This is a genomic window from Gynurincola endophyticus, assembly GCF_003991195.1.
Taxonomy (GTDB): Bacteria; Bacteroidota; Bacteroidia; order Chitinophagales; family Chitinophagaceae; genus Gynurincola; species Gynurincola endophyticus.
In genome coordinates this window covers 1-57,671 of record NZ_RCWL01000001.1, presented here as the reverse complement: position 1 = coordinate 57,671, position 57,671 = coordinate 1, and the positions used below count along the sequence as shown (strand labels likewise).

48 protein-coding genes, 2 tRNA genes and 1 pseudogene (1 of these 51 running past the window's edge) are annotated in these 57,671 nt (G+C 37.6%); 13 read left to right on the top strand and 38 right to left on the bottom strand.

Going from position 1 to position 57,671, the window contains the following annotated elements:
* Together nusA and D9O48_RS00245 are read right to left on the bottom strand one after the other, a co-directional pair.
* Positions 1-999: the 5' portion of a transcription termination factor NusA gene (gene nusA / locus D9O48_RS00250; protein ID WP_126969416.1), read on the bottom strand. The gene continues 249 nt to the left of window position 1, outside the view; only the first 999 of its 1,248 coding nucleotides appear in the window; it begins with the start codon at positions 997-999; the stop codon falls past the left edge of the window.
* Positions 1,000-1,062: 63 nt separating this feature from the next.
* Positions 1,063-1,533, bottom strand: coding sequence for a ribosome maturation factor RimP (locus D9O48_RS00245; RefSeq protein WP_126969414.1), 471 nt, complete (start codon positions 1,531-1,533; stop codon positions 1,063-1,065).
* Positions 1,534-1,732: 199 nt separating this feature from the next.
* Between D9O48_RS00245 and D9O48_RS00240 the strand changes: the two genes are divergently transcribed.
* The 3 genes from D9O48_RS00240 (at position 1,733) to D9O48_RS00230 (ending at position 2,778) form a co-directional block, all read left to right on the top strand.
* Positions 1,733-2,128, top strand: a complete 396-nt coding sequence (locus D9O48_RS00240) for a hypothetical protein (protein ID WP_126969412.1) — start codon at positions 1,733-1,735, stop codon at positions 2,126-2,128.
* A gap of 17 nt (positions 2,129-2,145) precedes the next feature.
* On the top strand, positions 2,146-2,469 hold the full coding sequence (locus D9O48_RS00235) for a hypothetical protein (protein WP_126969410.1): 324 nt from the start codon (positions 2,146-2,148) through the stop codon (positions 2,467-2,469).
* A gap of 63 nt (positions 2,470-2,532) precedes the next feature.
* Positions 2,533-2,778, top strand: coding sequence for a hypothetical protein (locus D9O48_RS00230; RefSeq protein WP_126969408.1), 246 nt, complete (start codon positions 2,533-2,535; stop codon positions 2,776-2,778).
* Positions 2,779-2,877: 99 nt separating this feature from the next.
* On the opposite strand, the gene D9O48_RS00225 is transcribed toward D9O48_RS00230, so the two are convergent.
* The 13 genes from D9O48_RS00225 to D9O48_RS00165 all read right to left on the bottom strand — a co-directional run bounded on the left by D9O48_RS00225 (position 2,878) and on the right by D9O48_RS00165 (position 20,667).
* Entirely contained in the window at positions 2,878-3,501 is a 624-nt protein-coding gene (locus D9O48_RS00225) for an HAD family hydrolase (protein WP_126969406.1), read from the bottom strand.
* Between the two features lie 76 nt (positions 3,502-3,577).
* Entirely contained in the window at positions 3,578-4,150 is a 573-nt protein-coding gene (locus D9O48_RS00220) for a hypothetical protein (RefSeq protein ID WP_126969404.1), read from the bottom strand.
* Positions 4,151-4,237: 87 nt separating this feature from the next.
* A complete protein-coding gene (locus D9O48_RS00215) occupies positions 4,238-5,020 on the bottom strand; it encodes a carboxylesterase family protein (RefSeq protein ID WP_126969402.1) in 783 nt (260 codons plus the stop codon).
* A gap of 114 nt (positions 5,021-5,134) precedes the next feature.
* Positions 5,135-6,853, bottom strand: a complete 1,719-nt coding sequence (locus D9O48_RS00210; protein WP_126969400.1) for a family 43 glycosylhydrolase — start codon at positions 6,851-6,853, stop codon at positions 5,135-5,137.
* 147 nt (positions 6,854-7,000) lie between these two features.
* Positions 7,001-9,268, bottom strand: coding sequence for a beta-glucosidase BglX (gene bglX, locus D9O48_RS00205; protein ID WP_126969398.1), 2,268 nt, complete (start codon positions 9,266-9,268; stop codon positions 7,001-7,003).
* 22 nt (positions 9,269-9,290) lie between these two features.
* Entirely contained in the window at positions 9,291-9,962 is a 672-nt protein-coding gene (locus D9O48_RS00200) for a GDSL-type esterase/lipase family protein (protein ID WP_126969396.1), read from the bottom strand.
* 5 nt (positions 9,963-9,967) lie between these two features.
* Entirely contained in the window at positions 9,968-11,332 is a 1,365-nt protein-coding gene (locus D9O48_RS00195) for a glucoamylase family protein (protein ID WP_199750464.1), read from the bottom strand.
* A gap of 10 nt (positions 11,333-11,342) precedes the next feature.
* Positions 11,343-12,995, bottom strand: coding sequence for a glucoamylase family protein (locus D9O48_RS00190; RefSeq protein WP_126969392.1), 1,653 nt, complete (start codon positions 12,993-12,995; stop codon positions 11,343-11,345).
* Between the two features lie 53 nt (positions 12,996-13,048).
* Entirely contained in the window at positions 13,049-13,873 is an 825-nt protein-coding gene (locus tag D9O48_RS00185) for a LamG domain-containing protein (RefSeq protein ID WP_126969390.1), read from the bottom strand.
* 20 nt (positions 13,874-13,893) lie between these two features.
* Positions 13,894-15,402, bottom strand: a complete 1,509-nt coding sequence (locus tag D9O48_RS00180; protein WP_199750463.1) for a RagB/SusD family nutrient uptake outer membrane protein — start codon at positions 15,400-15,402, stop codon at positions 13,894-13,896.
* Positions 15,403-15,421: 19 nt separating this feature from the next.
* Entirely contained in the window at positions 15,422-18,727 is a 3,306-nt protein-coding gene (locus D9O48_RS00175; RefSeq protein ID WP_199750462.1) for a TonB-dependent receptor, read from the bottom strand.
* Positions 18,728-18,914: 187 nt separating this feature from the next.
* Positions 18,915-20,021, bottom strand: a complete 1,107-nt coding sequence (locus D9O48_RS00170; protein WP_126969386.1) for a FecR family protein — start codon at positions 20,019-20,021, stop codon at positions 18,915-18,917.
* Between the two features lie 64 nt (positions 20,022-20,085).
* Positions 20,086-20,667 (bottom strand): RNA polymerase sigma-70 factor, encoded by a 582-nt coding sequence (locus D9O48_RS00165; protein WP_233589119.1) that lies wholly within the window; start codon positions 20,665-20,667, stop codon positions 20,086-20,088.
* 115 nt (positions 20,668-20,782) lie between these two features.
* On the opposite strand from D9O48_RS00165, the gene D9O48_RS00160 reads away from it, so the two are divergent.
* Positions 20,783-20,856 (top strand) — tRNA-Ile (locus tag D9O48_RS00160).
* A 140-nt stretch (positions 20,857-20,996) separates the two neighbouring features.
* Positions 20,997-21,491 (top strand): TPM domain-containing protein, encoded by a 495-nt coding sequence (locus D9O48_RS00155; protein ID WP_126969384.1) that lies wholly within the window; start codon positions 20,997-20,999, stop codon positions 21,489-21,491.
* Between the two features lie 102 nt (positions 21,492-21,593).
* Here D9O48_RS00155 and D9O48_RS00150 read toward each other — a convergent pair whose 3' ends face one another.
* From D9O48_RS00150 to D9O48_RS00140, 3 genes are read right to left on the bottom strand one after another with little or no spacing between them, the layout of a single operon-like run.
* Positions 21,594-22,625 carry an ABC transporter substrate-binding protein gene (locus D9O48_RS00150; RefSeq protein WP_126969382.1) on the bottom strand — a complete coding sequence of 344 codons (1,032 nt, stop codon included), beginning with the start codon at positions 22,623-22,625 and terminating at the stop codon, positions 21,594-21,596.
* A 4-nt stretch (positions 22,626-22,629) separates the two neighbouring features.
* Complete coding sequence (locus tag D9O48_RS00145; protein ID WP_158624778.1) at positions 22,630-23,340, bottom strand: ABC transporter ATP-binding protein; 711 nt, start codon at positions 23,338-23,340, stop codon at positions 22,630-22,632.
* Positions 23,330-23,809: an ABC transporter permease gene (locus D9O48_RS00140; RefSeq protein WP_233589173.1), complete on the bottom strand. Its 480-nt coding sequence runs from the start codon at positions 23,807-23,809 to the stop codon at positions 23,330-23,332. Before D9O48_RS00140 ends, D9O48_RS00145 begins: the two co-directional genes overlap by 11 nt.
* On the opposite strand from D9O48_RS00140, the gene D9O48_RS18990 reads away from it, so the two are divergent.
* Both D9O48_RS18990 and D9O48_RS00135 read left to right on the top strand, forming a co-directional pair.
* Positions 23,751-23,927 (top strand): hypothetical protein, encoded by a 177-nt coding sequence (locus D9O48_RS18990; protein ID WP_233589180.1) that lies wholly within the window; start codon positions 23,751-23,753, stop codon positions 23,925-23,927. The two genes, D9O48_RS00140 and D9O48_RS18990, sit on opposite strands and share 59 nt — an antisense overlap.
* Before the next feature lie 243 nt (positions 23,928-24,170).
* Positions 24,171-26,579 (top strand): outer membrane beta-barrel family protein, encoded by a 2,409-nt coding sequence (locus tag D9O48_RS00135; RefSeq protein ID WP_126969376.1) that lies wholly within the window; start codon positions 24,171-24,173, stop codon positions 26,577-26,579.
* Between the two features lie 207 nt (positions 26,580-26,786).
* Here the strand turns inward: D9O48_RS00135 and D9O48_RS00130 are convergent, their stop codons facing one another.
* The 12 genes from D9O48_RS00130 to D9O48_RS00075 form a co-directional block, all read right to left on the bottom strand.
* Positions 26,787-27,788, bottom strand: coding sequence for a DUF1028 domain-containing protein (locus D9O48_RS00130; RefSeq protein WP_126969374.1), 1,002 nt, complete (start codon positions 27,786-27,788; stop codon positions 26,787-26,789).
* Positions 27,789-27,798: 10 nt separating this feature from the next.
* Entirely contained in the window at positions 27,799-28,104 is a 306-nt protein-coding gene (locus tag D9O48_RS00125; protein WP_126969372.1) for an SCP2 sterol-binding domain-containing protein, read from the bottom strand.
* A gap of 12 nt (positions 28,105-28,116) precedes the next feature.
* Positions 28,117-28,713: a hypothetical protein gene (locus D9O48_RS00120; RefSeq protein ID WP_126969370.1), complete on the bottom strand. Its 597-nt coding sequence runs from the start codon at positions 28,711-28,713 to the stop codon at positions 28,117-28,119.
* Entirely contained in the window at positions 28,710-29,264 is a 555-nt protein-coding gene (locus D9O48_RS00115) for a flavoprotein (RefSeq protein WP_158624776.1), read from the bottom strand. The genes D9O48_RS00120 and D9O48_RS00115 overlap by 4 nt, the downstream gene beginning before the upstream one ends.
* Positions 29,265-29,300: 36 nt before the next feature.
* Positions 29,301-29,795 carry a hypothetical protein gene (locus D9O48_RS00110; protein ID WP_126969367.1) on the bottom strand — a complete coding sequence of 165 codons (495 nt, stop codon included), beginning with the start codon at positions 29,793-29,795 and terminating at the stop codon, positions 29,301-29,303.
* Between the two features lie 78 nt (positions 29,796-29,873).
* A complete protein-coding gene (locus D9O48_RS00105; RefSeq protein ID WP_126969365.1) occupies positions 29,874-30,242 on the bottom strand; it encodes a response regulator transcription factor in 369 nt (122 codons plus the stop codon).
* Positions 30,243-30,262: 20 nt separating this feature from the next.
* Positions 30,263-30,694, bottom strand: a complete 432-nt coding sequence (locus tag D9O48_RS00100) for an acyl-CoA thioesterase (RefSeq protein ID WP_158624775.1) — start codon at positions 30,692-30,694, stop codon at positions 30,263-30,265.
* Positions 30,695-30,701: 7 nt separating this feature from the next.
* Entirely contained in the window at positions 30,702-36,389 is a 5,688-nt protein-coding gene (locus tag D9O48_RS00095; RefSeq protein WP_158624774.1) for a type I polyketide synthase, read from the bottom strand.
* A gap of 11 nt (positions 36,390-36,400) precedes the next feature.
* The gene (locus D9O48_RS00090) at positions 36,401-37,282 is read right to left on the bottom strand and encodes an RnfABCDGE type electron transport complex subunit D (protein WP_126969359.1); all 882 of its coding nucleotides are present in this window, start codon (positions 37,280-37,282) and stop codon (positions 36,401-36,403) included.
* Positions 37,283-37,292: 10 nt separating this feature from the next.
* A complete protein-coding gene (locus tag D9O48_RS00085; protein WP_126969357.1) occupies positions 37,293-39,182 on the bottom strand; it encodes a CRTAC1 family protein in 1,890 nt (629 codons plus the stop codon).
* 7 nt (positions 39,183-39,189) lie between these two features.
* Entirely contained in the window at positions 39,190-40,116 is a 927-nt protein-coding gene (locus tag D9O48_RS00080; RefSeq protein ID WP_126969355.1) for a DUF1702 family protein, read from the bottom strand.
* 17 nt (positions 40,117-40,133) lie between these two features.
* Complete coding sequence (locus D9O48_RS00075; RefSeq protein WP_126969353.1) at positions 40,134-40,313, bottom strand: Sec-independent protein translocase subunit TatA/TatB; 180 nt, start codon at positions 40,311-40,313, stop codon at positions 40,134-40,136.
* A 428-nt stretch (positions 40,314-40,741) separates the two neighbouring features.
* On the opposite strand from D9O48_RS00075, the gene D9O48_RS00070 reads away from it, so the two are divergent.
* Complete coding sequence (locus D9O48_RS00070; protein WP_126969351.1) at positions 40,742-41,209, top strand: nuclear transport factor 2 family protein; 468 nt, start codon at positions 40,742-40,744, stop codon at positions 41,207-41,209.
* A 103-nt stretch (positions 41,210-41,312) separates the two neighbouring features.
* Here the strand turns inward: D9O48_RS00070 and D9O48_RS00065 are convergent, their stop codons facing one another.
* The 5 genes from D9O48_RS00065 to D9O48_RS00045 all read right to left on the bottom strand — a co-directional run bounded on the left by D9O48_RS00065 (position 41,313) and on the right by D9O48_RS00045 (position 49,467).
* Positions 41,313-41,669: a hypothetical protein gene (locus D9O48_RS00065; RefSeq protein WP_126969349.1), complete on the bottom strand. Its 357-nt coding sequence runs from the start codon at positions 41,667-41,669 to the stop codon at positions 41,313-41,315.
* 14 nt (positions 41,670-41,683) lie between these two features.
* The gene (locus D9O48_RS00060) at positions 41,684-45,724 is read right to left on the bottom strand and encodes a DUF5977 domain-containing protein (RefSeq protein WP_126969347.1); all 4,041 of its coding nucleotides are present in this window, start codon (positions 45,722-45,724) and stop codon (positions 41,684-41,686) included.
* A gap of 273 nt (positions 45,725-45,997) precedes the next feature.
* Positions 45,998-47,506 carry a flotillin family protein gene (locus D9O48_RS00055; protein ID WP_126969346.1) on the bottom strand — a complete coding sequence of 503 codons (1,509 nt, stop codon included), beginning with the start codon at positions 47,504-47,506 and terminating at the stop codon, positions 45,998-46,000.
* A gap of 2 nt (positions 47,507-47,508) precedes the next feature.
* Complete coding sequence (locus tag D9O48_RS00050; protein WP_126969344.1) at positions 47,509-48,075, bottom strand: NfeD family protein; 567 nt, start codon at positions 48,073-48,075, stop codon at positions 47,509-47,511.
* Positions 48,076-48,504: 429 nt separating this feature from the next.
* Positions 48,505-49,467 carry an alpha/beta fold hydrolase gene (locus D9O48_RS00045; protein ID WP_126969342.1) on the bottom strand — a complete coding sequence of 321 codons (963 nt, stop codon included), beginning with the start codon at positions 49,465-49,467 and terminating at the stop codon, positions 48,505-48,507.
* Between the two features lie 463 nt (positions 49,468-49,930).
* On the opposite strand from D9O48_RS00045, the gene D9O48_RS00040 reads away from it, so the two are divergent.
* From D9O48_RS00040 to D9O48_RS00025, 4 genes are all read left to right on the top strand, one after another.
* Complete coding sequence (locus D9O48_RS00040) at positions 49,931-50,674, top strand: outer membrane beta-barrel protein (protein ID WP_126969340.1); 744 nt, start codon at positions 49,931-49,933, stop codon at positions 50,672-50,674.
* Between the two features lie 83 nt (positions 50,675-50,757).
* The gene (hflX, locus tag D9O48_RS00035) at positions 50,758-51,948 is read left to right on the top strand and encodes a GTPase HflX (RefSeq protein ID WP_126969338.1); all 1,191 of its coding nucleotides are present in this window, start codon (positions 50,758-50,760) and stop codon (positions 51,946-51,948) included.
* Positions 51,948-52,295 (top strand): Rieske (2Fe-2S) protein, encoded by a 348-nt coding sequence (locus tag D9O48_RS00030; protein WP_126969336.1) that lies wholly within the window; start codon positions 51,948-51,950, stop codon positions 52,293-52,295. Before hflX ends, D9O48_RS00030 begins: the two co-directional genes overlap by 1 nt.
* 106 nt (positions 52,296-52,401) lie before the next feature.
* A tRNA-Asn gene (locus D9O48_RS00025) sits at positions 52,402-52,475 on the top strand.
* A 172-nt stretch (positions 52,476-52,647) separates the two neighbouring features.
* Here the strand turns inward: D9O48_RS00025 and D9O48_RS00020 are convergent.
* Positions 52,648-53,196: a hypothetical protein gene (locus tag D9O48_RS00020; RefSeq protein WP_126969334.1), complete on the bottom strand. Its 549-nt coding sequence runs from the start codon at positions 53,194-53,196 to the stop codon at positions 52,648-52,650.
* 738 nt (positions 53,197-53,934) lie between these two features.
* Between D9O48_RS00020 and D9O48_RS00015 the strand changes: the two genes are divergently transcribed.
* Entirely contained in the window at positions 53,935-54,846 is a 912-nt protein-coding gene (locus D9O48_RS00015) for a hypothetical protein (RefSeq protein ID WP_126969332.1), read from the top strand.
* Between the two features lie 612 nt (positions 54,847-55,458).
* Here the strand turns inward: D9O48_RS00015 and D9O48_RS18985 are convergent.
* Positions 55,459-56,445 (bottom strand): annotated as a pseudogene (locus D9O48_RS18985) (nucleotidyl transferase AbiEii/AbiGii toxin family protein).
* Positions 56,442-57,167, bottom strand: coding sequence for a type IV toxin-antitoxin system AbiEi family antitoxin domain-containing protein (locus tag D9O48_RS00005; RefSeq protein WP_126969330.1), 726 nt, complete (start codon positions 57,165-57,167; stop codon positions 56,442-56,444). The pseudogene D9O48_RS18985 and the gene D9O48_RS00005 overlap by 4 nt, the downstream one beginning before the upstream one ends.
* Between the last annotated feature and the right edge of the window lie 504 nt (positions 57,168-57,671).

Here is a 57,671-nt window from a genome sequence, read left to right as displayed (position 1 = left end):
TTCTTGTGCCAACTTAATATTAACACCTTTTTTACCAATAGCCAATGACACCTGATCAGGTTTTAGATAAACATTTGCCTGTTTTTTTACAGGGTCGAGGTCTATAGTGGTTATTTTTGCCGGAACTAATGATCTTTGGATCAATAACTGAACATTGTTCGTCCAGTTAATAACATCAATATTCTCGTTTTTCAACTCTCTTACGATTCCGTGGATACGGCTACCTTTCATCCCCACACAAGCACCTACCGGATCAATACGATCATCATAAGATTCAACGGCTACTTTCGCACGCTCACCAGGTTCACGAACGATCTTTTTGATAGTAATCAAACCGTCAAAAATCTCAGGTACTTCTATTTCTAATAATTTCGCTAAAAACAATGGCGAAGTTCTAGATAAAATAATTACCGGAGAGTTATTTTTTAATTCTACTTTTTTTACAACCGCGCGGGTATTTTCTCCTTTCTTAAAATAATCTTGCGGGATCTGTTCTGATTTAGGTAAAATTAATTCATTACCTTCTTCATCCAACAATAAAATTTCTTTTTTCCAAACCTGATATACTTCTGCGCTTACTATATCTCCGATGCGGTCGCCATATTTTTTAACCAACACGTTCTTCTTCAAATCGCTGATACGGCTGGCCAAAGTTTGTTTTGCAGCCAATATCGCTCTTCTGCCGAAGTCCAATATGTTAATCTCTTCGTATAACTCTTCACCTACTTCAAAGTCTGGCTCGATCTTAACAGCATCACTATAAGCAATTTCCGCCAAATCATCCATTACCTCACCGTCTTCAACAATCATCCTTCTTCTGAAAATTTCCAGGTCACCTTTTTCGGCATTAACGATCACATCAAAGTTCTCATCGCTACCGTACTTTTTTCGCAGTAACGTTTTGAACACGTCTTCCACCACTTTCATCATCGTTGGACGATCGATATTTTCAGCCTCTTTAAAATCATGAAAGGCTTCAATCAAGTTAATACTTGCCATAATGCTTCATTTTAAAAAATATCCCTATGGGGCAAATGATTGACAGTCTATTATTTAAAAATCTTAGAATACTATTTGCACTTTGACATGTTTGATCTGTGCAAATGGGAATTCATGGTTGATTATTTCTTTTTTCTTGTTCTTACCCTTGGTTTCTTCTACCTGGATAGCCGTGTCAGTTACAGCAGTTAACTTTCCTGCCACCGGATTACCCTCCAACAGTTGTACTTCCACTAATCGGCCAACATTTTTCACATATTGACGATGCAGCACCAACGGTTCATCCAAACCGGGTGAAGACACTTCCAGAGAAAAATCATTTCCGGGGAACAAAGTGCCCTCTTCTAACTGTTTGTATAAGGCTCGGTTAATTTTAATGCATTGTTCGATGGTAATACCTTCATCACCATCTAAGAACACTTTTACATTATTGGTAGGTTTTATCCTGACACTTACCAAGAAGTAGGCCGGTTGGTCGGCCAACAATGCTGATACCATCTCTTTGATGGCTTGAATGCTATTTTCCGTACTCATATTTACTTTCTCGCGGTAGAGAAATAAAGAAGGGAACGGCACCCGTTCCCTTCCTCTTCTCTAATTTCCAGTGCAAATGTACAACAATTCAGCAATACAAACCAAATTCTTAAATGTGGAAGCATCTGCACATCCATACTCTTCTTATCTTAGGTAAGATTTTTGCATCTAATCTATCAAAGAAAAAACATAACTATTTATGAGTCAATCAGATAACTTAAATAGCTTTTTCACCAGAAATAAGGTAATCCTTAAAGATTACGTTAATACCAATCTTGAATTGTTTCGTCTGCGAGCCATCAGAGTGGCCGCCAAATCAGTCGGAACGCTGGTTTTCGTAATGATCGCCATGTTTTTCGGCTTTCTGATTCTGCTGTTTGCAGGATTGGTACTCGGTTTCTGGTTAAGCTCCATTACCGGCAGCTACGTAAGCGGTTTTGGCTATGCTACCCTGATTTTGATGGGATTACTCATTATTATCTACTTAATGAGAAATATTCTCTTCATTAATCCGGCACTCAACCTGGTGCTTGATAAAATGCAGGAAGACCCGGACGGCGACGACGATGATGACGACGATTTAAATTTTGACTAATCTTCAATTTTTCTACAATGGCGTATAAACCTTATAAAAGAAAAAAACTGAATAACATTGATGATCTCGACAGAGAGATTATCCGACTGAAGTGGAGACGAAAAAAACTCGGTAACCTTTTAGATGAGAATACCGACGACCTGAAAGATAATTTTTTAAGAATGAGCCTCAACTCTGTTACCGGCTTCGGACCTAAAAATCCCAGCTGGTTCGGCAGCACACTTAATAATGTGCTGGACAGCGATTCTGTAAAAGACGGCTTTAAAATGCTGTTTGATTCTGTAAAAAACAAAATCATGTCACTCATTGACGGCTTTAAAGAAAAAAACTTTAAGCAGTAAAGTGTCATCTTTTAATGGCATTTTATATACTTCTTAACATCGAATAGTTTAACTTTACGCTATATGCGTTATGTACTTTGGGCTATATTATTTTATGTATTGTACCGCTTTGTAGTCGGTTTTGTGATTCCTGTGTTTAAAGTAACCCGTCAGATGAAAAAACAAATGAACGAGTTCAAAAAAGCTCACATGGAAAATCAACCACCACCTTATTCAAATGAGCAGGAAACAAACAATGCCCGTAACCGGCCTCCTTTCACGGCCAATAAAACAGATGAATACATCGATTTCGAAGAAATAAAAAATTAAGCCTATCGGATATTTCCAATAGGCTTTTTTTATATTGTTTTTTATAGTAGTCTTTTCTATCCTGCCGGCACAAAAAACCCAGCAAGCTACAAAAGCCTGCTACGGCTCTAAAGCTTCCCAGTTTATTTCCATAATTGTTTGCCCTTTCGGTACATAACGCGTATGTAAACCTACCATCCTCGCTCCTTCAATGTTATTAAGCGCATCATCAATAAACAACGTTTCTGCAGCATCAATTTTTGCATCGTTCAATATCCACTCAAAAGCTTCCGTATAGGGTTTTCGTTGATTAATCGTATGTGAATAATAAGCTTTTTCAAACAAACTGTTTAAAGAAAAGCCGAATTGTTGCTGAAACAATGCTCCAAAGTGAGCAAGATGCAATGCATTTGTATTTGAAAACAAAAACAATCTGTATTTTTTTGCTAATTGTTGAAGCAGGCCAATCCTTTCTTCCGGAAAGTCTAACAATAACGCATTCCATGCATAAACAATCTGCTCGTCATCTGCCTGTATATTAGTCAATGACCTTACAGCATGAATAAACTGCTCATCATTTATTTTTCCCACCTCATAGTCTTCTACAAAATCAGCAGCCTTTCCCAATCCAAAAAACTTCTCCATCTCCTTAAATCCTAACCGGTCAAATTCATTGATTGTTTTATCAAAATCCAGATTAATCAGAATTCCACCCAGGTCGAAGATGATATTTTTAATTGCCATATATTAATTTATTAGAACCATCGGTTAACAGAAAGAACCGTATGATTGATTCTTTACTGTGTTACGATACCTTTTACTAAAACCGGAAATCAAGATATACCGCATTGGTTGAACCTGACACCGATTTGATCAGCCCTCTTTTTTCATCAGATGCATACCGGTCAAAATATTCAACTGTTAAAGTACCTACAGATTTAATTTTTCCTGTTAACTCGCTGTTATCGTATCTGTCATAATACTTAACCTGTATGTTTCCTACTGATTTTACTTTTCCTTTTAGTTCATTCTGATCAAAGCGGTCATAATATTCAATCTGTTGGGTATTGATTCTTTTTATTTTTCCCTGCAGCTCGGAGGCATCAAAACTATCGTAATAATCGAAAGTAATATTTCCCCACTTTTTAATTTTTCCTTCTTTCACTCTATTATCAAATCGGTCATAATAATCTACATCAATGTTCCTGTTCCTTTTAGGATATTTTACAGATAAGCTGCCGTTTTCATGTATATAAACAGTTATATCTCTTGTATTAATTGCTACTCTGAATTCACGATCGGGATATAAGTCCTCCTGAGCGTAAGATGTGAAGGAAAAGCAAATCATCCATAAACCTAAAAGGCTCGAAAGTTTGTAAAATTTTGTTTTCATATACCTCTGTATTGGTTCAATTCAAATGTATCGAAAACTTTATCGTACAAAAGTTAAACATCCTCCAATATTCAGCAGATACGCGGGTTACTTTTTCTGTTTAAATATCCATTGCAAAAGGTCAGGTTCGGCAAAGACACTGTTCCAGCTACCGTGATTCACGCCGGGATATATTTTAATAGTGGCCTTACCGCCGGCCAGTACAATAGCATCGTACATATCTACCGATAACTGCGGTGGCACCACATCATCAACTTCACCATGATAAATACGCCATACAGGTTTAGTAAGATTAGCTGCTGACCGAATGTCTCCTCCACCACAAATAGGCACTGCAGCTGCAAATGTTTTTGGCATACGGTATACTAATTCATAGGTACCCATTCCTCCCATCGACAAGCCCATTACATATACACGTTTAGATTCAATCTTACGTTTTAACAGATCAGCCTGAATAAAACTCATCAGTGCTGACATCGCTTTGGTGGGAGGATTATAAATATCATATACAAATGTTCTTTTCCCTTTATCATCGTACCTGAAGGTTACATTGCTCCAATATGAATCAGCCGGACACTGTGGAAATACCACAATAGCGGGAAATGCACTTCTATTTGCCTCATTTACGAAAAGACTACCTCCATGTACCAGTTGAGCCGTATTATTGTTTCCCCGTTCTCCCGCACCATGTAATACAATCAACAGCGGATACTTCTTTTTAGGATTATAATTTTCAGGATACAATATTCTATACGGTAATGAATCACCGGCAGGTGAAACATATACCTTTTTTTCAAAAAGATCTAAGTTCTGGGCCATTGTATTCAAAGAGAATACACACAATAAGCAGCCGATTATTAATTTCAACATATATCTCTTTTTCTGGTGATTTTAAAAAACACACAACGCCCCCTCTACAGGAATATACTATTTTTTTTTGACTTTTCAAAGTCATTCCCGGGCTCTTTGTGCCGTTTTATGCTGTTAAGGTAAATGAACAAGCGTACTGGTTTTACCTATTCCATTTTCATTAAATGCTTCTACATTGATATAGTATTCCTGGTCTGTGCTTAAACTCTTTAATAAGAGTTCTGTTTCATCATAAATCAACCAGCTGTTATAAAGTTTATCCGGAGCAATTCCCCATTTCACGTTATATCCTTGTGCCGAAGGATCTTTTTTCCAGGTAATCATTACATCTCTGCGGTCGGTTTTTCTATCCGCTTTCAGGTCTTTTACCTGCGCGGGTACTTTTCCTTTCCCTTCACCAAACACTCTTATTTCACTGATAGCAAGATGCGTGGTAGGGTGATAAATATTCCTGTATCTTATAAATCGTGCCGGTTGGGGTTGTTCGATTTCCACATAATCGTTCGGTACGTCTTTAAAGCTTTCAGAACGGTCAACAATAGTGGTCCAGTTTCTTCCATCTACTGAAGCCTCTACCAGATAACGATGCATCAGATCAGGTATACGGCCATACAGTCCGCTTTTATAATCATGAAAGTTTATCTGAACTGCACGTACTACCGGTGTATTCTCCAGGTCGATGGTTACCCATGCACTGCTATCATTTTTTGCAGACAACCAGAAGCTTTGAATATTTTCATCTGTTAATGAAGAAAGCTCATGTGCTTCTGCTGCAGCTGAGCCGGTTATTTTCTTTTTATAGGATAATAACATCCAACCGGTAAATTCACCGGCCTTTCCGGCAACAGCGGGTGCATAATGCGGATAATCGCCGAAGTTAGTATCAGAATACATGATACCGTCCCTGTCAAAATAGGCAGGAAACAATGCCAGCCTTCTTTCCCAGTTTACATTTACAGAGATCATTGAAGAGCCGAAATGCCAAAGCATGCCCATCGGTCCTTCTACCAGGCTGCCATGTCCGGCGCCGTTTGAGAAACCGCCGGGTTTATAAAATACCGGATTATGGGGTTGATAAGTAAACGGCCCCAAAGGGTGATCGCCTACATATACACCGTCACCATATACATTAAATTCTGTACCGGGCGCTGCATATAGTAAATAATATTTACCATTATGTTTCTGCATAAAAGCACCTTCCAGATAGCCTTTTAATACAGTATCGCTGTGATTGGTTCCGAAGCGCTCCCAACCGTGTTTTTCGCCATCCAGCTTAATAAGCGGTGTTATAATGCTATCAGGCTTAAAATGATTTTTAACATCCAGTTGCCGGCCCCTGATCGGATAAACATTTGAAGAACCCCAGTACATATACAATTGATCGTCATCATCTAAAAACAACGCCGGATCCTGCAAATCATACAATATTCCGGGTGAGGCTTTCCAGTCACCTTTTTGCGGATTATCCGTATACAGTAAGTTCATAGCTCCTGACGGGTCACCGGTTACATACAATAAAGAATCTTTATAGTTAAAAGCCGTAGGAGCATTGGACCCTTGAAAATACCATCGTTGCGGATGAATAAACTGCCAGTTCATTAAATCTGTTGAGTGCCAGTAACCAAGTGACCGTGTTACAAACATGTAATACTCGCCTCTGAACTTCACAACAGTAGGATCTGCTCCTGAGCGATAAGAAATACCTGCATGGGTATTATATATCATATACGTATAATCCAGGTTAAGCGGATTACAATACGTTTGTTGCTGGTGTGTTTGTGCTGCCGCCTGCAATCCCAACACGAATAAGAAGAAAAAAAACAACTGCTTCATAGCTGAAAATGTTATATCAAACTGTCAATTACTTAGAATAGGTGTACTTATAAAAATACATTCCCCCTTGTTATCCGGAATCATCCCGAACAGCAAGGGGGAGTTAGTATTTACCATTGAGAGAACCTCGCCGGTTATTTATCTGAACTATTTTACAGCATCGAATGTCAACGTCTGTACTTTATCACTTGCTGTTCCTACCATCGCTCTGAATTTACCTGCTTCGTAATCAAACGTTAGGTCTGCATTATAGAATTTCAGGTCTTCTACAGTGATATCAAAACTTACCTGTACTGTTTGACCTTTTGCGATTTTCACTTTCTTAAATGCCTTCAGCTCCTGTACCGGGCGGGTTACAGAGCCTACAACATCCTGAATGTATAACTGCACTACTTCTTCACCGTCATAATTACCGCTATTAGTAACAGGAACCGTTAAAGTTATTTTTTGGTTAGGTTGGATAGAAGTTGCAGACAATTCAGGTGTTCCGTAAGTGAATTGAGTATAACTCAATCCATGGCCGAATGCATACAACGGTGTATTCGGAATATCAAGATACTTAGAGGTATACTTCTGGTTTTCGTCCATCGGGCGACCTGTATTCTTATGATTATAATAAATCGGAATCTGACCTACACTACGCGGAAAAGTCATTGACAATTTACCACTTGGATTAGCTTTTCCGTATAAAACGTCAACGATTGCATCGCCGGCTTTAGTACCACCGAACCATGTTTCCAGAATGGCGCTCATGTTTTGGTCTTCCCAGCTTAATGTAAGCGGGCGGCCATTCATCAGAACCAATACAATTGGTTTTCCGGTTGCTTTCAATGCTTTCAGCAATTTCTGCTGGTGTTCAGGTAAACCAATATCTGATCTGCTGGCTGCTTCACCAGACATACCGAAAGCTTCACCGAGAACAGCCACTACCACATCTGCTTTTTTTGCAACTTTCACAGCTTGTGCGATTAATTTCTCACTGGTTAACGGATCTGATTCGATACGTCCGTCGTGGTCGTTTAATCTTTTTAGTAAAGCGGGGTCTTCTACCAGATTAGCTCCTTTAGCATAAGTATATTTATAGTTTCCTGCATCCAGTGCAGCCTGAATACTTACGGCCTGTTTCCAATCACCTGCAGCACTCCATGAACCGATCAGGTTTCTTTGGTCATTCACCAATGGTCCGATAAAAGCTACTTTTTGAGAAGTTTGTAAAGGCAATATCTGTTGATCGTTCTTCAACAACACCATGCTCTTAACAGCAGCATCTTTACTTAATGCAAGTTTATCGGCACTAAAGATTTCAGCTTTTGCTCTTTCTTCGCTTACATACAAATAAGGATCTTTAAATAAGCCTAATTTATATTTTGCTTCTAAAATTCTTCTGCAAGCTGCATCAATGGTTTCGATTGAAACCTTACCGGATTTTACCAGTTCTGCGCCATAACCTATAAATAATTCTCCTACCATATCCATATCCATTCCGGCATTCAGCGACAATTCGGTAACGGCTTTAGCATCACCCATTCCGTGTGCCATCATTTCGTTGATAGAAGTGTAGTCAGAAACAATCATTCCTTTATAGCCCCATTGCTTTCTCAACAAATCGGTTAACAACCACTTGTTACCGGAAGCTGGAACACCTTCGATTTCGTTGAAAGAAGTCATTACACTTCCAACACCTGCATCTACAGCTGCTTTATAAGGAAGAAAATATTCATTAAACATTCTGATACGGCTCATGTCAACTGTATTATAATCTCTACCGGCTTCACCTGCGCCGTATAGTGCAAAGTGTTTTACGGTAGCCAGCACGGTGGTAGGTTTTGACAAGTCTCCTTGTTGTAATCCGTTTACCATTGCTTTGGCAATTTCTGCACCCAGGTACGGATCTTCACCACTTCCTTCACTCACTCTACCCCAGCGAGGATCGCGCGCGATGTCTACCATTGGAGAGTATACCCAGTTAAGTCCGTCAGCTGCTGCTTCTGCGGCAGATGCTTTTGCTACATTTTCCACCAATGCCATATCCCACGATGCGGCTAATCCTAAATTAATCGGGAAGATGGTTTTATGTCCGTGAATAACATCATATCCGAATAAAAGAGGAATTTTTAAACGGCTGTTATTGACAGCTAATTCCTGTAATTTTTTTACAGCATTTGGAGTAAAGGTATTAAACACACCTCCCACCAATCCTTTCTTAATTTTTTCTTCTACACCCTGGCTCACAATTGGTCCTGTTACATCAAAACCAACTGAAGGCAGGTTCAACTGACCTAGTTTTTCTTCTAATGTCATTTTAGACATCAGTTCCCGGATGAAAGCATCCATTTTAGGGTCATGCGAATTTTGCGCATTTGCCACGAAAAACCCTACAGATAACACAATCACCAATAATCGTCTCAACATCATTTTTACATTTTTTTAGCAATAGCTATTTCATCAAATATGGGGTTATGATTTTCTTCCAGAGAGCATACCCTTTTTCATTCATGTGTAACATATCTTCTCCAAATAATGTTTCGTCTGGTTTACCTTTTTTCATCATCGGATCAAACACATTCAGGAAGGCACTGGTTCTTTGTTCTTTCTTTAAGAAGTCACGTATCAAACGGTTAGCTTCTTTAATTTTCGGGATATACTGAACTCTGCTCGGACTCGGTTTAATGGATACGTATATAACAGGTACTTCGGGAAGTTTTTCGCGGATCAGCTTGTACAGATAAATAAATCTGTCAGCAACGATCTGTCCGGTGATTTCATCAGATTGGGTAAAGTCGTTTTCACCACAATAAATCACAATTTCCTTCGGTTTATAAGTAAAGATTACATCGTCAGCGTAATAAATCAAATCGCTCAATGAAGCTCCTCCAAAACCTCTGTTTACAATTTTATAGCCGGGAAAGCTCATTTGCATATCCTTCCACAACCTGAACGAAGAACTACCCACAAAAATAATTGACTTTTCAAGTGGTGGATTTTCTTTATCCTGCTGCTTAAAAGCATCTATTTCTGCTTTAAACTGCTGTTGTGCCTGTACAGGCGCGTTCAATAAAACCAAACCAAAGATTAAGATTGCAACAGCTCTCAATTGACACAATTTCATAATTATTATTTTTTGGGACCTGAAAGATAAGGACTTTCGAAGCCCAATTTAATAAGCCCTTCCTGAACTTCAGAGCAATTCATGAATAATTTCCAAAATAATTCAGAGCGGTAGTTTTCAATCATCACTACCATTGGCCCCTGATCAATGGCCAGGTAATGTTTTGGATACCAGTTTTCCTGATCACTAAAAGCGTCATAGAAGCCATATTCGCCCCAAAGCTTTGAGTGATAATTAGTAAACCAATTGCGGATGGCACGTAAACTTTCCTGTGGTGTATATACAATAGAAGATACGGCAGCCGTAGGTGTAATAACGCCGAGGTCTCTGTCAACTCCCGGTGCATGTGCAGCATAGCCTGACGGAGAATATGAAGCTGTCAATCCCCAGTTATTCGGACCATAATTTTTATAGGCATGCGGATTTTCAACACACCATTTGAAATTAATCAGTACCTGGTTTTTAGTTTCCTGCTCATAATCTGCATAAGTATCTTTCAAACCACGCGGATCCAGGCCCAGATAGGAATAATGTGCCCAGAATAAAGGACCTCCGTATTCAGGGTTATCCTGGTGTTTTAACCCGTAACTGTAACCGTATTTAGTATTAGCAGATTTAATTCCTCCGTTCATAGCCCATCCCTGATGGTACACTTTCGGACTTACCGGATGTGTTGGCGAAGAGGCTGCTAATAAATAAGTTATCAGGCACTCATTATAACCGCGAATCTGGAAATTCATATCCCATTGATATTTCGGACTCCAGTGCCAGTACAATGAATTTCCTCCACGGGTATAAAAATTAAAATCTATCGTTTTCCAAAGCTGATCCATTCTGGCAGCAAGCGCTTTTTCCTGCTCATTTCCGTTCTTGAAATATTCTCTGCAAACAAGCAAGCCTTGTGCAATAAAAGAAGTTTCAACGATATCTCCACCGTCATCTTTAGTGCTGAACGCTTTCACTTTTCCGTTATAATCGTACCACCAATGCGGCCATGCCCCATGAAAACGGTCTGCTTTTTCAAGAAAAGCGGTCATTTTCGATAATCTTTCAACCGCCTGTTGTCTGGTAATCCAGCCTCTGTTTACAGCAGCAATAACAGTCATCAATCCAAAGCCGGAACCGCCACTGGTAATTACATCCTGATCTTTTTGAGGATATACACCATCCATGTGAATTCTTTCTTTAGACATTCCTGATACAGTATCACTTCCATTCCAGAAATAAAGGAATGCTCTGTATTGAACAGAATCCAGTAATTGTTCGTCAGTAAATTCTACCGGCTCCTGAGGTGAAGGGGTTTTAGCCTCGCCACACGCAGTAATAATAGCGGTAATTGATAGTATCAGATATAATATTCTTGTGTTCATATTTTTCATATTATAGCTTAGGACTAGAGAAACCAAGAGAAGTCATCGCTGATTTTACTTCGGGTGCACTCATAAACAGATCCCAGATTAGTCCGGTGCGATAATTTTCAATCATAATAATAATCGGCCCCTGGTCAATAGCGATATGACTGGTAGCGAACCATCGGTCTTTAATAGAAAATGCATCTGCAAATCCGTATTCTTTCCACAACTTATCTCCGAGTACATAATAGTAGAACTCCAATGCGCGCATTGACTCTGCAGGAGTAAACGGCATTGATGAAATAGCTGCTGTTGGTGCAATAACACCGATGTCATTGGTAGGAGAGCTGGCGGTGTAACCGTTTGGAATATCACTGGCAGTTAATCCCCACACTGAATTACTATATCCCGGCTGGTTATTTGGATTTTGAACGCTATGATTGTAATGAATCAAAGCGTGATTTTTATTTTGTGTAAAATAATTCGTGTACTGATCGGTGAGGTCTCTCGGATCAATTCCTAGGAAGGAATAATGAGAAAGGAATAAGGGGCCTCCGTAACTATAGCCTAAAGGTAACTGAACGCCATAAAAGCTATTTCCGTTTACGAACGAACCGTTACGCGTCCAGCCATTATCATAAACAGCTTTTGTAATCGGATGGGTAGGTGAAGCTTTTGCTAATACATAGGTAATGAGACATTCATTCCATCCGCTGACTGCCAGGTTCATATCCCAACCGTATTGTTCACTATAGTGCCAGTAAAGTTGATTGGTTCCACCTTTAGTAAAAAAGTTCCATTCGATTCCTTCCCAGATAGCATTGATATCTGCACGTAATTGGGTTTCTACGGCATCGGCACCACTAAAATACTGACGGGCAGCAATCAGGCCCTCCATTAATAAAGATGTTTCTACGATATCGGCACCATTATCTTTTGTACTGAAAGGCTGGATAGCTCCTGTAACGCCATTAATCCAGTGAGAAAAAGCACCTTTTACTTTTACTGTTTTATTTAATAAGAAATCGCTCATTTTAGCTACTCTGGCAGCTCCTTCCGCTCTGGTAATAAATCCTCTTTCAACACCTACAATAATAGCCATTACACCAAAGCCTGAACCTCCTGAGGTTACGATATCACCTGAGGTGTTTCTTTCACGGATGAGGCCACTCACAGGATGTCCGAAATCCCAGAAATATTTAAATGTTTGTTGTTGAACTTTTGTCAATAAATCTTCCTGAGAAATTCTGGAAAATTTATCGGTTGAATCGATTGCTGTAACGAGTTTCACCTGTATCGCAGGATTCAGGTATTTTCCGTTTACAGCCTGAAGGTTTTGAAGAATTTCCAAACGGTATTCTTCTAATGATTTTAATGAGGTTTGAGGTTTTACAGCAACGTCTTTATCGTTATTCGTCCATTCCAGTTGAATAGGAACATCATTATTAGCGGGGTCTTTCAGACGCAGTCCTGTTGGGATAGAGCTCTTATTAATCGCCGTAGAAAATTTCAAAGAAATGACAGGAGAGGCGGATACATTTGAATAACTATATCCGGAATTAACACCGTTTACCTGAATAGCATTTAGCATCAGGGCATTATTATCTGTTTCGGTTTTAGGGTCAGATTTTTTACAGGCAAACAAAAAAAGAATACAACACAACCAAGTACCAATACGCATAGCAATACAATATTTAAAAAGAAAGGGAGTTTCCTCCCTTTCTTATGAGAAAATTAATTCGCAGCATTATACAAACCTGCTATTTCTGTAGCACTCATTGCATAATCATAAATTCTGAACTGATCCATCTGACCGGTGTATCTTAACATCCAGCCATCAGGATTTCCCCAGGGGCTTCCTAAATGTTGCTGAAACGCACCCATCACAAAACCTGATACATCTTTGAAGGCCAACTCACCCAAAGGGTTTCCACCGCTTACGCGATCTTCCCATCCGTTAGGTAAAGTATATTGTTGTCCGTCGATATACATTTTCACTTTTGAAGTAGCACCGTCATAGGTAAAAGCCAGGTGCAACCAACGGTCATACATATTCGCAAGTTTATTTGCTCCGCCGAAATCTAACCATTGGCCGGCGAAGTTGAATTTAATCTGCATTAAATCATCGCCACCGTTTCCTTCAATCATGAGGAACATATTTCCCCAGAAATCTGAAGTACGTGGAAGCATCCATAAACATTGTGCACCACCGGTATGTTTTCCGGTTTTGATCCAATGTGCTACGGTAAAGCTTTTTAACTCAGCCAATCTTCCGGCAGGTGTCACTCTTATCATACCGTTGCTGGCACCCTGAAATGCTTTTCCGGTTTTACCATCAACGAAGGTTACGTTTGAAACCACTCCTTTAGTTGAAGTAACACTATCTAATGCATCGCCCTCAAAAGCCCACATTCTAACTAATGGCCCGCTAAGGTTTGATGTATCGGAAGGTTTGAAATCCATCGGAGGCGTTTCAAATTTTTGACAAGCAGGGAATATTGATATTCCGAATAGTAAGGCAGCTGCTAAACTACCAAACAATAATTTATTTAATTTCATTATTATAAGAGTTTAGAACATTATTGATAATCTGGATTCTGGATAAGTTTACCACCTGACTTATCGATTTCCGGTTGCGGAATCGGCATTAAGCGGTGTTTCAGCTGATAGCCTGTTTTACCATGTGCATGCAAAACATCTACATCAATATCCCAGCGAACCAGATCAAAGAAACGTTCATTTTCCATACCCAGCTCAACACGGCGCTCGTGACGGATAGCATCTCTTAACTCATCCTGATCGTCTGTAGTTACGACAGGTAATATAGTAGTACTATTGCCACGGGCTCTTCCGCGAACCTCTTCTAAATAACCCTTTGCTTTAGTGATATTCTGTGGACCGCCTATTTCGTTTGCAGCTTCAGCAGCCATTAAAAGAACATCTGCATATCTGATGATACGCACGTTCATCCACTGACCGGCCTGGCTGTTCATCTGATTTCTTACTGCAGGGTTGGTATATACTTTTTTATTCCAGTAGTTTCTCGGAATGGTAGCTGTTGCAGGAGGTACATTTTCATTATATGGTGTATTCACCTGACCACTGTATAATAAAGTAGCATCTTTACGCGGGTCGCCTGTTTCAAAAGCCTGTGCAAGGTTTTCTGTAGGAGTATTCCATCCCCAGCCTAAGTTCCACACACCTGCACCTCTCACACCCTGTACGGTGGCGTACTGAGTTCCGAGATTAGTGATGGTAGGAGAATAAAAAGCCTGAATTTCGAAAATAGACTCTACATTATTCTCTCCGGTTTCTCTGAAAATAGATTGATAATCGGTAACTAAAGAATATTTCCCTAGATTGATTACTGATTCGGCAGCAGATAAAGCCATACCCCAATTACTTCTCCACAGGTAGGTTTTAGCCTGTAAGGCGAATGCCGCACCTTTGGTTAAACGACCGGCGAAGTCTGCAGGCCACTCAGTTGGCAGATAAGCAACCGCATCCTGTAAATCTGCGTCAATCAGTTCGAAGATTACATTAGAAGGACTTTTCGCGATATTAGACTCTCCTAATTCAGTTACTCTGAAGTCTACTTTCGGAATTTCTCCGAATGTACGAACCAGGTTAAAATATGCATACGCGCGAATAAATTTCGCTTCTGCCAGGTTAATCATTACAGCTGGTTCAGTGCTTCCTGATTCATTAATATCAACGATCACGTTGTTTGCTGATTGAATCAGGCGGTAGTGGTGTGTCCAATAGTTATTCATTAACCAGAAATCGGTTCTGTACTGGAAGTTATCAAAGATACCTTCTGCATCTGCACCGTCATTGGTAGCGCTACCTTTATCAGAATCGTCAGAACGCATACCGTGAATGGCTATGTAAGGCAACCCGGCTACACCTTCCTGACGAAGGTTTGCATAAGCGCCGAATACTTCACTTTCAAAAGAAGATCCCTGTACTTCATCTAAAACGTATCTCCCCAAAGGATCTCTATCTAAGAATTTTTGACAACCGGTGGCAAAAGTGGCTACCACTAATGCTACCGTCCATATTTTTGAATTCATTCGTTTCAGTTTCATAATAGTAGATTAATGGCGTTTAGAAATTAAGATTTAAACCAAAAGTGTAAATAGCAGGAACCGGATAAGTACCGTTATCGATACCGAATGAAGTAGCACCGCCACCTATTTCAGGAGTAAATCCTGTAGCGTTGGTGAAGGTTGCCAGGTTCTGCGCATTTAAATACACTCTTAATGATTTTAACGTAAGTTTTCTTAAGAACTCACCACTAAAGCTATATCCGAGTTGAAGGTTTCTGATTCTGAAGTAAGAACCGTCTTCAATCCAATAGTTTGAAGCCAGGTAGTTATTGGGTCTGCCGGTATGTAAAATAGGATCCCAGTTAGAGGTACCAGGGCCATTCCATCTGTTAGCAAAATGTTGCTGATAGTTGAATTGTGCGAAAGTTCCTCTGTTCCAGTCACGGAAAATTTCATTACCGTAAACACCGTTGAATTCGATACCGAAATCGAAACCTTTATATTTTGCACTTAAATTAATACCGTAGAAGAAATCAGGATTCGGATTTCCGATCATTGTTCTGTCGGCTTCCGTAATTACGCCGTCTCCGTTTACGTCTCTGTATTTAATATCACCAGGTTTTACCTCACCCATGTTATTAGAAGGAGATCTTAATATTTCAGCATCTGTTTGATAAATACCATCGCTGATATAACCAAAGAAATAACCGATCGGATAATTAACCGTAGTTCTGGCAACACCGCTGATAATTTCATAACCGGTAAAGCCAAGTGTTTTAACTTTGTTGTTAATAGTCGTTAAGTTAGCACTCACATTATAAGTGAAATCTTTACCTACGGCATCACTCCAGTTTAACATAAACTCCCAACCGCTGTTCGCAATTTCACCCAGGTTTAACTGGCTTGGTTGCTCACCTCCGATACCAGGAACCTGAACAATGATATTTTTAGTAAGCTTATTGTAATAATTTACCTCCCCGCTTAATCTTCTTCTTAATGTGCTGAATTCAATTCCTGCTTCTGCAGAACGAACACTTTCCCATCTCAGGAAAGGATCAACAATCAATGCATTCTGATAAGCATAGTGAATGGTATTACCAAAAACTGCAGAGTTTGCCGTTGTTACTACCGGATATGCAGGATACGAAGTACCTACATTCTGATTTCCTAAAATACCCCATGATGCTTTAAACTTCAAGCCGTCAAAGATATTCTGGTTCATCATGAAGTCTTCATTGTAAATATCCCAGCCGATACCCACCGCTCCGAAGTTCTGGAAGTGATTGTTAGGAAACGCTGAAGAACCGTCACTTCTGAATGAAGCATTCAAAAGGTATTTATTATCATAGTTGTAAATCAATCTACCCAGGTAAGATACGGTAGCCCATTCCCAGGCATCACCGCCCCCTCTTTTAGTTTCATCCAAACCTACATCCTTCACATACCATTTGTCCGGATTATTAGGAATAAAGTTTTTACCATCATCCTGAACAGAAGAGTTTACCGCTTCCATACTGTTGTAGTAAGTGGTAAAACCGGCCATTGCCGTAAGGTTGTGTTTATTCAGGTTTTTCTTATAGGTAAGAATATAGTCTTGCTGAATTTTTGAATAAATACTTTGCGACTGGTTTACCGAAGTTCTTCTTCTGATAGAGTCTCCTTTATACGAACCCACTACTTCAGGGTTGTAAGATACCCAAAGCGGAGAATAACCTCTGCTGGTATTGAAACCGTAGTCAGCATACAAAGTGGTTCTGAAATTGAAGTCTTTTAAGAAAGTTACATCTGCATAAATAGAACCTACCGCGCGATATTCTCTACCGATATTGGTTCTCTTATTTACTTCAATATCGAACATCGGGTTGGCTACCTGCGCTCTCTGGAAGATAGGTAAAGTGTGGTAATAACCGGAAGGCTCATTAAATACCGGCGCAATAGGAGCTGCTCTGATTGCCGATCCTACGCCTTTTGCATCAGGTAATTCAGCTCTGTAACCGTTAAAAGTGAAACCCAGTTTAATATTTTTATTAACAGTCAGTTCATTATTGGCATTAATGGTTATTTTCTTATAATCCTCATGTTTAATCAAGCCTTCCTCGTTGATTAAACCTAAACCAAGATAAAATCTGTTTTTATCAGTAGCACCGTTAATGCTGATGTTATTGTAGTTCAACACTCCATTCTGGAAAATTTCATCCTGCCAGTTGGTATTTGCCTGCCAATCGGTATAATCGTACGGCGCAGACCCCATATTCACGAGTTGTTCATTGTATAACTCCTTAAATAAATTGGCATCAGCCATTTTCATTCTGTCCTGAACAGATTTTATACCAACGCTGGTATTGAAGTTTACATTCGTTTGTCCGGCTTTTGCTTTTTTGGTAGTAACGATAATAGCACCGTTTGCACCTCTCACCCCGAATACCGCCAGCGAAGAAGGGTCTTTTAAAATCTCCATGCTTTCGATATCTGCCGGGTTGATGAAGTTGATATTGTCGTTCAAAATACCGTCTACAATATAAACAGGCTTAATGGTGTTGATCGAGTTGGTACCTCTGATACGAACATCCGGCTCTGATCCGGGGCGACCACTGTTCACCACACTCATACCAGCCACTTTACCTTGTAAGCTACTGATCGGATTAGCAGCAGGTTTGTCACCAACTTCTTCACCTCTGATAGATACGATACTACCCGTTAAGTCTCTTTTTCTGGCAGTACCATAACCAATCACCACCACTTTTTCCAACTCACTCTGATCTTCCTGAAGGCTTACGGTAATTTCTGTACGTCCGTTTACAGAAACCTCCTGTGCTAAATAACCAATATAAGAAACCACTAATACAGCATCTTCTGTGGCTGCAATGGTAAAGGCACCATTCGCATCAGTAGAAGTTCCGATAGAAGTTCCTTTAATAGTAACAGAAGCACCTACAACAGGAACACCTGTTGCATCTACTACACGACCACGAACAGTTTGCTGTACAGGTGCCTGATTACCTTGTTTTAATACTACTAAGTTGTTTGATAAAATTTGAAAAGATATGCCTTGTTCCTTAAACAATCTTGCCAAAACAGAAGACACGTCTTCATTCTGAGCATGAACGCTCACTCTTTTGTTTTTGTCAATGTTATTTTCATTGTAAAGGAATCTGTATTCAGTTTTGCCTTCGATAGTATTCAGTGCTTTCTTGAAAGCAACCGATTGAAGGTTAAGGGTGACTTTTGATTGAGCAATCGCGTTGGCACTCACTTGTAAAACTGATACCACTAATAAGAGAAAGTATAGTTTCATAATAAAAGCAAGCTTTAAGATACTTTGAGGTTTTCCACGATGAGTAGGAAAAATCCCGTAATTTTTCATATTTTAAGCGTTGAAAGGTTGATAAATAGATATCTGTGAACCTTGCAGGGTTAGATATCCGTTCAGTTTTTCTCATTTCAGTGTGGGGTTGTTGCAGCAATCCCACCTGTTTTTCTCTGGTTAAGCAATCATTTTAGGAGCTGTTTTCTAGCAACATGTATTCTTTGGGTTTAATGTTTTTTTGTTTTTATTTAATGATGATGAGTCGCGGTGATGTTCTTTCGTAGTCAAAGTCAACTACAAATTGTAAAGCTTGTAATGCCTGATCTAATGTTTCATTTTTAAAACTCCCTGTCAGCTGTTGTTTGAATAAAGCCGGATTCTGAATCTGAATTTTAATACCATACCATCTCTCCATCAACTTCGTCACTTCACTAAAATTCATTTCATTAAATACGAGTACATTCTCTACCCAGGCTGTTTCTAATACAGCATCATTGGTTTCATCGTATCCCAGCGGCTTAATTGCCACTTCAGGCTCTTTGATATCTTCTTTTATTGCAGCATTATTCTTTTGTGAAGAAACGGTTGCACTGGAAAACTCTCTTACAACAATTTTTTCCCATGGTTTCAGTAAAATAGGGGCAGATTCACGATCTTTTAAAAGCACTTCAATCGATCCTTTAATCAGCGAGGCTTCCGTAGTGGGCTCGCCGGGGTAAGATTTTACATTAAAAGTCGTACCAAGCACTTTAATATCCATTCTGTGTGTATGAATAATGAAAGGCATATTGTTTTTCTTCTTTACATCGAAATAAGCTTCTCCCACCAATGTTACTTCTCTGATGTCTTTTCCGAATTCTTTTGGATAGGTCAGTTTTGAGCCTGCATTCAACCAAACGACAGTACTGTCGGGTAATCTCAACTGTGATTTCGAACCGTTCGGTGTTGTAATTTCATTCATTGCCGTCACCGCAGCTAATACGGTTGTTTGTTTCGGTTCACGCAGTAACCACCATCCGGCAACAGTAATGATTGCCGCAAAAGAGGCCGCTATCAGCCATCTGAACCCCGTTCTTCGCGGAGCTTGTTCTATCATGTAAGAAGTATCGTCTGAACCGTTGGAGAAATGAATACCTTTTTCGGCCATTCTGTTCAGGTGTCTGGCATAAGCATCTTCAAGGTCAGCCGGGTCAACTTCCTCATCTTTTTCCCATAATCTGTTGAATACTTCCAAACTAAAGTGACTGTCTGGGTACTGACGTATGAGCATATCCAACTCCTTCAACTCTTCCATTGAAGCTTCGTCAGACAATTTCCGGGCTATCAGCAACCAAATTCTTTCTACTTGCATTTAAACGAGGTTATTCTATTTATCCAGATAGATCCCGTTTTGAGGCAAATCCCCTAAAGCAATGTTAAATTTTTTTCTGATCAGGTTTTTTCAGACTGAGTTTCAGCGTTTTGCTAATTTTTTGAAGAGCAATAGCTAGTTGATTATCAATAGTTTTAACAGAAATATTCAGAATGGAAGCAATTTCTTTATATTTTAAGCCATCTTCCTTACTTAACTGAAATACCATTTTACATTTTGGAGGGAGCTGCTCTATTGCAGCCCGTACCCGCTGTACCATTTCTTTTGAAATGAGCAGATTTTCCGGATTCAGGTTGCTGGTTGCCAGCATCACATCCAGGTCTTCGAGCTGAACTGAGTTGATTTTTTTCTGTTTTACCAGATATTTGAGGGAGTGATTGCGAACACTGATATATAAATATACCCGCAGGTTTTCAATGCGTTCCAGATCCTTTCTTTTTTCCCATACCGTCATTAATATATCGGAAACAATTTCCTCTGCAACTTCTTTTTGTTGTACAAAACTGCGCGAAAAGTTTATCAGGGGCACATGCATCTCCATAAACAGCTCTTTGTAGGCTGTTTCATCATCATATAGAGCAATGCGGCGCTGCAATTCCTGTATAGATAACTTTTCTATCTGCACGTTTCCGAATTGAGTTTATAGTTTCTGGACCAGTGCAAGTTAAGCTAAAAAAAATTGATGTTTTTTTAAGTTCCGTGATTCTTTTTTTTCTACATTTGCAATCCGCCATCCGGCAGGACCCATAGCTCAGCAGGTTAGAGCATCTGACTCATAATCAGAGGGTCACTGGTTCGAGCCCAGTTGGGTCCACAAACAAAAAGAGGTCTTTAAAGACCTCTTTTTGTTTACATATATCTTCTTTTTAAAGTGCAACATTTTAACTTCCTCCACACTTAGTTGTAGATAAAATCAAAAAAAATCATTACTTTTTGTATAATAAAAACGCACTCATGAAGCAGTTTTTCTTCTGTTTTGTTCTGCATCTGTTTTCCATTATTTCCTACACACAAATACAACCCATACCAGCCCCTGCAGGTTACGTAAGCGATTTTGAAGAATTGTTTACCCAACAGGAAATAAAATACCTCGATAGTATTATTCTTGACTTTGAACAACAAACAACCATCCAGATTGCCATTGTTACTATAGATTCTGTCATACTTAGCAATCAGCAGTTTGACGCACTGATAATACGTATCGCCAACGAATGGGGTGTAGGGCAGAAAGATAAAAACAATGGCATCACCATAGGAATTTCAAGATACGCACGTCAAATGAGAATATCTTTAGGTTATGGAATTGAACCGCTGCTGTCAGATGAAGAAACAAAAACGATTATAGAACAATACCTCATTCCTTACTTCCGGGAAAATAAATTTTATGAAGGTACCCTGAACGGATTACTTCAACTCACTAATGAATTAAAAGAAAAACTTAAAAAATAATTGTAAAAAAGGTGGAGTTTATTACTCCACCCTTTTACTTTGATTCCTATTTCTCTGTGAATATTTTACTGAAGAACTCTCCGATAACTTTCATTTCAAATCTTATTGCTTTTTATACTCGATTTTTGCCGGGCTTACTACATTGGGAATAAAGCTCAGATCTACCAGTTCATTTATATTCTGCATACGATCCAGCAAACCGATTTCAACACCTATCTGATTAATTCTGGTAAATTCTGCATAGGAAGGTTGCAGATTTATATAAGAAACCCTTTGTGGAGATTTTGCCATCAGAATATACTTCAACAGATTCACATCCTGATTATAATATTCCGCAGCCAGATTAGCAGCCTGCTCTCTGTTTTCTTCTAACCAGGCGCCAGATTCTGCAATTCCTCTAACCAGCTCTTTTACTGCATCGGGTTTATTTTTAATCAGGTCTTCATGCACCACTAATACGCAAGAAATAAAATCCGGCCAGATCTCGCTCGACAGATAAAGTACTCTTCCAACGTCTTCCATTTCTGCTTTTGCAGGAAAGGGCTCCCCTACAAAAAAAGCATCAATAGCTCCTGATGCCAGTGCCATCGGCATTTCAGGAGGAGGTAAAGGAATAAAGTTTACATCGGAAACATCGTATCCCTTCTCTTTCAGCAAAGCATATAATACAAAATGCTGATTACTGTATAAACTTGGTACGGCAATGTTTTTTCCTACCAGGTCATCTATAGATTTATAATTACTATTTTTCTTCACGATGACCTGCGACCCGTCGCGGTGACCAAGATAACAGATGCGTATAGGCACACCATCTTGTTTTAACTTAAAAGCAAGCGGAGCTACCATCATAGTAGCCATCAGGTCTTTTGACTGTATGGCATTAGCAATCGTTGGAAAGTCAAAAAATCTTTTTGATACAAACTCATACTCGGTGGTAGTTGTTTTAGAAGTGTAATCAGTCACCGGACAAGTCAGATGGCAGGTTACAGGCAAATGCCCAACATTAATTTTTTCAAGTACGCGTTTTTTTTCAACCTGTTCTTTTTTCCAAAAAGAAGCAGACAATATACCTGCCGATTTTACACTAACGACAGTGATAAAAAGCACCAGCAAAATTACGGTAAGTCTAAACATAGTTTTAAGTAGTTAGTTTACTGATAATAGAATATTTCAGGTCATGCAGCTGTTGTTGACCTGCTTCACCGCTATAACTTTTATTTAATCCAATATCATCTATAATAGTGGTTGGCTTTTTGTTTAACACACATATTCTTTGCGACATTTCAATGGCTTCATCAATATCATGTGTAATCAGAATGATTGTTTTATCAAGTTCTTTCATCGCATTTACGAAGTCATTCCTGATGGTAATTCTATTGATATAGTCAAGTGCTGAAAACGGCTCGTCCAACAAAATAATATCGGTTTCACCTACCAGGATGCGCATCAGTTCAACCTTCTGTCGCATCCCTCCTGAAAGTTGATTAGGATAAAAATTTTCAAAAGGTTCTAATTTCAGTTTGTGTAGCAAATACTTATAAACTTCTGTATTACCTTTTGTTTTATTCTTTCCAATTAATATATTTTCCCGTACACTCAGCCAGGGAAACAGACTACTATTCTGAAATACGGTTCTAATATTTCCATTCACTGTTACAGCTCCTTCGCTCGGTGCAAGATAGCCGGCAATTAAATTAAGGATAGAAGTTTTTCCACATCCGGATGGGCCGACAATAGATACAAATTCTTTCTTCTTTATAGTGAAATTCAATTCCTGAAAAAGTACAAAGTCATCAAATGACAGATGTACATTTTCAAACTTCACAGAGATGTCTGAACTATTTTGCATAAACATTGCCTCTTGTTTTGGTTAAACAATATTGAAAAATGTTATCCAGTAAAATGCCTAACACCCCGATAGTAATAATGTAGCAAACAGCAACATCAAGCTTCAAACCATTTCTTGCATCCCAGATAGCGTACCCCAATCCATCCTGACTTCCAACCATCTCTGCTGCAATTATTACCACCCAGCTAATGCCAAAGCAGATTCGCAATGAGGTAATTAACTCCCTGTTGATAGCAGGTAATATTAATTTCATAAACATATCCCTCTTACTAAACTGATACTCTTTGGCCACTCTGAAAAACGACTCCGGTATATTTCTAACGGCTGCAATAACTGATATAATAAGTGGAAAAAAAGAAGCCATTATTATAATAAAGATGGCTGGCTTATCACCAATCTGAAACCACAGAATGGCAAAAGGAATCCAGGCAAGCGGTGAAATAAATCTGAAAAAGTTAAATACCGTTATTAATGATTTTGAAGACCGTAGATATAATCCGATTAAAACTCCTAATGGAATTGCTGTAAATATGGTCACCAAAAAACCAAATAAAATTCTATACAACGAATACATAATATCACTGTAAAACCTGAAGGAATTTACCAGCTTAACAAACGACAACCATATATTATTAGGACTAGGAAAAGCGTATTCCGGAAAAACTTTCATATAAGATATAATCCACCAAACGGAAATCAATATCCCAAATAAAGCAGATCTGTAAAATAATAGTTTAAAAAAAAGAATGACCTTCATAGTTATTTTTTCTATTACAAATAATTGAATCTATATTAGTATTACACGAGGTAATTTTATAAAACTAAATGTAATGAAACTAAAAGTCATTATTCTATCAGTAATCATTATTTTGTGGCAAAATAGTGACGTATATGCCTACACCGACATCAACTACACAATAACCGTAACAGATAAAAGTAACAGGCCGGTTCAATATGCCACCGTTCAGGTTGTAAGAACAAAAGACGGAACTTTACATTATTCTGACATAACCAATGCCGATGGCACATTGGTTATAAAGAAAATGGAAGCCGAAGAATACAAGCTGATCATTTCTCATATCAATTACGCATTAAAGGAAATTGTAATTAATGTAAACGAATCAGATAACACTCCATTACAGGTACAACTTGAGCACAAATCAGAACTTCTGGAAGAACAAGTGATCAACGTTAACAAAAAAGTATTTGAGACGAGCAACGACAAGTTGATTATCAATGTAAAAAACAGTTCTATCTATTCTAACCAACCCGGAATCATACAACTTCTATCGAATATCCCGGGAGTAATCAACTTAAATAACCTGCTTACTTTCAGAGGCAATCGAAAAATTCAGTTTGCAGTAAACGGAAGATCCATACCCCTTACCGGAGCCGCACAATATGACTATTTACAAAGTATTTCCACTCAATCAATTGAGAAAATAGAACTAATTGAACAACCCGGATCTAATTATGATATGGAGGGTGATGTCGTTATTAACATTATTACCAACCAACCCAAAAACATTGGCTGGAGAAGTTCAGTCAATACCGTATTGGGAACAGCTTACTCCTATGGCTCTTTTTTACCAAGCGCCAATAACTCCATTTCGTTACAATATGGAAATGAAAAATTATTCTGGAGCTTAGGCTATAACTATAATTATTCCGAAGGTTACACTAACATTAATGAAAGGATTGATTTTAACGCACTTAAGAATTTCAACCAGGACATTGGCTTTTATGACAGAGGAGAAAACGTACACAACCCGACATTCCAGCTTCAATACTCATTTAACAAAAAGCATGAAATTGGCACAGCCGTCAATCTTAATGTTAAACACAAGAATACGTTTTTAAGTAATGATATGTTTGTTGCCAGCGATAAAATAATTGACAGTACCATTGCCACTCATTCAAAAGAAAACACCCAATCTCTTCAAAAAGCTATTGACTTTTATTATAAATGGAGCATTGACAGCACACAACAAATTAGATATGTTATTGATCTGATCGGTAATAAGAAAGATTTTTTCATCAATAGCTATAATCAGTTCTGGGTAAATAATAATCATCGTGACGAGATTATTGCCGGAAAGTCACTCAACGATATCTTTCTCGTAGCACAACAACTAGACTATTCAAAAGTTATCAGCCGTGACGCACGACTTGAAGCCGGTGCTAAATACGGATATGTTAACAGCAAAAATAATGTACAATACCGGAATGAAACATTGAACGAATTCGTTAATAACAATGAGTTTGAATACATTGAAAGAACATTTTCCGCTTTTGTAACCTATACTCAAAAATACAAAACCTGGAATTTCAACATCGGAGCAAGGTACCAAAGCCGGTCTTTCGAAACAGACAATTCTCATGTTCAGGATGTTAAGAAAGATTTTAAAAACATTTTCCCAAATATTCTCATTTCAAAAACATTTGCTTCAAAAAACAGAATATCTGTCAACTATTTCAAGAGAATAGTAAACCCTGTTTATACAAACCTTAGTCCGTATGATTATTACGTAAACCCTTTTACCACTTTAAAAGGAAACGAATATCTTAAACCGTCCATAACCAATAGAGTAGATATCTCTTATGACTTTAAAAGCGGAGTTAAAATAAAATCCTCGAACTACAAGTCTAAGAATTTTATCGCCACAGCTCAGATACAAGACAAAGAAAATTTCACACAAGTGCTGATGAGCGACAATATTGGCAACTTATTCAGTAATTCACTTGAGTTCAGCTATCCATTTATGCTCAACAAATATTATATGGGTTATATCGGAACCGGGTTTGAATATCAACAATATAAAGAAGGGCCTGCCAACAAGCTGGGTTACCGGTCAAATAAAAAACTTATTTACTATTTATTCACTCAACAGGAAATACAGATACCAAAGTTGTTTAACATAGAACTGAATGGAAACATTATTACACCATCTCCCCAGGCTCAGTTTGAAATCAACACTATCTGTTATCTGAATATTGGAATTACCAAAAGCTTATGGAAAGGAAAACTTGATGCACAACTACTACTGAATGATGTGTTTAGAAGTTTGAAATATGACGGTTGGGTATATGGTAATGAATGGCTTTCTACTTATGGAAATTACAAAAGTTCGAGACAAATTCTAATAGGACTAAAATACCAGCTATTAAATAAAGGTAAGTTGAAAACAGAAAAAGCATCCTGGATTACCAACGAAGAGAAAAGCAGATTGCCTAAATAGGCAACTGCTCCTTCCGAATCAGAACCAATTGTGTGTTTAAAGAACATTGACTTCTTGTAGTGATCAAACCAGACGAGGTTCACAGGGTTTAAAAAGTTGAACGGATACCTATTCAGCAGGAAATACCTGAAACAATGCGATTCTGACATCAAATAAAAAAAGCAGATACCGAAAGGTGTCTGCTTTTATCTTATATATCTGTTATAGTTATTTACCTAATGCTAATAACTTATCATAAGTTTCTTTCGAGATCATTAACATACCAATTTTATATAATCTCGGAACAATTATGTCTCTCCATTCAGGTGCCTTCTTAAAAGTTTCCTCTAAAATGGGGAGGGCTTTCTCTACATTATTCTTGTTGAGCAATTCAACTGTATACCAGAAAGAAAGTTCTCTGTTTTCGGGGTACATACTTTGAGCCTTTAGATAAAGTTCATGAGCTTCATCGTGTTGTCCGCGCGCAAATAAATAGTTTGCTCTGTTTAATGAATCATATGCTTTCTGAACATGAAAGAGGCGTTCTAATTCTACAATCGGTTCTTTGTGATCAGCTACTTGTAAATCAACTCTTCTATCAATCCATATACGGTTCGAAGAAGTAGGCGCAACAATTAACATGCAAGCACTTTGTTTTCCACGTACATCACCACCTTCAGCCTGGCCCGCTTTTAAAGCAGCAATCATCCGGTCGCCTAAAGCACCATTGGATTGTTTAAATGCCGTTGACATTTTAGACCAGATCTGATCGGAGTAACCGGTATTTGCCTGAATAGAAAAATTATCTCCGGCAATATGGCCGGCACTTGGCAAACAATATTTTCCGGAATAGGCTGCAGAAACACCGTCTTTATTCATCACTGCCAACTGCCGCATTTCTCTGGCAGGGTCTGATTTTATTAGTGAGTCTACTACTTGTTGAGGAGACAATCCTTGTTTTAATAACTCTAAACCCTTAGGGCCAAAACTGATATTAGACACGGCTTGTGTTACCACAACACCTACACCAGCTTCTCCCCAGGCTACAGTTTTACCAACAGCAAACCAGTGTGATTGTACGGCCACACCAATTTCTTTTGTTACAGAATCATAAGCCAATATCGAAAAGGTATGGGCAAATGGTTCTTCCGGGTTAATAAACTGAGCATTAAGAGTGATCGACTGAGCGCAAACAAAAGAAACAAACAAAAAAGGTTTTGCAATATTCATACACTTTGAATTAGTCTTTGTTTAAAAGGGATCTATATTTAAACGCAACGCCGTAACTACCCTTAATAGACATCTTACCTGTACCCAATGCATCAAATGGAGATATTTTTCCATTTCTTAAAGCAAGAAATGTTTTCTCATTCATACTTACAGTAGATACCGATGTTTTATCATCGTTAGTAATAATATTAGCATTGTCAGTGCCGTCAATATGAAAAACATATTCCCCCACCTTTAATTTCAAGGTGGTTTTTATTGGCGGCATAGACAATACCTTATTCTTTACTTTTTCAAATTCGTTTTCTAATTCTTGCATAAAGAATTTTTATTAAGCTCCGCAGAAATTAAATCCAATCTGATGATTAGTATGTTTTGCTGAAATATTTCCCTGAACCGTCATTTTCTTTGGAAAGAAAGTTTTGAAAGAGGCAACATCTGAAGATAATCTTGCAGCAATGTCACTTTCAATTACTTTACGGTTCTGATCAAGAATTTCATAATCGAATGCCATTTCAAGATTCGCCGGAAAATTTGCATTCAGGCGAAGTGAGTTCAGGCTGGCTTTTCTAACCTTGGAAACTCTAAAATAAATATCCTGGTTTAACAACTTACTGAAGCTCTTTCCTTCCCAGGAAATACGATCAATTTTAGTTATTTTCAGGCCCGTGGTTGCCTTTCTTACATTTTCGGTTTGAAAATTAAGATTGGCATCAAACACTACCACCTCTGATTGATCACCTTTTGTGATAACAAAAACAGGTTGCGTATTGTATTTGAATTGCTGGTCTACAGGAATTGCCTCTGCTCCGTCTTCTACCGAAAGACTTCTGTTATTGATAGCAGCAGAAGAAGAAGATATTTTGCTGACAATCGGTAACCCAGCTCCAACCAGGAATAAGTTTCTTCCAAATTCTCTTCTTTTCATAAAATAGTTTTGTTTTCGCTTTTTAATTGACGTATATAATCTATCACGGTTTGAATGCTCGCCATTACACCTGACGTTTTTTGCAGGCCGTCAATTTCAAAACCTTCCACCGGATCAACTATATACAAACCTCTTCTTTTTAGCAGGTCCACGTTAAACTGAATACTTTGATTATTCCACATATTTCCATTCATTGAAGGCACAAATACCACCGGACAAGTTGCTGCTACCAGTGCAGTAGAAACAACATCATCACAAATACCGGTTGCTGCTTTTGAAATAATATTCGCAGTGGCCGGCATTACCAGTATAAGATCGGCTTCATTGGTTAAACGGATATGTGGCACTAATAGATGATTAACTTCTTCGTATGCATCTGTTATTACAGGGTGGCCGCTGTGCAATTCCAAGGTATACTTAGATACAAATTTTAATGCTGAGCGCGTCGTCATAATATTTACATCAGCATTTAACTTCGTTCTTAGATGTAATACATGAGAAGGAATGACAAAGCTGGATACAGCCCCTGTAACACATAATAGAATCTTCACCTTAAACAGTTTTAATAATCAAAGTATTCAAATATCTTAACATGCACACACCATCACGTCGATCTCTAAATCTTCAGCAATTTTTAAGCTTTTTCCTTCTACTCTGAACATATCGTTCGGTTTTGGAGGAAATGCATGGATTTCTCCTTTTGCAACACCGGTTAAACCAGATTTAACCACTTCTCCATTGATCAACACTTCATATTCCATGTTGAACTCAAGGTTTGAAGGAAAATCATAGTTTAAGTTTTGTGCAGTTACTTTACTGTTTTTACCCAGGTCTGTAATTCTGAAACCAACTTCACAATCTAATAATTTGCTATAAGCTTTCGCTTTCCAGTCAGTAACCTCAACAGATACCATTCTTTCGCCTGAGTCATTTTTAGCAGCATTAGAAGTTCTGATATCCATCTGAGCTTCGAATACAAGAACTTCTCTTTCTCCATTTCTTTGAATTAAGAAAATAGGATTTGATTCAATGTGAAAGTTTCCTGCCGGAGGAAAAAACAATGCAGCATCTTTAGTTGACATAATTAATGTTTTAAGTGATGTAATAATTAAAATTACCAAGCATCCGACTCTCAAACAATACCGTACCTTTGGCATTTATTACACTAAATTGAAAGAATATGCGAAAAAATAGATCTCTGACATATTATTTACGTCCAGCTTCTTATTAATATTCTTTCTATGCTGTTCTACCGTTCTTCTACTGATAAACAACTTATCTGATATATCCTTATTATTATCTCCCTGTACAATCATCCTGATGATTTCTTTCTCCCGTTTCGTAAGGCTTTTATATATCTCGTATTTCTCTTCAATGAATTTCAACTCATCAACTATTCTTTTGAGCTTAAAAGACAAATCCGACAAATGAGGTTCTTTTTCCTCCCGGGGTATGGAGAAGATCAATGATTTATCATCATTAAACAACTTGTCTTTCAGCTCGTTTAAAACCTGATTCAATACACTCATACGAACACTCTTTAGTAACGTTAGGCATACTGCTCAAATGCATTCTGTAGTTTTTCAGGGAATGGTTTCGGCTCTAACCTGTCATTTTCCTTAACAAAACAACCGATCTCATGAAAACCTATTGCAGCCAGTTTGGAAATCTGCTTATCGTTTGATTTATAATACTCTATTTTCATCTTCACCTTATAACTTTTTAAGCTCTCCAGATACATTCGCATCTCCACCTTCTCTCCGGCAAACAACTCATCATAGAATGTACAGTTACAGGAAAGGGTTATCAGTGCCAATGAATTCTTTGATAACATATCAATCGTTTCAGGATAATGCTCAAGAATAAATTGTTCTCTTATCTTACCCATCCAGGAAAAATAATTACTGAAATAAACATTGCCAACCATATTGGTATTTTCCAATAGCACATCAAAAGAAAGTGAGTAATACTTTTTTGCCATTACTGATTTATCTGATAATTGAAATTGAATAAATATTAGAAATAGCGTCATCACCGATAATACTGATACAGGTATTGTAAATCTCGTGACCATTTACCTGTAGCTCAAGAAATCCGGATGAATGTGTTTTGGTTAAAAAAACGTCTCCGCTTTCCAGGTGCCCTATTTTTCTTACACACTCTATTGCTGTCCAGATTCTGGTAGCCGATACATTAATATCTTCTTTTAGCTCTTTTGACAAGTATTCTGCGAGTTCATATTGTGGTGTACGCAGTACGTTTTTCCACCGGCTTTCATTCGAAGGCTTTACCATTTCGATGTCAAGCCCGACTCTTTCTGAGGCAATAATGGCTGATTGAACAGTTCCGGAATCAGACTTGCTGACAAACTCCTGTTCGTCTAAAAATGGTTTACCATCTATTCTTTTATAAGTAAGAAAATCAAGCGGCTCAAATACCAGGTTATATTCAGCATTCTTTAACGACTTGTTCTCTGCAAGAAATCTGTTTACTATTACAGCAGTTTGTTCGGGAGTATAAGAAACATCTTTAATACTTTCTACCCTTTTAAACGACACACCCTCCAGATTCACCAAACATCGATTGTCTGCGTCTATTAACTGAATGGTGTAATTGTATACCACTCCGTCATTATAATGTTCTATTGCTTTTATTCTTAACAGCTGCTCACCCGATATCTCATCCAGGTGATAATTGACTGAATCAATTGATACAGGCAACAATCTCTGATGGGGTACACATATCTGAATGGAATGTAACAAAGCATCCATGATATAAGGATTTACTCCCATTAATCCATTACCCATGTATTGGTTAAACACATCATTTGTAACATTTGGCTTAACTGATGCCACCATTTTATCATATCGTAAAAACTCAAACTGTTCTACCACCTGAAAACTTGACCCGTGAAACAGCAAATGATCATAAACATGTTGCAGTCCCATAGGCTTCAGATCAGGCATCTCTTCAAAAAAAGGAATATTATTCTCAGGCAATACTTCTATTTCATACGTAAAATGCTTTACTGAAAAGTTATTAACACCTGATAAAATACTTACACTGTATATGGATGCCCACTGACGTTCAATTACAATTCTTAGTTTGATTTCCTGTGTGGCATCCTGCAGGATGATAGGATTCTGAAATTCGATATTCCGCAACCTTAGATGAGAAAGTTTACATTGACGGTTGGTAAAAACATCAAAACTTTGCAAACCGGCTTCAACTCCCATTACACCAGGAAACAAAATATTATTATCTACCACGTGATCGAGCAGATACCGATCTGTTACCGGAGATATATTCACTTCCGAAACAAATTCTACTCCTCTGATATTCTCTATAATGTCTTCTACAAATCTGTATTGATGAGCTACAACGTCATTACTTTTACGTCTCAATTCAGGAAACTTACCCGAAACAAACAGAGATATTTCTACATTTTTTGCAACTAATGCATTTAATAGTATTTCACTGCCGGTATCTATATTGATTGGTATAACACCATTTAACTTTAGCAGCTCTAGCAAGCCGAGATCATGTCCCATACCCACTTCATCCCATACGCTCCATTCAAAATTCAGAAAACGAATGTGATCGTTTTGCAATTTCAGTTCCTCAACAGTATTTCTCAAACACTGATTTGCAAAAGCATATTCGGCATTTCCTTCCATTCCCACATTTCCGATTACAGAGCCGAATGTAAATACAAACCGTAGCGACTCTTTCGGGATAATACCAAAAACATTATTGAACCCGGCTACCTTAGGGTTAAAAGTGGCCTCTAAAGAATCTTTAGTAATTAATTCAAATTTCTGAGGATTATTATAACCTGCTGAATGAATGAACCCGGTTATGTCAACTTTATTTGAACCAATATATTCTTTCAGTTTTAAAATATCGTCCTCTTTAGTAATATCTATACTCAGATAGTTATAGGAAATTTTTGTTTTTTCAAGTAGTTCAAGATTGTACTTCAATGCCGGATCTTTATCGCGATCTGCCCTTCCGATAATGAGGAAGTCAACATCATGACGATAAGACATTCTACGAATTGCTTCAAAGGCAATTCCTTTTCCTCCTCCGGATACTAATATTGTTCCTTTTACCACAGCATTCACATCAGTTTCTTCAAGAGAATAATCGTACTCAAATTCCGGGATATAAATATTTTCTTTTTCTATTTTTACTTCCTGAAGCGGATCACCGTTTACGAGTTGAACATAAAAATCCTCTTCTGCAAAAGCAGCATCATTTTCATAAACCAGCAACAATTTCTCGAGCAGGTTTTCTTTTAACAGGCTTTTCAAAAAGCTACTGAAATAATCTTTATCATATACAAAAACTAACTTTTTAGATAAAAGATGATGATCAAGTATTTTCTTGAGCTCTAAGAGATCATTCAACCAATGACTATACTGAAGGGCAGTATATCTCACGATCAATAAATCATCATAAGTATTATAAGTGAAACATTTTCCTTCTTCTATAGCAGACATGAACTTTCTTTCTGCTGTTATCGCTCCTTCCCGGCACCATTTCTTAACAAATGTTTTTATCCATGTGCTCTTCAACTCCATGCCCGCATCTTTGCCTTCGAACTGATCATCAAAATTATATTGAAGAAACATTTTCACTATATCCTGCACGGAAGCATTTGAGTACTCCAGCAAAGTATTACTCACCTTTAAATCATTTTTTTTGGCAAAAGATGTAATAAACTGTACTACATATAATGAATTGAGATGATAATCATCTAACAATCTGGAATCATCTTTTATTCTATCTGCTTCAAGCTCCAGCGCTTTAGCGAGTTCTTCTTTAAATAACCGGTGAAGGTTTTGGTTGGATACAAGCTCACTTACCACATTAATAGTTTCCTCTTCCTGTATTTCTTCAATCTCCTCCGTAACATTCTCTTTTTCCTCTCCAAAACTGTCGATATTTTCACAAGGATTTACGATATAAGTATTCTCAACATCCAGGTCAACCATTTTAAACACCCTTCTGCTGATGTGATGTTCAATTTTAAAAGTATTGTCAAAGCTGATCAGATAGGCCAGCACATTACTGAGATCCCATATAGAATCTCCCTGCAACCCCAGGCTAATAGCGTTCTCAATATTATTCGAAGCAAGCAGTTTTTTCAATGAGTCCGCCGCACCGGCTTCTATCCATAGATCAACTTCTTTATTTGCCTTTTCAACAGTATCCTTAAATAATACCGGAGAGGTCAATTGAGTAAGAAGAAGTTCCTTTACTGATTCGTTTTCCTTTACCTTTTCAGCAGTAACGGTTGAATAATAATAGCGGTCCTTTTCCTGAAACGGCACCGTTTTCAGATAAGTATCAAAAGCAGATTCCACATCTTTCATCAGTTCAGAGTGAAAAGCGTTTTCTACATTCAGCTTTAAGCAGGCAAATCCTTTTATTTTCAAATCAGCATGGAGCGATTCTATTTGTTCAGACTTTCCGGATATTACCCACTGTTCTGATGAGTTAATGCAAGCGATGCTTAATCCTGCTGCTGATATTTTTTTGAGGCAATAGGCTTCATCTTCTACAGGATTCACTAAGAGCATAGAACCTTTTACGGCTTTGCTTTCTTCCATGAGCTGACCACGGAAAGCGGCCAATTCGATGGTTTGGTGATAAGACAATGATTTTGAAAAATACAAACACGCTAATTCTCCTACGCTATGCCCTACCGCCGTCTGCGCGTAAACTCCATACTCTTCCAGAATATCCATACCTAAACAAGCGGTATTCACCAATGCAGGCTGTGCCGTTGCAGTAGAAATGCTTGAAGTGGTGTGATTAATCAGACCGGGTATTTTACTGAATACAGAAGGATAAATTACACGCAGGTTGGAATAGATGTCCATAAACTTGTTTCCCTGTCCGGGAAACAACAGACCTGTCCGTATTTTCTTTTGATCGGCTGAATAGTATATCCCTCTTTCAATGTCTTTGAAAGGAGTATTCTCTTTGATATTTTTCTTTAAGAAAATGAGCTTTTCTTTAAGTTCTTCTGCATTTCTGGCTACAACTGATACTCTATACTTTTTATAAGAATACAATTTTATAAGTGTACAACTCAGGTCTGAAAATTCGGCAAATGACAAATTATTGCATCTGGCGGTTACTGTTTCAAGTTTTTCCTGCAGTTTTTCTACAGATGATTCAGCGAACGCAAACAACTCTGCATCAAAAAACTTATGATTGATCTGCTTGTTATTGTCATAAGTATTAACGGACGATGTATTATCACCTTCAACGATCACATGGGTATTAATACCTCCGAATCCCATAGAACTGACACCCACTTTCAAAGAAGGCTTTTTGTTTAATATGATTTGTTGATCAGGTAGAATCAGCTGTTCATTTTGTTTAAAAATCGCATGGGGTGTATGATTACTCGATGCAGGCGGAATTACTTTATTGCGGGCAACGCAAACTGCTTTAATTAACCCTGCCACCCCTGCTGCGGCTTTCGTATGACCAATATTGGCTTTTATACTTCCGATATAAGTTTTATGATTATTCTTATGATCCGTTTCGGAAAGCATTTCCTGAACAGCAGTCAGCTCTGTTTCATCACCTTTTTTGGTGCCGGTTCCATGTCCTTCAATATAATCCAGATCGGAAAAAGAGATTTTTGCTTTCTCCGCAGCCCGTTTTAATGCCAGCTTCTGACCATCTTTTTCAGGACGTGTAATTCCACCCTTCCCATCAGAAGAGATTCCCCAACCTATGATAGAAGCAAGAATGTTCAGGTTATTCTGTACAGCAAACTCATAATCGGCCAATATTAAAATACCACATCCTTCTCCCGGCCAAAAGCCGTTTGAATGTTCATCATATACCAGCATTTTTGATTTTGCCAACGCTTCCGTTCTTGAAAAGCCGACCAGTTCAAATGGATCAAGACTCACATCTACTCCGCCAACGATCGCTATTTTCAGATCTTTCTGCAAAATTGATTCGCAACCTTTAATTACAGACAAAAGCGAAGAACTGCAGGCTCCATCGATGGTATATCCTCCGCCTTTAAAATCGTAGTAATTACAAATTCTACCGGCAATAGTATTCGCGAGTCCTCCGGCAAGAGAATCTTCTTTAAAATCGGCAAATGCGCTTTTATATAATTTTTTACTTCGGGCTAATATTCTGTTTATTTCATCGTCTTTCAGCTGTTCTTGCTTCAGCGTGGTTTTTAATACATTGGCTACATAAGGCCAGCGTAACCGGAGCAGGTTTGATCTTGTTTGCTCACCGGTTAATGTATTACCAATAATAACGCCTACTTCTTTTTTAAGATCAACCGTCAGGAGATCTTTTAAGCCGGCATCGTTCAGCGCATTATCGGTTGTTTCCAGCGTAAGCCAGTGCGTTAAATCAGCAGTTTCATAATTGGATTTTGAAATGTTAAAACGGGCTCTGTCAAAAGAGTAATCTTTAATAAAGGCACCTTTCGATGAATAAATTTTATCTTCCGGATCATTCTTTAAATTAAAATATTCTTCGTTTAGTCTCTTAGCAGGAAATTGCCTGAAAGAAACACGTTGTTGCAAGATATTTTCCCACAATTCATTTACACCCGGTGCATCCGGGTAAACGCATGACATTCCAATGATCGCAACTTTAGTTTTATCTTCTTTCTGGGGCACCATAGTACAAAAATTTATTGAGCAAGACTCTCCTGAAACTTCGGCTTTCTTACAGTATAAGGTTTCAGATAAAGCAAAATTCCTCTTACAGAACATACAATCAGCAATGCGAAGAACTGACCAAAAACTATATGGTAGTATACCAGAATAGAATAGATTATACTTACGCTTGCCCCGAAAATGATCTGCCCTTTAAAATCAGAGGGGGTTGTTGCCGGATCTGAAATCATATAAAAGCTAAACAGCAAAAAGGCAATGCCGGTCATTGGTGAAATTGCTGCTATGACCTCACCATCCATAATATAGGCGCGAACCACCCCCTGTATAAGGAAAAAAACAAACCAGGATAAAATAAGCGGCATACGCTTGGTTAATTTTGTATTCAGAAAACTGCCTACACATATAAAAATCAGTCCGATAATCCAGTCACCCCAACCATGCAGGTTTTCTGTAAACTGATAGGGAGGAGCAATACCTACCCAGGGAAACAGAATCAGAATTAATGCGATTCCTGTATTAGAAGGATTCAGAAAATGTCGCTTAACACCATCAACATTTACTCTGAATATCACTTTTGAGCAAATTGCTATTGATGAAGCAAATACAACCGGCCAGATACCTTTATTCGTAAACAACAACATTGATACTGCCATCGCTGTGATATGCGCCGGTAATAAAAACAATACTAAGTTTTTAAAACTGCCTTTGTATCGGGGAACAGATTTTCTTTTTTTTGATTCTAAGTATTGAAAAAATATTTCCAATGAATAACAGGTAGCTAATGCTACCAGCGGATGTAACCAGGATTGTTCTATGCCTAAATAAAAGTGACCAACAATATTCAGAACGGTAATAGCAATACTAAACCTGATTAGGGCTGCAATTCTTAAATCCATATAGTTTGGTTTAATTAGAAGGCAATAGAATAGTTTGCCATCCGGTATTTAAATAGATGTTTCTGGTGTTTCTTTTTCCTGTTTGATCTATCCATTTCACAATGGCTGCTACAGAATCCTTCGCATTAAAACCGCTCATACCGAAATGAATATCCGGAGAGTTTTTACCGGAATGTCCGTTTCCTCCGTCAATATAATGTGTATACGTTTTATTATTATGTTCGAAAGTAACAGTTGCCCCATATGGCAATGACGTATTACCGGCCAACACATAATTATGCTTAACAATATTTTCAATTGAATCGGACAGGAATAATTTTACACCTATAAAGCTGTTGTTACCTTTCAATGTATTTTTGTAGAGATAGGAATCTTCCCATTGATTAGCTACCACAAAATCAAGCATTCCATCATTATCAATATCACTGACAGCCAATGCCCGTGAAATAGAAGGGCGATCCAGATTTACTAAACCTGAAATATCAAAATACTTTCCTTCTTTTGACTGGGCGAAAAAGAACAGCTTACTATCGCCTGAAAGATCTGAGCCCGGTTGAAAGTTTGGCCAGAACTTGGGCTTAGCCAATAACTCATCGTTGGTAATTGCCAGCTCCTGCAACTCTGCCCATTTCTTTTTATCACCTTTTAAAAAGCCGGTTGCCTGCAGCGCTTCAATAGCACCATCATTATTAAAATCAGCCAGCTTACAGTCCCAACCCCATGAACTGCGCGACAAACCAAACTCTTCACTATAATTTTTAAAAGGAGCCACTCCTTTTGCCATTAAATCAAAATTGCCATTATTAATAAATAAGAAGTGTGATTCTTCCAATGCAAAATCATCGGCAATATTACTCACATAAATATCCAATAATCCATCTCCGTTAAAGTCGCCGAAATAAGCACCCATTCCCTTAAAAGAATCTTTTCCCAGAACACTGGAACGGATGTCATCAATCTGACGAACACCTTTCAATGATTTAAAAGCCAGCTTGCCCGGTGTAGAAAGATTGTGGAACAACTGATCGGGACCAAAGTCGTTCGCGAGGTAAATTTCAGGTAGCATATCTCCGTCAATATCAGCAGCTGCAACGGCTAATGTCCAGCCATTTAATTTCGGAATATCCTTTTGCCAGTTATTATCAATATGATAGTTCGCCCGTTGGTTTACAACAGAGTCAAATAACAAAAAATAAGTAGACCCGCCGTTATTGGCTCTCGACATAGAATGTTGCATCACCTGATCATTATCAGTGGCAAACGGATCTAAAACCTTTGAATTCTCAGGAAAATAGTTCGAAACCAGTATATCCACATTTCCATCTCCATCAAAGTCATTTAGCAGTGCAGAATTAGAAAACCATACCTGGTAGGGCGTTAATAGTTCAGTAGCTTCAAACTGAAAAGAATCGGTTTGATAAAATATAACCGGAGAGCGTCCCCAATAATAAACTAAAATATCATTTTTACTATCACGATTAAAATCATACACCAGCGAACCCATCGGTGCCATTGTATAGTCATAGTCAAGGCCGTGCGGAATCAGTTCAAAGGAAGCGTAAGTAGAATGATCAGGTGTAAGATTCGAAACAATTACCTGATTGGTTCTGGTTTCAACCTGTATCAGATCATTGTTTCTTCCATCAGCGTCCAGATCGGCAATTGTAGCAGCTGCGCCAACTGATGAAATCCATGCTGATATATGGGTATAATTTGGATGCACCTCTCTAACGAATTTTACTTCTTTATCGTTGAAAAGCGGCAACTGTTCAACCTCAAAACTAAATGAGTTGCGGAGTTCTTCTTTTTCCGATTCACTGAGCGAAGCGGGCATGGTCATAAAATAAAAGAAAGTCGGAATGAGTAATGCAAAAAATGTAGAGGCTATTTTGTATGACATCAATTTCTTATTTAAAGTAGTTTTGAATTGTTTGTTTCCATTGACGATCCAGTGCAGAAGATTCGCCTTCACCTACCGGATAAAATTGGTCTGTTAATGATGCCGCTTCATTAATATCCATTGAAATCAGCAGCTGCGCAGCATTGGCATTTAAGTCGGTTATATTCTTTGCCCTTCCTCTCGCTTTTGAGCCGAAACAAACACCTTGGGCAAATGCCGGAAAAAATTTCTGTGGTAATGTTTTTACCGCAGATAAAATATTTTCATCTACACCAACAGCATATACAGAAGCCAATCCAACACCAGCCCACAGGTCGGTCTGATATTCTAAAGGAAATGAAGCAATCGTTTTATTCAGAAGACTAAGATTACCTGAATATACAAACCACAGGCAGCGACCCACACCCTGATAATAAACATGCGTAGCATATGGATCTTTCAACTTCTGACTTACTTTCTTTTCTATCAAAACCTTTTTTGTATAGAAGTAAGTATCATGAAAGCCCATTCCGTCAATCACCAACCAACGTAGTACAGGATCAAATTTTTTAATTCTGGATTCAACTGAGAAAAGTGGAATTCTTGAATATGCCCAGCCAAGCCCTACATGTACCATATATATATGGTCATTCCACTCGGAGAATAATTTACTATAACAATCGAGTTTTCGGTTAAGGGACATTTCTATATTAAATCCGTGAGCCATAGAAGCTCCTTCGTACATAAACCCTCTGTTATATAAAACAGAAGTCGATTCTATGAAAGAAGCGCTCTTTTCTAAAGACTTATCTCCTAACGAATAGTTATAAGCCTTTAAAAAATCTTTTCCTATCTGCTCAAAATTGTTTTTATAGCTTTGGTTAGCATCCAGAAATTTACGTTTCTCGAAAAGTGCATTGGAGTAAGACACTTTCAGCAGTTTCAAATAAACCATAGTATATTATATTATAATCAATCATCTGTATCTTTTCTTTGTTTATTCCTTTCGTGTTTATACTCACTGATTCCTCTTCCAATACCCCGCATTAACTCAGGAATTTTTTTTCCTCCGAAAAGTATAAGGATAGCTATAACGATAAGGATGAGCTCTTTAGGCCCTACAGCAAACAGAAGTGTTACTAGAAATATCATATAAAAATATTTAGTATTAATGTATAACTATAACAACCATATACAAGTGAAAGACACAACAAATATTAGAGATTAATAAAAAAAGAAACAAAAGAAATCTGAAAAAATATTGCAAGAAACAATCGATAACAAAAACCAATACTGTACTAAATTAATAATCAGCAAGTTTCTTATTAACTGATTTGAACATATATCAACGAATAAAACATACAAACAGAATAATATTAAGATAATTCGTGAATTTGCTCTGCAGTTAAGCAACCAGTAATTGAAGAAAAAATATTTTTTAAAAAAAAGTCTGTTTTTGTCCCTTATTCAAGGTCTCAATTGTCCTATACAAGGAAAGGAAACTTTTCGTTGTTACATATTATATATATGTATACACTTTTTATCAAAGGACATATTCTTCATTAAAGTAATTATCAATTATGCGTTTAAGAAATCTGATATTCTTATCATTAATCTGTTTATCAGTTGCAACCGCCTGTAATGACAATGCTGCTGAGGCCAATAATGTTATTGGCGATGCGGCGTCTCCGAATCAGCAATTGGTTCAGCAATACTTTGATCTTTTCAATCAACATGACTGGGAAAAGTTATATGACATGTATTCTTCCAATGCAGCATTTAAAGATCCGGCTATGGGGCCTGGCCATCATAGATTATCGAAAGAAGAGTTTGTAAAAAAATACAGCGAGCTGACACATATGTTTCCTGACCTGAAAGATGAAGTAAAGAGTATCTATCCTTCTAAACAAAATGTTGTTGTTGTAGAGTTTGTATCTGTTGGAAACGGAGAAGGAGGCATGCAGTTAGAACTTCCGATCTGTACTATTTTTGAATTTGAGAACGGAAAAATAACGAAAGATTATACCTATTATAATAATGTGGAGTAATTAAGTATAAAAGAACACCCTCCAAAAAATATTTTTTTGGAGGGTGTAAATGTTTATTATAAAAACTATCATTGACCTGTAGTTTAAGTTATTATCTTTTATGCTACGATTCCCTTGGCTTAGCAGCTAAAGACCTTAGCCTGTTTAATTGTTTTTGTTTGTACTCATCGTAAAGGGGTTTTCCAAGAATTTTATATAACTCTCCATCTATCAGAGATTCTATCTTTCTTATATGAATTTTAATAGAATCCTGATTAGAATAGGAAGTCCATAGCTTTTCTATTTTATGCTCAATTGAAAGATGCATATTATAAACCTTTTGCTCCATTTTTTTACTCAACGATAATGAATCCACAATCCATTTAGTTCTGTCATAAGCATTTTTTGCACTATTTGCGTTTTGAGCAAATATTAAATTGTTGATTAATAGCAAGCAAAGCAGTAATAATAAATTTTTCATTTTTTTATTCTTTTTTAAAACCAACAAGGTTCTGTTTGTTCAATCGTAACAGTCGGTGACACTGAGTTATCACTAAACCTGTAATAATAAGTCCAGTAATATACTGCCCGACCCGGATCATATACACAATCTACAACAATAAATAGCCCTGCCTCACACGCATTATTTACACACTTTACATCTTCTCCTGAACAGGAATCACAACTTCGCGTACATAAACCAACATGTGTTGCATTTGATTGACCTCTGGAATCGAGTGCTGTTTGTGCCAGAAAAGTGACATGTTCAAAGCTTATAAGTGAAGAAAACTCTCCTGCATATATAGTATATTCATGCGTTGTTCCCTGGAAACCGGGCATACACTGTTTTGTAAACAATTTAGTCATTTCCAGATTATAATAAACACACTTGCCATTATCATTGACAAATTGTTGTCCGACTGAATCAATATAAGCATTTGCTCTCAAATCAACATCTTCCTGGTTGTTGGTCGAAACAATAAATCCTGCCGGAAGTGTATAATTTAATGTGTCAGGCACAGCCGGAGAGATGCAGTTATTTCTAATAAAACTTTTTGTAAGCTCAGTATTATAGTAATATATTGAGCTTAGGCAATCTTCTATTTCACCTTTAATATTATAACAAAACTGCTTTAAAATATTCCTGTCATTATCTCTTACAATACTAAGTCGATTCATATTATCGTACTCATAAAAAGTTGTTTTTCCTGAAGGATCAGTTTCCGATGACATTCCGACACCAGGAACATAAGTGTAAACAGAAGCTATAGCATCCTCAGGTATGATCAAAAACTCTTTTGCAAAGGTCGACGCCGGTATCACTATACTTAAACTACGGCTACTCGATTTAAATTTTAATTCATGATGTACCCAGCTTCCTCTCGCCTGAGTTTTTTGGTCTAGAATAGTAATGTTATAAATTGGTAATAAACTAACAGACCCCTTTGCCCAATAAGTAAATAAGTAAGTTTTTGAAGTATCAAGTGACATTCCGGTTAACATAGAAGCATTAGTAGAACTAAAAGTATATGGATACTTTGGGGCTGTTGAATCAATAACTATACTCCAGGGTGGGTTTGAACCACCATCTTTCTTTACAACTTTACCATTTTCATCTAACCCCATGAACCAGATTTCAAAAGGTTCTGTGTTCAAAGCTTTCAATATAGGATACTGACCGTTGTATCCCCACACATAGCCTTCCTTCAAATCATAAAGTTTAGCTCTTGATAATATATTACCATAAGAGTCATAATTGTAGAATTCATATCGCTCTGCCTGAAAGCTTACCCCATTCTCTATTACCGAAAAACTTGGAAAAATTCTATTAGCAAACCTTCCATAACCATTCGATACTCTTTTTACCATTTTATTACCAACACTATCTACTTGCTGTATCACAGGGTTAATTATATTAAAACTATCAGTCATGGCCCGAAAAATATCTGAATTGCTATCGTATGGATAGGTAAAACTTTCCGTTAAAGTATCACCTCTGGAATTAACTCTTATAGTCTTTTTAGGACTTAAATGAGCGTAATTTTCAGAATATTTAAAATCGATAGAAGTTATCATCGCCGGCAAGCTATCTCCATTAGTGTAATATCTCGTGGTTGAATTAGTTTTCAAAACAGGGTACTTATAAATCTTATAGGCAGCTGCCGAAAGAGTTACTCCTCCTAAAATATTTACAGGATTTGAATAGATTGCTCTTAAATAATGTCCTTGCAAAGCCGGATCATTTATATTATATTCATATGTATCATGCTGAATCAACTGCAATGAATCCTCTGAAAAATTTTCAAATATCCTCTTTTCCAACAAAAGTCCTCTGTTACTATGTTTTGAAGAGAAAGGAGAAAAAATTGATTTTGTAGGATCTATTGTAAGTATAACATTCTCATCTAAAATATCATAATTAGTATACTTGTATTTTGTAATACCTCTATTTTCAACCTTTTCTGTTACATATGTATATCCGATAGGAGAAGAAAGCGCATTTGTTGACAATGGAATATATGATTGACTGGAGAATCTTTCGGACGTATAGTTGGTACCCGTTGACAGCTTTGAAACATAAGCCAACCAAAAATACTTTGGCAACCCACTGCATATTCCTCCCGAATACTCGTACTTCCGTGTAAGTACTGAACCATTATCAGATATATCATCAATCTGCTTAATCCTAAGCCCTCCTACTGTTCCGGTTTTCGATTGTAAACTGAACGCTCCATCTGCTTCACTTCTTACCACTAGCTGTTCATAAGAATGAGGCTCATAGGTAAATTTCGTAGAACCTCCGGTTGGCCAATATACTTTGGTGAGGGACCCTGCTTTAGCATAATTAAAATCAGGCGCCTTTAAGCCTCCATATGTTGAAAATTCTGTAAAATTATAATTAACTAATGCTATATTCTTACCATTTGAATAACCCCAATGATCCGTTGACATAGATAAATAATCAGGTAATAATGTACTATCGTATTCAAAGCGGTAATCTTCTGACGCATAACGAAAGTCTTTCGATTTCCTCTGTACTGAATACAACGTTAGGCGTTTTGTTGAATCGCTGGAATAAGTAAAATGCGTTCTACTAATTCTACCATTTGTTCTTTTATCATAAACATTAATACTATCTAATTTTTTATGATTAAATGCTCCATAATTTACCATTTCAAGCACTGGTTTATCTACAAAAATGTAATCCTCATTTCTCAGAATGTATGCAAATGGACGAGACAGCGCACTGTTGCCGGGTAAATATCTAATCCTGGGCGAAATATAATTATGAATATCTTTATTATAATAAGTTGAATACACAAACAATGCGTCATGAATAGCATCAATATTATAAAAAAGTTGTTTGGAAGCACTTCTGTGAAACTCTATTTTTTCATTTTCCGATTCAATAGACTTTAAATAAACGTTGTTAATAATTTTTCCAGAAATTAAATTCTTTTGATCAATTGTAGTAGAATTGGTGAAAAGAAGCCAACGAAAAATTCCCCTTCCACTTGAAGATGCTGAGCTTTTGTCATATGAAATATTTCTCACAAAATATGCCGTCGGACTATCAGACTCATAAGTAAAGTTTATTTTCTGGCCGGTGGGTGAAGTAATACTCTGTAAATACCAGGTATCGATTTGTTCATTATCCCAAAGCTGGGCAAAAAAATCAACACTTGATTCATAAAAAACCGATTCAGTGAACGGATTTCTCACACCAAAGTCATAAGCATTACCATCAGGAGTTATTATCCGAAATCCATAAAACTTCAACTCTGCCACTCTCTGCTTTCCGGTTTCATTGGTAGCATAAGGACGATCCCAATCTCTCGTAAATACAGTATAATGACTTCCGTTGTTAGGATCTGCTACATAAGTTTTATAATAGAAGGAATCTGAAAGGAATTGTATTTTCAGGTCAGGATTGCCTACTGATACAAAAAACTTATTATGGTCGAAAGAAAAAGTTCCGGAATAACCATTAAAATTAAACCTGAAAATATCCGGTTCCCCATCCGTTTGAATATCCGCATCATCATTAGTGATTCCTGTTCTGGCAACAGAATCAACATTAGAGAAATCATACCAGTTATTTTTAAATAATACAGCATTCGTCATTAATCCATGTTTCACTTCTTTTACATAAACGTTGTTAGTATCTCTGGAAAAAATATAAGATCGGTGAAATTGCATCTCATCTGGAAAACCACGAACCTCCCTGGTAATCATGCCTCCTGCATGTAGAGACCAGTTAGTTCCCGTCCAGCCTGGATACACATCCGGCCTAACTCCTCCACTGCTATACTGTAAAGAAATGGGCACAGACATTTGTCCGAAGTTTAAATTATAGATCGGAATACTAACATCCACTTCACCACGATGCAATGAAACAGGAAGATCCCCATATTTACCTAGAGCCACTGCATTGGCACTAGGGATAGAGACTACCGGCTGAAGATGCTGAGAATAAGACAAAAAGCTAATTAATAATAAGATGAGGATAGTTAAGAGCCTGCGTAAAAAGGTCATGTTTATTAAGAATTTATTGTATCAGGGTTCTATTTTCCATTTGCAACATTACAATGAATATAATTTTTACCAACAATCGCTGATAAATAGAAACTTATTTTTTTTAATAAGTATAAACCTTACATCATGATACAGCAAAATAATTAAATCATCAATAGAGTATTTTTTTATATATAAAATCAGAATTAAAATGTTTACATAAAAAATAAAAGGAACTTAATCTCTTTGAATCGAGATCAGGTTCCTTTTACTTTAGCTGGTTATGCTAATAAATTAGTTTTTATCTTGCGCCGAAGTATCCTCCCCTTTATCTTCACCTTTCAGGTAAGTTGGCAAATTCAATCCGGCCATATTAAACAGGTCGTTCAATGGCGGAACGGTTTTCATCATACCGGAAACAAAGTTTGCGGTAGAGCCATTACCGTTTTCATTATTACCCGAATCCCAAACCGTAATCTTATCGATTTTGATATTCTTAACGGCTTCTACCTGTGTTTTTACCAACTCAGGAAGTTTTTCAATTAATAATAACTGGAATGCTTTGGTCGGATCTCCACCGGCAGCAGCTACTACTTCTTTATAACCTTCTGCCTGTTTGGTTAAGATCTCAAACAAACCTTTTGCTTCCGCTTCCATTTTTGCATAAATCGCATCTGCCTCACCTTTCGCATTTTCCCTGATTCTTTCCGCATCAGCCTGTGCTTCAATGATGGCTCTTTGTTTTGCAATTTCAGCCGGTACTACGATGTTTGCAATCTGAGTGGAGCGTTCTCTTTCAGAACGTGCTAACTCAGCTCTTTGCTCAGCCACGTAGGCTTCTTCCAATGCTTTCGCCTGCTGTACTTTTTCGGCCGACATCGCTACGCGTAATGATTCCGCTTCTTTTTCCCTTCTTAATGCTTCTGAATTGGCAATGGCAATTTTGGCTTCGTTTTCTCCTTTGATAGCTATCGCATTCGCCTCAGATGTTTTAATTCTCGTATCTCTCTCCGCTTCAGCCTTACCGATCGCTTCATCTTTAGTAGCTGATGCAATGCTGATTTCTTTATCTTTTTGAGTAATCGCAATTTTTACATCTCTGTCTCTGTGTGTTTCTGCGATTTGTGTATCTTTTTCTCTGTCTGCAATTGCTTTACCGGTTTCCCCGATTTTCTCCTGCTCTGCAACACTGATTTTCGCTTCGTTGATCGCTTTTGCAGCAGCTTCTTTACCTAATGCCTCTATGTAACCTGATTCATCTTTAATATCCGTAACGTTTACGTTGATCAGTTTCAAACCGATTTTTTTCAACTCACTGTCTACGTTTTTAGAAATGTTATCTAAAAATTTATCCCGGTCAGAGTTAATTTCTTCAATGGTCATGGTTGCAATTACCAGACGTAACTGACCGAATAAAATATCTTTTGCCAATTCCTGAATCTGACCAGAGCTTAATCCTAACAATCTTTCTGCAGCAGTATTCATACTTCCCGCATCTGTTGAAATAGCAATGGTAAATCTACAAGGAACGTCTACACGTATATTCTGACGGCTCAACGCATTGGTGAGGTTCGCTTCAATAGACAAAGGTTTTAAATCTAAAAACGCAAAATCCTGAATTACCGGCCAGATAAATGCACCACCGCCATGTATACATTTGGCAGAAGCACCTCCGGTTTTACCATAAATAACTAAGATTTTGTCTGACGGACAACGTTTATACCTCGATACTAATGCAGTGATGGTTACGAAAATCAACACTGCGGCAACTACGATAATTGCAATTGGTGGAATGTCTAGCATGTTTAGAATCTTTCTACGATTAAGATATTATTGTTTTCTATTTTGACAACTTTTACCGGAGTGTTTGATGGCAGCCGGCCATTTTCAGTCATGGCTTCCAACTCACGCACCGACCCGTTTATACTGATCAATACTTTACCGATTCCTGATTTATGCTCGGGAATGGTCAGATATACTTCTGCTGTTTTACCGAGGGCATTTTCTATTTTAACTGAATTGTCTTCAGCGAGCTTTTGCAGTTCGCGGATGATGACAAAAAACAAATACACGAACCCGGCCCCGACTGCAACCGATAAAATAATCAGCTGTGTTTTGTTAGCGACGGTATTGAAGAGCGAAATACCCGTCCAGCTGAAACCCAGCAAAAAGTTGATCAGGTTTCGTAAAGAGAATAGTTGGAAAGGCGCCTGGGCACCGTCCAGGTCTCCTTCGAAATCGGCCTCTATTCCGTCAGTAGCATCTGTTCCGATAAAAGTCATGATCGTTTGAATGATAAATATCAAACTCGTTGGAATGGCTACATACCAGAACGACTTTAACAAGGGGTCGAGGTTAGATAAAAATTCCATATAGTTGGGTGTTAAGGTGATTACTCATCATAATAACTGTTTCAAAGCAAATCTTACAGGCATCCCGCGATTGCTTTTCATTAACGTATTATTCTATAAAATTAGTCGCATAATGATAGGAAAAATTACGAAAAGAGAAAAAATAATATATACAGAACCGTGATTATTCATATATCTGTAAAACAAACAATTACTTTAGGGAAAACAATACCTTCCGGTATCTGAAAGATGTTCAAAACACCGGTATTCAGGAGGACTCCTCCTGCTATAATATACGTTTTTTTTTGAAGATTACCAAATGAGTTTACTATAGAATATTAGATTTTTTGGATTGATAAAACAAGCCAGACAGATTGTTAAGACTGATGTTTTTTCAACCATTGCCTCCAACCCGTTTAACTTTGAGGATAATATATTTCCAGCTGACTGCTAGGCATTCCGATCTTCTAACCATTTCAAAATGCATTGGGTAGTTTCTTCCGGCTTTTCCTGTTGAATCCAGTGACCGCAATCAAGACTAATAATATCCAAATCAGTAACATAATTTTTTAGGGTTTCAGATTTTGGAATCGTGTCGCGTTCACCATAGATCATCAGTGTTGGTTGAGGAATGATTGGAGTTATGTTCGCCATTAAGTGCCAGTTTCTATCCAGGTTTCTGTACCAGTTTATCGCTCCTGTAAAACCGGATGATTCGAAGGCAGATATAAATACAGACAATTCGCTGTCTTCCATAATAGGTTCGCCGGGTGAGTTTTCTGCTTGTGCAAGATTTATCATAAGCATTCCCCGCTCCGGTGGTGCAGGAAGCAGGTTTTTGCGGAATATATTACGAAGAAACCGGGATGCATTTTCATTCATTATGGCATCCGCTACGCCCGGTTGACGGTTGAAATGAACAAAATAGAAGTCCCCGCCAAATATGGCTTCCATGAACTCAATCCATGGTTTTTCTCCACGCTCTTGATAAGGCAAGGCAAGGTTTATTATTTTATTGACCCTTTGAGGATGTAACAATGCCAGATTCCAAACAACATTCGCCCCCCAATCATGCCCAACAAAAGTAGCATCCTGATACCCATAGTAATCCAGTAATGCAACCAGGTCGCCTGTCAGGTGTTCAATATCGTATTCCGTTACTTCTGCCGGTTTGTATGAGTTGCCATAACCTCTCTGGTTGGGGATGATGACATGATAGCCAGCTGCAACAAGTGCCGGCACCTGATGACGCCATGAAAAAGCATGTTCCGGAAAGCCGTGGCAGAGTACAATAGGGTTACCGCTATGTTGTTTGCCGGCCTCAAAAACTTCCAGCTCTATACCGTTGACTGAAATAAGGGTGGGGTGGAGGAAATTGATTGACTTAAACATTGAACTGGTTTCGTTTGTCATTTTTATTCTTTTAAAGATTAATTAAAACAAACTTATCGCTACCAGGTGACAGCATTATGTCAGGAGTCAGAATGAAGGAGAGAACGCTCTCCCAAATACGCTTGCAAGGTTATTTTGTGAGGCTCAGATTTGTCACGCAGTTGTATTGCCCGGTCATTTACCGAAAACGCAGGTTAAGTATCGCAGGCGAGCGATGTTTCGCATAACTTCATTGAGGATATTATTAAAAGTATTTTTTTGGGGGGATAATAGGTACGCAGATTTGGTAGAGCGGCAATCACAGTTCGTCGATAAAATATACATGTTACCCGTAAATAGCCGGTTTTAACGCAAATTTTTGAATCTGCTTTAGGTCATTTTCTTAAAAAGCTTAGCTTTACAAATACAAACCTAAACGCAAAAAGTGAAAAATCTTCGCTATTATTGCAAACTCTAGGTCACCAATACTGATTAATTATATCGGATGAAAAAATTATTATTTGTAGTTCTGGCTGTTGCTTCTACATTATCACTGGCTGCACAAGACTCAACTGAAGTAAAGAAAACAAAAGAGAAAACGGATTGGAGTAAGGTAAAGCTTACAAATCGTTCAAACGACCACTTTATGCTCCAGCTAGGTTACAATGGCTGGTCTGGCATACCTGATACCATCAATGCCGGCGGTATCTCAAGAAGCTTCAATGCTTATTTTATGTTCGACCTTCCTTTTAAAACAGATCCTCGTTTCAGTGTGGGTATCGGTGCCGGTGTGGGAACCGACAATTTCTTCTTAAACAAAACCACTGTTGACATTCGCGGTCAATACAATAACGAATTAAGTTTCAAAAATGTAGCTGATACGAATAACTACAAAAAGTATAAAATTGCAACCGCTTATCTGGAAGCTCCTATTGAGTTAAGATTCCAGGCTGATCCTACCAAAAAGAACAGTTTCAAAGCGGCGATCGGCGGTAAAGTAGGTACACTGGTAAGTGCTTCTTCAAAAGGTAAAACATTAAGAAACAAAAACGGTGGAACCATCTTAAACGGAACAGTTCAGGAACACTCAAAAAGATTCTTCAATGGTACCCGTTTACAGGTTACCGGCCGTGTAGGTTGGGGAGCGTTCTCCTTGTACGGATCTTACCAGTTTAACGCCTTTATTAAAGAAGGATCAGGCCCGGATATTCGTCCGTTCCAGATCGGAATTAACATTTCAGGCTTATAATTATAAAAACATTCACTATAGAAAAGCGAATACCTCTTGGTGTTCGCTTTTTTTGTGGTTATTTTGTAGTAAAATTAATTTCCTTGCTAGAGAATAAGAATATTATAAAGAACGAAGAAACAGCGGTTCTTGTGGGATTGGTTCATAAATCACAAACGGAAGAGCAGGCTAAAGAGTACCTGGACGAATTGGCTTTTTTGGCTGAAACTGCCGGAGCCACTACTATAAAAACTTTTCAACAGAAACTTCCTCATCCGGATTCTAAAACCTTTGTAGGTAAAGGGAAACTGGAAGAAATTGCCGCTTATGTAGCTGCCAGAGGAGTAAGTCTGGTTATTTTCGACGACGAGTTAAGCGGATCACAGATCAGTAATATTGAGAAGGTGGTAAAAGCCAAAACCATCGACCGTTCGGATCTGATTCTGGATATTTTTGCCCGCCGTGCTAAAACCGCCCAGGCAAAAACCCAGGTAGAACTGGCGCAGTATCAATATCTTTTACCCCGCCTGAAAGGGATGTGGAAACACCTTGAACGTCAGGGTGGTGGTATCGGAACAAGGGGGCCTGGTGAAACTGAAATCGAAACTGACCGTCGTATCGTAAAAGACAAAATCTCATTATTAAAGAAGAGATTACAAGAAATTGACAAACAATCTTTTGTACAAAGAAAAGATCGTGGTGAATTTATCCGGGTTGCTTTGGTGGGATACACGAACGTTGGAAAATCAACGATCATGAATCTTTTGAGCAAGTCGGAGGTATTCGCTGAAAATAAACTTTTCGCTACGCTCGAAACTACTACCAGAAAAGTAGTGTTTGAGCAAGTACCGTTTTTGTTAAGTGATACGGTAGGATTTATCCGTAAACTACCGCACCATCTGGTAGAAAGTTTCAAAAGCACGTTAGACGAAGTAAGGGAAGCAGATATATTATTACATGTAGTGGATATTTCGCACCCTCAGTATGAAGACCAGATCGGGGTGGTGAAAAAGACTTTACAGGATATCAAAGCCGATGAAAAGCCGATGCTCACCATTTTCAATAAAATGGACCTGTACGAAAAAAACACCTTTGACGAGTGGCTCGAAGAAGAGGTAAAAGTCGACATCAAGCGCGAGTTGAGAGAACGTTGGGAGCATGAGCTCGAAGGCAATACGGTATTCATTTCTGCGGCTGAGCGAACGAATATCGAAGAATTGCGTTCGTTGATATTAGGAAAGGTAAAAGACTTATATAAAGTTCGTTATCCATATAAAACTATTTTCTTCGAATAATGACGGTAGAGTGGCATAAATTTATGATGCATCCGAACGAACTCAACTGGACGGATCAGCACCTGGCGGCGGTAGAGGTAGACGGAAGAAAACTTGGAATAGCCCGTTGGCAGGATCAGTTGTACGGATTTCAGCAAAAATGCCCGCATGCGAGTGCGGATATGGTGAGCGGATATGTAGATGCGATGGGTAATGTAGTGTGTCCGTTACACCGGTATAAGTTCTGTTTAAAGAACGGCCGGAATGTAAGCGGGGAGGGTTATTACCTGCGAACCTATGCGATAGAAGAACGTGAAGATGGCTGGTACATTGGGTTACCGCCGAAGTCAATGTTCAAGTGGATTTAAAGAATTGTGTGTGAAGCGATAAGGCGAAAAAAAAATTAAAAAAAAGTGCGAAAAAATTTTGTTCGAATAAAAATTTTCTTACTTTTGCAATCCCAACACGGGAAATTCCTCCTTAGCTCAGTTGGTTAGAGCATCTGACTGTTAATCAGAGGGTCGCTGGTTCAAGTCCAGCAGGGGGAGCCTCCAAGGACTTTTCAAGTAAAAATTGAGAAGTCCTTTTTTTATTTCCTCTACACGCTTGTTAAATACAGTTTATTAGATAGTCAAATGAATTAGTCTTCTTGGTTAGATATTGATGATTTCTGACATTATACAAAACGCCTTTAGGAAACAATCTACTTTGAACTACCATTCACTTGGAAAATACGCCTAAATCATTTCTTAGATAAGGCACGCGCTCTACAATTCTCTTCCTAATCACTTTAGCCAACGTAATACAAAACCCAGTGTTAGAGATAAGAGTGCCCATATTCTCATAATAATATCGAGTTCTTATAAATAAATTAGAAGCCTTATCAATATTCTCAAAAAAACCTTCGCCTTGCTGCGAAGGATGAAAATATGGATGGTTTGATATGTAAGCTGTTTCGGCTTCAGGCAATTTCTTCATTAGTTTCCCAATATCATGCCCCCGGGCAGTTATATCATAAGTATGAAGAAGCAATTTCACATGTAGTTCTATTGAAAAAGCTAAACATACAAGCGCTGGTGTTGAAAGATCCATATCGTGTTCTGTAAGAGGCATTGGCACACTAAGATCTTTGAACTTCTTTTGATGCTCCTCAATTTTGTTTGATTGCGTTCTGCGCAATTCACTTGTTTTTTCTTGTAATACTTCATAAGCGTCGTAATGACTACGCGCATCTCGAGCTAACATGAGGGTGCTGTGATCTAATTTCATAAGCATGTATAAATTGTGTATTTACTTAGTTAAGGTTTAGTTTACCGAAAATAAAGCAATTCCAATATATGGATTCTAAGCTTTGGAAGGATAATTGACATGATAAAGACGCTGATGGTTTTAACCAAAGCACCTATTTTCTTTGAGTCAGACCATATCTCACCAGATCGCTAAAATCTCGTAAATCAATCAGAATCTGGTTAGATAATTGTAAAAAAAGGATAATAATTAAGTAGATAATTTCCCAATAAATATCAAGCAGCCTATAATCTCATTCGCAATAAAAGCTGTATGTATCATGCAAAAAATAAAACTTCCACAACTCCTAAGTAAAATAAGCGGAGCGTCTTAAACATTCACTTGACAAATAAACACATTAAGACAACCTTTCATGACGGTCAGTCATCTCAACCAATCACATTAATTATTTGAACTAAAATAAATGACAAAAAAATGACAGAAGGTCATTAAACTAAAGAAGGTCTGCTTTTTGGAAATGTATTTATCGACCAAAACTATTACAAATAGAAACCGTAGTATCACACAACTAACTGTTTTTATGAAACCCATCGGCTGGTCCCCTAAGTGGTAAAACTTTAAACTAGTGCAAATATAATGGAATGTTTTTCAATTTTCCAAAATGTTCTCAAAAATTCTGTGTGATGGTAAATAAGTAACTATGATCAGTACCATAGCGGATGCAACTAAAACCTGATCACAAATTTTTAAAATATTTTTATGAAAAGAGTTAATAATCCAGAAAGATACCTAAAAGGTATTATAGAACCAAACACAAAGTATTACATTGGTTTCGGAATTAAAGATCTGACTGATTTTGGCAAAACTCATCCAGGAGTTAAGGACCTAATAGCAGGCATCAAAAGCTCAGTAGTACTAACAGGCAAAAAAGGTATTTTACGTGAAAATACAACGGGAAAACTTGTTCGCAAAAGGCCGGAACGAAAGATTTCTATATGGAAACATATTGAGTACTATAACTCGAAGTGGGAAAGATGGATAAGTTATGATCGTGAATTTTCTATATGGGAGAAGAGTCTTTTACATAAATTCAATCTAGAATTGTCTGTAGCAAAGACTCCTCAAGGTGAAATTATTTTGGTATTCCCTATGCTTATAATGCAAGAAAATGATCAACATTATTTGAGAGCTGGCGCAGCTATGAATCTAGCATACACGTTAAGTAATTATTATTTAATGTACAATGTGGAATTTGAACCAATCATACCAGTAACAAAATTTAAGGATAGATCAATTCTACCCGCTGGATGTTCCAACAAGTCAATTTCCGAAAAGCTTGAAACAATACAGAACCGCTTACAAGGCACACCGGAGTTTGAATCCACCGGCAATAGTTATAGATTTGCTGTTCTTAAAGAGCAACAGCCAAATGACGTTACAATTGGAACAGGAGGTTTCCATGAATACTTAATGTTTGAATACAAAACAAAAGACCTTTTAATATTTGAGAACCTTAAAAGTGGTAATGCTACATATCTCTTCAGGTTATCCAAATTTGATTCAAACAAAGAACTAGACAAACAAAGTGCGTCAAAAGATCCATCTTTCATAAAGCGTATAGTACACGAAAATATAAACAGGTGGAGTTCACAAGTGGGAACCTACTTTTGAGTTTCTTTTCGTTTAATGCGGATTACATAAGTTAATTGGAAACTGTTTAGTTTTGATTAAGCAGTTTCCAATTAATACTTTCTTTGTATTGTTTTAAATCTTCAACTCTAAAACAAGCACATTATCAACGATTCTTTATGAATTGTTTTTGCTATATATAATTAAGTTTAAACGTTTAGTCATCTTCTCTATTTTTATAAATCTTAAAACATTTAGCATTTGTAAATAGTACCCGTCAAAAGCCAATAGTTTTTTACAGACAATGTTGCACGAGCAAACAAACGTTTATTACTACGTTTTGTATAATAGACGTTCGAAATTTATCCGGAAATACAAAAGAAAAACGGGTTTTAATTGACTGAAACCAGGTTTTATTTTAGATTAATTATATCCGTTGATAAGGTTGTCCAGCACCAGCTTCATTACATTTTTTTCATCTGGTTTGCTTTCGGCGATCATCAATAGCGCATACTGTTGTGACAGACTAATCGAAAAAGAGAACAATTATCTCATGTAACAGCAAAGAAAAACATCTCTCTATCGATTAAAATAGTAATAACCTGCCCTCTCTGATGTGCACTTAGATGTTTCAGATGTATGAGTTATTTATATTTATATCCTTATATCTATATTCCAACTTATACCTTTAAGACGTTTTTTTATTTGCTGTAAAGTCAACAAAATCTGATCTGCCGACGGAATCTCACCGCCGAATACCATAGCACTGAATTGATTATTATAAACGGCTCTTAGCTGTTCCCAGGTGTTTTCCAGATCGCTGAACAGGAGTGATTCATTAGGATGAAATTTGAGCCATTCATTGTTGGATTTATAACTAACAACATCATCCTGCCCTACTTTCAAGAGCATATCAGTGAAATCGTCTGAATGGAAAAAATCGGAAAACTCTTTTACCTCTAATAACTGATTCAAATCGTAGGCATGGCGAATTTTAAGCCGTAAATCTTCAATGGGGTCATCGCTATAGGAAAAGCGCACCAGGCTCATGATTTTTTCACAGATGGTTCTTGTTGGCTGCAAGACTTTTGCGGTAAAGGGACGCAAGCCGTATTCTTCGGCTAACTTCTGCTGCCCTCTTCTTTCCATCATGTCATACACGAATGAACTTATCGGCATTTCTGTATAAGGCTCGAAATATCCCAGTCATGTAGCTTCCACAATAATCAAATCCCTTATCTGACCGTAATCTCCTGAAAATTGTTTTTTATATTCATGAGCTGTTTTTCTGTTCATGCCCATTTTAACAGTTACTTTTGGCAGATTCACCTCAGGAAGCACCTTAGAAACTATTTCACTGATCGTTCTGATTTTAGTGGTTAATTTGTTATTCGATTCGCCATCCCTTCTTAAAACAACCAGGTCTATATCTTCGGAAAAGCGCTTGATAACTCCAAAGCACTTTAGTAAAGAGGTGCCTCCTTTAAAAACAGATTCAGCGCCTATTTTGCTATTGAATAGTGTGAAAAGGGCAAAGGTTACCCAATAATCCTTTTCAATGAATACTTCAGGAATGCCTATATCCTGTGCGGTGAATTGTATAGCCTGCCTGAACAGTTCTTTGTTTTCGTGTAGTTTCATTTCAAATTCCAGTTTTCCGAATTCGCAATAATTTTAGAAGCTCCAGGCATTTTATAGACGGTTACAGGATTGAGTGTTTTCGATAGTTTTTCTGCTAATTCATTATTTCCTAAATTTTCAAGCATGGCACCTACAAGGGCGCGTGTGGATGCAGGGTATTTTAAAGACAAGCTAACCATCTTCTTTTTGTCTGCAATTGATAACTCTTTTAATATGATTTGCAATCTCTCGAGCGACAAAAGAAAAGGCGTATCAGGAATCTTTTTTATATAGCGGATAGCATCAAGAATTTGTAGTAAGGGGATATTGTCTCTCGTTATTTCATTTTTCTGCCGAATAAATGTAATGGTATATCTCCCCCGCCTGAATTGTGATCGGATGTCGTTTTTTCCAATCTGAATGGTATTACTAACCTGAGTGGTTAACCCCAGTTTATTGTAAATGGAATATCCGGTAAGGTAACCCGTCACTTTACCATTTTCTTTTAATAAATCTTTCACGACCTGATATTGATCTGGTTCCAGTGTACCAAATACAGTTTGCTCAGGTTTATAGTATTTTCCTTTCCCCAGCTTTGCCAATTTCCCCGCCGCCACCATTCTATTGAGCGCTTTGATCACCGCCTCCCGTTGATCTGGCTCCTTCAGAAAATCGGTGTAGGTGAAGACTTGCCCGGTGGGTAGCCTGACTATAGCGTTTGTTATGTTTTTTGTTATGCTCATAGCTTTATGCTATCACAAATATAACAATTTGTCCAGTTTTTTGTATTAAAAACTGGACAAACAAGTGAAAAATAACTTTCTCAAGAAGGTTGATTTAACTAAAAACAAGTTCTTTAAGCAAGTAAAAATTGATATATACTTCAAAATCAATCCAGTCCAAGGACATAAAGTATTTTAAATCAATAGGTTTAAAAACAGAGAGCTTCTTAAACTAATTAGTTTAATAAGTTACCCATTTAAAGTAAAACAGGTTTATTTTTAGACAAATACAGGTACTTATGCTACTGTTAGCAAACTAATTTTAAACCAGCAAATGAATATCGTTTACGCTAAAATTGCCATTCCGGCAGGGCTAAGATATTCTGTAAATCCTGTATAATTTGGTTAGCAAATACTCTACTTGGGGGAGCGAAGACCGGGTTTCAAGCAATTGAAACCCGGTCTTGGTTTGTGTTATTGATAGAAAAATCTGAATAGCTGCCCTATTTTTGTCAGTAACAGCCT

Coding starts and splice junctions, on each gene's coding strand:
- D9O48_RS00015 (WP_126969332.1), top strand. CDS start 53,935: ATGAAAAGAGTTAATAATCCAGAAAGATACCTAAAAGGTATTATAGAA.
- D9O48_RS00105 (WP_126969365.1), bottom strand. CDS start 30,242: ATGAGTGTATTGAATCAGGTTTTAAACGAGCTGAAAGACAAGTTGTTT.
- D9O48_RS00080 (WP_126969355.1), bottom strand. CDS start 40,116: ATGGTTTATTTGAAACTGCTGAAAGTGTCTTACTCCAATGCACTTTTC.
- bglX (WP_126969398.1), bottom strand. CDS start 9,268: ATGATGTTGAGACGATTATTGGTGATTGTGTTATCTGTAGGGTTTTTC.
- D9O48_RS00005 (WP_126969330.1), bottom strand. CDS start 57,167: ATGAGCATAACAAAAAACATAACAAACGCTATAGTCAGGCTACCCACC.
- D9O48_RS00170 (WP_126969386.1), bottom strand. CDS start 20,021: ATGCAAGTAGAAAGAATTTGGTTGCTGATAGCCCGGAAATTGTCTGAC.
- D9O48_RS00075 (WP_126969353.1), bottom strand. CDS start 40,313: ATGATATTTCTAGTAACACTTCTGTTTGCTGTAGGGCCTAAAGAGCTC.
- D9O48_RS00090 (WP_126969359.1), bottom strand. CDS start 37,282: ATGGATTTAAGAATTGCAGCCCTAATCAGGTTTAGTATTGCTATTACC.
- D9O48_RS00185 (WP_126969390.1), bottom strand. CDS start 13,873: ATGAAATTAAATAAATTATTGTTTGGTAGTTTAGCAGCTGCCTTACTA.
- D9O48_RS00150 (WP_126969382.1), bottom strand. CDS start 22,625: ATGTTTAGACTTACCGTAATTTTGCTGGTGCTTTTTATCACTGTCGTT.
- D9O48_RS00065 (WP_126969349.1), bottom strand. CDS start 41,669: ATGAAAAATTTATTATTACTGCTTTGCTTGCTATTAATCAACAATTTA.
- D9O48_RS00120 (WP_126969370.1), bottom strand. CDS start 28,713: ATGAAAAGAAGAGAATTTGGAAGAAACTTATTCCTGGTTGGAGCTGGG.
- D9O48_RS00145 (WP_158624778.1), bottom strand. CDS start 23,340: ATGCAAAATAGTTCAGACATCTCTGTGAAGTTTGAAAATGTACATCTG.
- D9O48_RS00040 (WP_126969340.1), top strand. CDS start 49,931: ATGAAAAAATTATTATTTGTAGTTCTGGCTGTTGCTTCTACATTATCA.
- D9O48_RS00030 (WP_126969336.1), top strand. CDS start 51,948: ATGACGGTAGAGTGGCATAAATTTATGATGCATCCGAACGAACTCAAC.
- D9O48_RS00200 (WP_126969396.1), bottom strand. CDS start 9,962: ATGAAATTGTGTCAATTGAGAGCTGTTGCAATCTTAATCTTTGGTTTG.
- D9O48_RS00095 (WP_158624774.1), bottom strand. CDS start 36,389: ATGGTGCCCCAGAAAGAAGATAAAACTAAAGTTGCGATCATTGGAATG.
- D9O48_RS00050 (WP_126969344.1), bottom strand. CDS start 48,075: ATGGAATTTTTATCTAACCTCGACCCCTTGTTAAAGTCGTTCTGGTAT.
- D9O48_RS00085 (WP_126969357.1), bottom strand. CDS start 39,182: ATGTCATACAAAATAGCCTCTACATTTTTTGCATTACTCATTCCGACT.
- D9O48_RS00175 (WP_199750462.1), bottom strand. CDS start 18,727: ATGAAAAATTACGGGATTTTTCCTACTCATCGTGGAAAACCTCAAAGT.
- D9O48_RS00055 (WP_126969346.1), bottom strand. CDS start 47,506: ATGCTAGACATTCCACCAATTGCAATTATCGTAGTTGCCGCAGTGTTG.
- D9O48_RS00125 (WP_126969372.1), bottom strand. CDS start 28,104: ATGCAAGAATTAGAAAACGAATTTGAAAAAGTAAAGAATAAGGTATTG.
- D9O48_RS00180 (WP_199750463.1), bottom strand. CDS start 15,402: ATGAAACTGAAACGAATGAATTCAAAAATATGGACGGTAGCATTAGTG.
- D9O48_RS18990 (WP_233589180.1), top strand. CDS start 23,751: ATGGCAAAAGGAATCCAGGCAAGCGGTGAAATAAATCTGAAAAAGTTA.
- D9O48_RS00190 (WP_126969392.1), bottom strand. CDS start 12,995: ATGCGTATTGGTACTTGGTTGTGTTGTATTCTTTTTTTGTTTGCCTGT.
- D9O48_RS00070 (WP_126969351.1), top strand. CDS start 40,742: ATGCGTTTAAGAAATCTGATATTCTTATCATTAATCTGTTTATCAGTT.
- D9O48_RS00060 (WP_126969347.1), bottom strand. CDS start 45,724: ATGACCTTTTTACGCAGGCTCTTAACTATCCTCATCTTATTATTAATT.
- D9O48_RS00020 (WP_126969334.1), bottom strand. CDS start 53,196: ATGAAATTAGATCACAGCACCCTCATGTTAGCTCGAGATGCGCGTAGT.
- D9O48_RS00100 (WP_158624775.1), bottom strand. CDS start 30,694: ATGGCAAAAAAGTATTACTCACTTTCTTTTGATGTGCTATTGGAAAAT.
- D9O48_RS00155 (WP_126969384.1), top strand. CDS start 20,997: ATGAAGCAGTTTTTCTTCTGTTTTGTTCTGCATCTGTTTTCCATTATT.
- D9O48_RS00245 (WP_126969414.1), bottom strand. CDS start 1,533: ATGAGTACGGAAAATAGCATTCAAGCCATCAAAGAGATGGTATCAGCA.
- D9O48_RS00135 (WP_126969376.1), top strand. CDS start 24,171: ATGAAACTAAAAGTCATTATTCTATCAGTAATCATTATTTTGTGGCAA.
- D9O48_RS00215 (WP_126969402.1), bottom strand. CDS start 5,020: ATGTTGAAATTAATAATCGGCTGCTTATTGTGTGTATTCTCTTTGAAT.
- D9O48_RS00210 (WP_126969400.1), bottom strand. CDS start 6,853: ATGAAGCAGTTGTTTTTTTTCTTCTTATTCGTGTTGGGATTGCAGGCG.
- D9O48_RS00230 (WP_126969408.1), top strand. CDS start 2,533: ATGCGTTATGTACTTTGGGCTATATTATTTTATGTATTGTACCGCTTT.
- D9O48_RS00045 (WP_126969342.1), bottom strand. CDS start 49,467: ATGACAAACGAAACCAGTTCAATGTTTAAGTCAATCAATTTCCTCCAC.
- D9O48_RS00225 (WP_126969406.1), bottom strand. CDS start 3,501: ATGGCAATTAAAAATATCATCTTCGACCTGGGTGGAATTCTGATTAAT.
- D9O48_RS00240 (WP_126969412.1), top strand. CDS start 1,733: ATGAGTCAATCAGATAACTTAAATAGCTTTTTCACCAGAAATAAGGTA.
- D9O48_RS00110 (WP_126969367.1), bottom strand. CDS start 29,795: ATGTCAACTAAAGATGCTGCATTGTTTTTTCCTCCGGCAGGAAACTTT.
- D9O48_RS00195 (WP_199750464.1), bottom strand. CDS start 11,332: ATGAACACAAGAATATTATATCTGATACTATCAATTACCGCTATTATT.
- D9O48_RS00220 (WP_126969404.1), bottom strand. CDS start 4,150: ATGAAAACAAAATTTTACAAACTTTCGAGCCTTTTAGGTTTATGGATG.
- D9O48_RS00235 (WP_126969410.1), top strand. CDS start 2,146: ATGGCGTATAAACCTTATAAAAGAAAAAAACTGAATAACATTGATGAT.
- D9O48_RS00130 (WP_126969374.1), bottom strand. CDS start 27,788: ATGAATATTGCAAAACCTTTTTTGTTTGTTTCTTTTGTTTGCGCTCAG.